The sequence below is a fragment of the Streptantibioticus rubrisoli genome (assembly GCF_024436055.1).
Classification (GTDB): Bacteria; Actinomycetota; Actinomycetes; order Streptomycetales; family Streptomycetaceae; genus Streptantibioticus_A; species Streptantibioticus_A rubrisoli.
This window is the reverse complement of sequence record NZ_JANFNH010000017.1, coordinates 1-57,671: the sequence shown is the minus strand read 5'-3', so window position 1 is coordinate 57,671 and position 57,671 is coordinate 1. Positions and strand designations below refer to the sequence as shown.

The following is a 57,671-nucleotide window of genomic DNA, read 5'->3' as shown; positions in this document are numbered from 1 at the left end:
CGTCTCCACGTCCTCGTCGTCCAGCTTCACCCCGTACAGCTCGCCCAGGTCACCGATGTCCAGCCGGGAGGTGACCCGGAAGCTGCCGTCGCCGAGGTCGGTGACCGGCGGCAGTTCGCGGTCGTACTCGTCGGTGATCTCGCCGACGATCTCCTCTAGGACGTCCTCGATGGTGACGATCCCGGCGGTACCGCCGTACTCGTCGATGACGACCGCGACATGGTTGCGGTCGCGTTGCATCTCCCGCAGCAGATCGCCCGCGTTCTTGGTGTCGGGGACGAACGTGGCGGGCCGCATCACCGAGGTGACCGGATCGCTCTCCGACTCGCGGTTGATGTGCACGCGTCGTGCCAGGTCCTTGAGGTAGACCATGCCGACCACGTCGTCCTCGTTCTCCCCGGTGACCGGGATGCGCGAGAAACCGCTGCGCAGCGCGAGGGTGAGCGCCTGGCGGATCGCCTTCGTCCGCTCGATCATGATCAGGTCGGTGCGGGGCACCATCACCTCGCGCACGATCGTGTCACCGAGTTCGAAGACCGAGTGCACCATGCGGCGTTCCTCGTCCTCGATCAGCGAGTCCTGCTCGGCGAGGTCGACCAGGGCGCGCAGCTCCGCCTCGGAGGCGAACGGCCCCTGGCGGAAGCCCCTGCCGGGGGTGAGCGCGTTACCGATGAGGATGAGCAGCTTGGGCACCGGTCCCATGACCCGGGCCAGCGGCAGCAGTACGTACGCGGCGGCGGTGGCCGTGTTCAACGGGTGCTGGCGGCCGATGGTGCGCGGTGAGACGCCCACCGCGACATAGCTGACCAGCACCATCACGCCGATGGCGACCGCCAGTGCCTGCCAGGTCCGGTCGAAGGAGCGCAGGCAGACCGCGGTGATGAAGACGGCGGCGGCCATCTCGCAGCCGACCCGCACCAGCAGCGCCACGTTCAGGTACCGGGTGGGGTCGGAGGCGACCGCCAGCAGCTTGGCGCTGCCGCGCCGACCGGCCCTGGCCGCCTCCTCGGCACGGAACCGCGAGATACGGGCCAGGCCCGCCTCGGCGCAGGCGGCGAGCCAGGCGATGACGACAAGAACGACGCTTGCGATGATCACGGCGGTCAGTGGGTGGTGGGGGCCGGAGACGGCCCTTCGACGCCGCGCTCCACGCGCCAGTCGTCCAGGATCGCCTTCTGCAAGCCGAACATCTCGGCCCTCTCGCCCGGCTCCTCGTGGTCGTAGCCGAGCAGGTGCAGCACGCCGTGCACGGTGAGCAGTTGCAGTTCCTCGTCCATCGAGTGCTGGGTGGGGGCCTGCTCGCCCTGCTTCTTGGCGACCTCCGGGCACAGCACGATGTCGCCGAGCAGGCCCTGCGGCGGCTCCTCGTCGTCCTTGCCCGGCGGGCGCAGCTCGTCCATCGGGAAGGACATCACATCAGTGGGGCCTGGCAGGTCCATCCACTGGATGTGCAGCTGTTCCATGGCGTCGGCGTCCACGACGATGATCGAGAGCTCTGACATGGGGTGGATGCGCATGCGCTGGAGTGCGTAACGGGCGACTTCGAGCACCGACTGCTCGTCGATCTCCCAGCCGGACTCGTTGTTGACGTCGATCGCCATGGTGCGGTGTCTTTTACTTTCCCTTGCTGGCGTGGCCGCTGCCGGTAGGGCCGCCGTTGCGTTTGTCATAGGCCTCGTAGGCGTCCACGATCCGGCCGACCAGCTTGTGGCGCACCACGTCGGTGCTGGTGAGCCGGGCGAAGTGGACGTCCTGGACGCCGTCGAGGATCTCCACCACCTGCCGCAGTCCGCTCTTGGTGCCGCCGGGCAGGTCGACCTGGGTGATGTCGCCGGTGACGACGACCTTGGAGTCGAAGCCCAGGCGGGTCAGGAACATCTTCATCTGCTCGGCGGAGGTGTTCTGGGCCTCGTCCAGGATGATGAAGGCGTCGTTGAGGGTGCGGCCGCGCATGTAGGCGAGCGGGGCGACCTCGATGGTGCCGTTCGCCATCAGCCGGGGGATCGAGTCGGGGTCGATCATGTCGTGCAGCGCGTCGTACAGCGGGCGCAGGTACGGGTCGATCTTCTCGTAGAGCGTGCCGGGCAGGAAGCCGAGCCGCTCGCCCGCCTCCACGGCGGGCCGGGTGAGGATGATCCGGTTGACCTGCTTGGACTGCAGCGCCTGAACGGCCTTGGCCATCGCCAGATAGGTCTTGCCGGTACCGGCCGGGCCGATGCCGAAGACGATGGTGTGCTTGTCGATCGCGTCGACGTACCGCTTCTGGTTGAGCGTCTTGGGGCGGATGGTGCGGCCGCGGCTGGAGAGGATGTTCTGGGTGAGGACCTGCGCGGGGGTCTCCTCCAGGCCGTCCGGTCCGCTGTCCTGCCGGAGCATGGCGATCGACCGCTCCACTGCGTCCTCCGTCATCGGCGCGCCGGTGCGCAGCACCAGCATCATCTCGTCGAAAAGGCGCTGCACCAGGGCGACTTCCGGCGCGTCTCCGGCAGCGCTGACCTCGTTGCCACGGACATGGATGTCCACGGTGGGGAACGCCCGCTCGATCACGCGCAGCAGCGAATCACCCGATCCCAGAACGGTGACCATGGGGTGCTTGGCCGGTACGACGAAGTGTGCGCGCGCCTGCGGTTGCTGCTGCGTGGGTGTCTGTGTCATGGGCGAGGCTCTGCGGCCTTTTGTCCCGCTTCCGTACTCGACATGCCCGTGAGGGCCTGGGGTTCAAGGGTACTTCGCGCCGAGGCGAGGCCCGAGAGGTTTTCCGCCCCGGTTTCCGGGCGGCTCAGACGGCCCGGCCGGGCAGCGGCGCCGCCGCCCGGGTCGCCGTGTCCCCGCCGCCTACGGCTGCCGGAACCCGATCGTCGGGACCGCGCGGCGCAGCGGCCAGCGGCGGACGCCGCAGGGCAGGAGGTCGTCCAGGAAGGCGTAGCGGCGCAGCGCGGCTCGGTCCTGGTCGTCGTAGTGCTTGGCGTGCTGCCACCAGGCGGCGATCTCGATCCAGCCGGGCGCGGAGAGCGAACCGCCGAACTCCTGGACGGACAGCGCCGCGGTCAGGCTGGCGAAGGCGAGCCGGTCGGTGAGCGGCCAGTCGGCGAGCGTGCCGGTGATGAACCCGGCGACGAACACATCACCGGCGCCGGTCGGGTCCAGCGCGTCCACGGTCAGCGCGGGCACCTCGGCGGCCTCGCCGCTCGCCGAGTCAACCGCGTACGCGCCCTGTTCGCCCAAAGTGACGACGGCCAACGGCACCAGTTCGGCGAGCGCCCTGGCGGCCTGGCGCGGGCACTCGGTGCGGGTGTAGCGCATCGCCTCGGCCGCGTTCGGCAGGAACGCCTCGCAGTGGCGCAGGTCGGCCAGGTCACCGGGGTCCCAGCGCCCGGAGTCGTCCCAGCCGACGTCGGCGAAGATCCGGCTGCCGTGCCGGGCGGCGTGCCCGAGCCACTCCTCCCGGCGCCCGGGGGTGAGGGACGCCACGCAGGCGCGGGCGGGCGGCGGGCACACCGGCGCGGGCTCCTCCGGGGGCGGCGCCTCATGGCCGTGGCTGACCATGGTGCGTTCGCCCTCGTACGCCATGGAGACGGTGACCGGTGAGTGCCAGCCGGGCACCCGGCGGGACAGCGACAGGTCGATGCCCTCGTCCCGCTCCAGGGACTCCCAGCAGTAGTCGCCGTACATGTCGTCGCCGAACGCCGCCGCGAGCGAGGTGCGCAGGCCGAGCCGGGCGAGCGCGGTCGCCATGTTGGCCACGCCGCCAGGGCTGGAGCCCATGCCGCGCGCCCACGACTCGGTGCCGCGCACCGGGGCGCTGTCGAGGCCGGTGAAGATGATGTCCAGGAACACGGTTCCGGTCAGATAGACGTCGGTCGCCGGGTCGGCCGGGGTGCGGACCGCGGCGAGCGGGTCGAGGACGGGTTGGTCTGCCACCAGTGGCTCCTTCCGGCGTGCGCGTGATCGCGTGCTGCACACTGTGCCCCAGGAGAACGGGGTACGCGGTGAAGGCAGCGTCACAGGACGTACGACCAGGTTCCGCCGGAAAGGGAGGAAGCGTGCGGCTGACGATTCTCGGTGGAGGCGGATTCCGCGTGCCGCTGGTGTACCGGTCCCTGTTCGCGGAACCCGGAACGCCGGGCGCGGTCCGGGAGTTGGTGCTGTACGACACCGACCACCGGCGGCTTTCGGTGATCGCCTGTGTGCTCGCCGCCCAGGCGCACAGTGCCCCCGGCGCGCCCGTGGTGCGGATCGCGCAGAGCCTGGACGACGCGCTGCGCGGCGCGGACTTCGTCTTCTCCGCGATCCGCGTGGGCGGTATGGCGGGCCGGGTGCGCGATGAGCGGATCCCGTTGGCCGAGGGGGTGCTCGGTCAGGAGACGGTGGGCGCGGGCGGGGTGCTGTACGGGCTGCGGATACTGCCGGAGGCGGTGCGCATCGCCGAGCGGGTGCGGGCGGTGGCACCGGACGCCTGGCTGATCAACTTCACCAATCCGGCGGGGATGGTGACGGAGGCGATGCACCGGGTGCTGGGCCCGCGGGTGATCGGCATCTGTGACTCCCCGGTGGGCCTGGTACGGCGGGCGGCGCGGGCCGCGGGGGCCGATCCGGACACGGTGGGCTATGACTACGTCGGCCTCAACCACCTCGGCTGGCTGCGCCGGTTGGACTTCGGCGGGCGGGACCTGCTGCCCCAACTACTGGAAGACGAGGCGGCGTTGACCTCGTTCGAGGAGGGCAGGCTGTTCGGCGCCCAGTGGCTGCGCACCCTGGGTTCGATCCCCAACGAGTACCTGCACTACTACTACTTCACCCGGGAGGCGATCGAGGCGGTCCGCTCCGGTGAGACCACTCGCGGTGAGTTCCTGGAGCGCCAGCAGGCCGTGTTCTTCGAGCGGGCCGCGGCGCGGCCCACCGACGCCGCCGAGTTGTGGGAGCACACCCGCCTGGAGCGCGAGGTGACCTACGGCGCCGCGAGCCGCGCGGCGTCCGGTGGTTGGGAGCGGGACGCCGAGGACCTGGAGGGCGGCGGCTACGACCGGGTGGCGCTCGCCCTGATGCGGGCGATCGCCCATGACGAACGCGCCACGTTGATCCTCAACGTCCCGAACGCCGGTACGGTCGACGCGCTGGACGCCGACGCCGTGATCGAGGTGCCGTGCGTGGTCGACGCGAACGGCGTCCGGCCGCTGCCGGTCGCCCCGCCGGACGCCCACCAGGCGGGGCTGATGCTGTCGGTGAAGGCGGTGGAGCGGGCCACCATCGAGGCGGCGCGGACCGGTTCACGTACCGCCGCTCTGCGCGCGATGTCCATGCACCCGTTGGTGGACTCGGTGGCGGTGGCCGCCCGGATCCTGGACCGGGCGGGGATCAGCTGACTCCGCGCGGCCCTGGATGGCGGCGATGATCCGCGCCGCCCACCGCGCGGGGTGCTCGTGCCCGAGCAGCCGGGACAAGCGGGCCAACCGGGCGCGGCGTTCTTCGGGGGCGAGAGTGAGGGCCCGGCGCAAGGTGGCCACCAGGTCGTCGGGCGAGCCGGGGTCGGTGAGCAGCGCCGCACCGCCCAGTCGCGCGGCGGCACCGGCGTACCGGGAGAGCACCAGCACCCCGTCAAGGCCGCAGGCGGCCTGGGCGGCGACGAACTCCTTGGCGGTGAGGTTCATACCGTCCTGGAGCGAGGTCACCCAGAACACGTCGGCGGCGAGGTAGTGGTCTACCACCTCGCCGAACGGCAGGTTGCGCGGCAGGTACTCCACCGGTCGCCAACTGTCCGTTTCCCAGGCGCCGTTGACCTCGGCGACGCGACGCTCCAGGGCCGCGCGGGTCGTGTCGTAGGCGGTGATACCGGGCTCCGGGGGCGGGCAGACCAGCCGGAAGCGCAGTCGGCCGCGCAGTTGCGGGCAGCGCTCCAGCAGCGCGTCGACCGCCTCGACCTTCTCCGCCGGGGCCTTGGCGTAGTCAAGCCGCTCGACGGAGAGCACCAGCGGCCCGTCCGCCGCACGGCGTCGTGGCACACGGGCACGGGCCAGCGTCTCGATGGCGGTACGGTCGATGCCCAGCGGATGCACACCGAGCCGTGGCCGCCCGGGGACGGTCCGCCGGAAGTTCTCCGCGAAGCCGGAGGTGTGGAATCCGGCCCAGTCCAGGCAGCCGAGCGAGGCCCGCAGTTCGTCGGCGGTGGGCAGTTGGGCGAAGACCCGCGGCGGCGGGAACGCGGTGTGGTGGAACAGCCCGAGCCGCAGGTCCGGGCGGGCCGCGCGGAGCAGTCCGGGCACCAGCCACAGGTTGTAGTCGTGCAGCCAGACGGTCCCGCCCTCGGCGGCGTGGTCGCCGATGTGCTCGGCGAACCGCTCGTTGACCTCGCGGTAGGACGCCCAGGTGCCGGAGTCGAAGCGCAGCCGTTCCGGCTGGGACATCAGCACCGGCCACAGCGTCTCCTTGCAGGCGCGGTGGAAGTATCGGGCCCACTCCTCGCGCCCCAGCCGCAAGAAAGCCAGCGGCATCCCGCAGTCGGGGGCGGTCAGCGGCTCGTCCTCACCGCCTTCACCGAGCACCGCGGCCGTCGCCCATACCGCGTCCGGGTTGCCGTCGAGCGCGCTGCGCAGGGTGGGCAGGATGCCGTTGGGGCTGGACGGCTGCCGCCAGCCGTCGGGCGTCCAGCGCATCGGCGGCCGGTGGTAGCCGACGACCAGCGGATACCGGTGCTCCACCCAGCCGAGTTCCTCAAGTCCCGCCAGTACACCGGCCGCTCCCGGCAGTTCGGAACGCAGCACGGTCGCGTTGTCCGGGACGGCGGCGAGCAGCGCGGGCTCGGCGTTGCCGACGAGCACGCCGTGCGCGCCGAGCCCGAACAGCGACAGATCGTTGAGCGAGTCGCCCGCGACCAGCACGGAGTCCATCGGCCAGCCCTGCTCGCGGGCGAGCGCCGCGAGCGCGGCACCCTTGTCCACGCCCGGCGGCAGTACGTCGAAGTAGCGGTCCGCCGAGTACAGCCAGCCGCAGCCCAACTCCCGTACCGCATCGGTGATTCGCCGTGTCAGGCTTTCGGGGCGCAGGTAGTACGAGCAGCGGGCGTCCTGGGCCACCCCGTCCTGGTAGACCAGTTCCGGGAAGCGGTCCAGCGCGGCGCGCATCCGCTCGGCGCCCGGCCAGCCGAGCCGCAGCCGACGTTGCAGCGCGGTGACCGGGGTCAGGCTGGCGCCGTCGATGACGCTCGCCCCGACGTCGGCGATGATCCACCGCGGCCGGGGCAACAGCGGGTCGCGCAGCGCCGCGCGGATCGAGGGCAGTCCGCGGCCGGTGGCGAAGACCACGGTGACATCGGGGTGGCGGCCCAACGCGCCCCGTAGCGCGCGCCGTTGGCCCTCACTGCCGCCGAGTAACGTGCCGTCCAGGTCGGCGACCAGGACCCTCATGGAGCGCCCGCATCGCAAGTGAACACGAACGGAACGCTACCTTAACCGCACGCTCAGTGATGGTCGTTCTAGAAGGTGTGCGCGGCCACTTCCGCCAGGTAGTCGCGCCTGGTCCGGTCATCCAGGAACGCCGCATGGAAGGAGTTGGCGGCCAGCAACCGCAGCGTCTCGTCGTCGAGGCGCAGTGCGTCGCGGATGGCGGTGAAGTTGTCGTCCACGTAACCGCCGAAGTACGACGGGTCGTCGGAGTTGACGGTGACCAGCAGCCCGGCCTCCAGCATCGCCCGCAGCGGATGGTCCGCCAGCCGGTCGACGCAGCGCAGCCGCACGTTGGACAGCGGGCAGACGGTGAGCGGTACCCGCTCCCGGGCCAGCCGCTCGACCAGTGCCGGATCCTCAAGGCAGCGCAGCCCGTGGTCGATCCGCTCCACGCCGAGCACGTCCAGCGCCTCGGTGATGTACTCGGCCGGGCCCTCCTCGCCCGCGTGCGCCACCCGGTGCAGCCCGGCCTCCGCCGCGCGACGGAAGACCTCGCGGAACTTCGACGGCGGGTTGCCGACCTCGGCGGAGTCCAGGCCGACCGCACAGATCCGGTGCAGGTACGGCCTGGCGGCCTCGAAGGTCTCCAGGGCGGAGTCGGCGGACTCATCACGCAGGAAGCACATGATCAGCCGGGTGCCGATGCCGTACCGCCGCTCGCTGTCGTCCAGCGCGCGGGCGAGCCCCTCGATGACGGTGCCGATCGGCACACCGCGCGCGGTGTGCGCCTGCGGGTCGAAGAAGATCTCGGCGTGCCGTACGCCCTGCGCGGCGGCGCGGGTGAGATAGGCGTCGGCCAGTTCCGCGAAGTCATCCTCGGTTCGCAGTACGGCCATCAACGCGTAGTACAGATCCAGGAAGGACTGCAGGTCCGTGAAGGAGTACGCGCTGCGCAGCTCCGCGGTGGTGGCGTACGGCAGGGCGACACCGTTGCGTTCAGCCAGCGCGAACGCCAACTCGGGCTCCAGCGTGCCTTCGATGTGCAGGTGTAGTTCGGCCTTGGGCAGGGGCTTCGCAGGCATTCAGTCATCGTAATCTGCCACGGATATATTCGCGCGGACACGCAAACACCCTGCTGCGAGGAGGTGCGCCCAGATGCACACCCTGTCCACCACGGACTTCGTCGTCCGGCTCGTCACCGGCATGGGCTGCGGCGCGCTGATCGGGGTCGAACGGCAGTGGCGCGCCCGGATGGCCGGACTGCGGACCAACGCGCTGGTGGCGACCGGCGCCACGCTGTTCGTGCTCTACAGCGTGGCGGCCGGGGACAGCGGCAGCCCGACCCGGGTGGCCTCCTACGTGGTCTCGGGCATCGGCTTCCTCGGCGGTGGGGTGATCCTGCGCGAGGGCGCGAGTGTACGGGGGCTGAACACCGCGGCCACACTGTGGTGTTCGGCGGCGGTCGGGGTGCTGGCCGCCTCCGGTCGGCTGCCGCTGGCGGTGCTGGGGACGTTGGCGGTGGTCGGCGTCCATCTGCTGCTGCGGCCCGCCGGGCGGCTGATCGACCGGGTGCCGCAGGCCGACCCGGACACCGGTCCCGCGCACGCCACCGTGCATCTGGTCTGCGACCGGCGCGACGAGACGCACATCCGCGCGCTGCTGCTTCAGGCGCTCGCCGCTGTGGGTTTGGCGCCCACCGCTCTGCGGGCCCGGCGCGATCGCCCGGAGACGACTCGCCTCCAGGCGGTGGTCAGCGTCACGGGCGATCCTGCCCAGGGGTTGGAGCAGCTTGTTTCCCGGCTGTCCTTGGAACCCGGCATCCGGGACCTGCACTGGCACTTGGCGGAGTCCTCGGACGAGGACGGCACGGCGGACGCGTAAGGGGTTGCGGGCGGAGTTGCTACCCCCGCTTGGGCACCGGGATCCGGTCCAGGTCCCGGGCGATCGTCAACTCGCCGGTGAAACCGGCGGCCCGCGCCTGCTGGGCGAAGACCCCCGCGTCCGGGTACCGCTGTGAGAAGTGCGTGAGCACAAGATGCCGCACCCCGCAGAACGCGGCGACCCGCGCCGCCTGACCGGCCGTCAGGTGGCCGTGTTCCGTGGCCAACGCCTCGTCCTCGTCGAGGAACGTGGACTCGATGACCAGCAGGTCGCAGTCCTCGGCCAGGGCGAAAACGGCGTTGCACAGCCGGGTGTCCATCACGAAGGCGAACCGCTGCCCGCGCCGCGGCTCGCTGACGTCCTCCAGCAGGACCCCGCGCAACTCCCCCTCGCGCTGCAGGCGGCCGATGTCCGGGCCCTGGATGCCCAGGGCGGCCAGCCGTTCGGGCAGCATCCGGCGGCTGTCCGGCTCGACCAGCCGGTAGCCGAAGGACTCCACGGGATGGTCCAGCCCGCGGGCGTACAGCGTGAAACCCTGGGTAGCGGCCAACTCACCGCCCCGCTCGACGGGTTGCTCGCGCAGCCGTACCGTCTCCCGGTACGCGGTGGCGTACCGGAGGCGTTCGAAGAAGCGCTGCCCACTGGCCGGGTAGTACGCGGTGATCGGATGCGGAACGCGGTCGAGGTTGATCCGCTGGATGACCCCGGCGAGCCCCAGGCAGTGGTCACCGTGGAAGTGGGTGACGCAGATCCGTGTGAGGTCGTGCGCGGCGACCCCGGCGTGCAGCATCTGCCGCTGGGTGCCTTCGCCGGGGTCGAACAGGATGCCCTCGCCGTCCCAGCGCAGCACGTAGCCGTTGTGGTTGCGGTGCCGGGTGGGCACCTGGCTCGCGGTGCCGAGGACGATCAACTCTCTTTGGGACAAAGGACTGTCCTTCGGCCCGAAGGGCCTCCGTTGAGGGTGGTGGGTGACGCGTGGGCTACCCGGGCGGCCGGACGGGTGGGTTACCCGGGCGGCCCGACGGGTGGGTTACCCGGGCGGCCACTCGAAGCCGCGGCCGCCGAGTACGTGGGCGTGCGCGTGCCAGACCGTCTGGCCCGCGCCGGAACCGGTGTTGAAGACGATGCGGTAGCCGGTGCCGTCCACCTTCTCGTCGGCGGCGACCGCACCCGCCTCGCGCAGTATGTCCGCGCACAGCTCCGGCGCCTCGGCGGCGAGGCTGGCCGCGTCCCGGTGGTGGGCCTTGGGGATGACCAGAACGTGCGTGGGGGCCTGCGGGTTGATGTCGCGGAACGCGACGGTCGTCTCGGTCTCCCGGACAATGGTCGCGGGCACGTCTCCCCGCACGATCTTGCAGAACAGGCAGTCGGCCTGCGGTTCTCCCGGCACGGCTGGGTCTCCCTCGGGTGTGTGGCCTACGGGGCGCATGCTACCGGGCGCGCCCCGTAGGGATGGTGGTGCGCCGGGCCTACGGGACCGCGGGCGGCGTCTTCGCGGGGTTGGCGGCCAGCGCCTCCAACGCCAGCGCGATGGCGGTGTCCAGTTGCGGGTCGCGGCCCGCCACCCAGTCCTGCGGGGTCGGCACCACCTCGACATCAGGGTCGACGCCGTGGTTCTCCACGTCCCAGCCGTATCCCTCAAGCCAGATCGCGTACTTGGGCTGGGTGACGCTCGTACCGTCCACCAGGTCGTAGCGCGAGTCGATGCCGACCACTCCGCCCCAGGTGCGGGTGCCGACCACCGGGCCGATGCCCAGGGCCTTGATGGCGGCGTTGACGATGTCGCCGTCGGAGCCGGAGTGCTCGTTGGCGATGGCCACCACCGGGCCGCGCGGCGCGTCCAGCGGATAACTGGACGGCCGCACCCCGCGCGGTACGTCCCAGCCGACGATCCGGCGGGCCAGCTTCTCCACCACCAGCTGCGAGGTGTGGCCGCCGCGGTTCTCCCGCAGGTCGACCACCAGGCCCTCGCGGGTCACCTCCACCCGCAGGTCGCGGTGCAGCTGCGCCCAGCCGGAGCCGACCATATCGGGAACGTGCAGATAGCCGAGGCGGCCGCCGCTCTGCCGGTGGACATGGGCGCGACGGTCCGCCACCCAGTCGTGGTAGCGCAGCGGCTCCTCGTCGGCGATCGGTACCACGACCACCGAACGGGTCTCCCCGGCAGCCGAGTTGGCCGGGGCGATGGTCAACTCGACCGGTTTGCCCGCGGTGCCGATCAGCAGCGGACCGGGACCGGTCAGCGGGTCCACCGGCTGGCCGTTGACCGCGAGCACACCGTCCCCGGCGCGTACCGCGACACCGGGCGCCGCCAGCGGTGAGCGGGCCGCCGGGTCGGAGGTCTCGGAGGGCAGCACCCGGTCGATGCGCCACACCCCGTGCTGGTCGCGGGAGAGGTCCGCGCCGAGCAGGCCCTGGCGGCTGAGCGCGTCACCGTGTCCGCCCGGCGGTGAGACATACGCGTGCGAGGTGCCCAGTTCGCCCTGCACCTCCCAGAGCAGGTCGACCAGGTCGTCGTGGGTGGCGAGCCGGTCGAGGACCGGACGGTAGCGGTCCAGTACCCCGTTCCAGTCCACCCCCGACATGTCCGGCCGCCAGAAGTGGTCGCGCATCAGACGGCCGGTCTCCGCGTACATCTGCCGCCACTCGGCGGCCGGTTCGACGGTCACCCTCACCCGGGAGAGGTCGACGGTGACGCTGTTGTCGCCGTCCTCGTCGTCGGACGCCTTGCTGTCGGACGGGACCAGCCGCAACTTGCCGCCGCAGATCAGCAGCAGCCGCTCGCCGTCCCCGGTGACCGCGAAGTCGTCGACGTCCTCGGCGAGTTCCTCGGAGCGCAGCCGCTGCAGGTCGTAGCGCTCCAGCGTGGTGGCTGGCGGCTGGGCCTGCGGGGTGGCCAGTGCCGCGCCGAGCACCCCAGAGAGCGGGTGCCGCAGCCACAGCACACCGTCCTTGGCGGTGTGCAGGTCCGAGTAGCGGGCGGCCTCCACCGGGAACGGCACGATGCGGTCGGCGAGGCCCTCCAGGTCAACCCGGGTGACCGGAGCGCGCTGCTCCTCGCCGCTCGCGCCCTCGCCCTCGTGCTTGTCGCCGTCCGGCTTGTCCTCGCAGGACGCGCCGAGCGGACGGCCGTGGCGCTGCGGGCCGAACGGGGACGGGGTGTCGGCGGCGAGCGTGATCAGGTGCGGGCGGCAGGCGTTGGGGAACGACAGGTCGAAGACATGGGCGTCGTAGACCGGGTCGAAGGCCCGCTCGGACAGGAACGCCAGGTGCTTGCCGTCCGAGGTGAACGCCGGTGCGTAGTCGTTGAAGCGCAGCGGTGTCGCGTCGGCGGCGGCGAGCGTGGTGGTGTTGGCGATCCTGAGCTGCCGCAGCGGGTCGGGTCCTGGCTGCGACCAGGCGAGCCAGCCGGAGTCGGGCGAGAACGCCAGGCCGCTGGCGTCGCCGTACTCGCTGGTCGACACCTCCCGCACCTCGCCGGTCTCCCGTTCCACCAGCAGCACCCGCCCATCGTGCGAGGCGACCGCGATCCGTCTGCCGTCCGGGGAGACGACGAGCTCCAGCACCCGGCCGAGTCGGCCCGCGGCCAGTCGGCGCCGTGTGCCGCCGGGCGGCAGACCGGTGGCGGGCGCGAACTCCAGGGCGTCCTCGCCCTCGGCGTCGGTCACCCAGACCACCTGCGGCGCGCCCTCGCCGCCCACCCGGAAGGTGCGGGGCAGCCGGGCGCGCACCCCGGGCTCGGCGGCGAGCGCGCGGGCCGGTCCCTCGCGGTGGGTCAGCCAGTGGATGGTGCCGCGCACCTCCACGGCACTGCCACGGCCGGTGTGGTCGGGGTACGCGTCGGCGAGGTGGTGGGCGGCGCGGATCGGGTGCGGGCGCAGATCGGTGCGCTGGCCGCCGAGCCGGATGGCCAGCGGACGCGGCTCGGTGCCGCTCAACAGGTCGTCCAGCAGGTGGAGTCGGCCCGCGCTGGTGTAGGCGACGCGGCTGCCGTCGGTGGCTGCCTGGCGGGCGTAGAAGCCGCCAAGCGGGGTGTGCCGCCGCAGGTCGGAGCCGTCGGGCAGGCTGGAGTAGAGGGCTCCGGTGCCTTCGTGGTCGGACAGGAACGCGATCCGGTCCCCCACCCACATCGGGCATTCGATATTGCCGTCGAGGTCGGCGTGGATCCGCCGGAACTCCCCGTCGCCTTCGGTGTCCAGCCACAACTTGCCCGCCGTGCCGCCCCGGTAGCGCTTCCAGGCGGCGGCGTCCCGGCCCATGGTGACGGACTGCAGCAGTACCGCGGCCCCCGGCCCGTAGGCGACGGCGCCGACCGGGCCGTACGGCAGGCGGCGCGGGGGGCCGCCGTCCACCGGTACCGCCCAGGCCCAGGTGCGGCGCAGCGACGCCTGCCCGTAGGCGCTGGTCGCGATGATCTCGCCGTCCGGTGTCCAACCGCACACCGCGGTCCGCGAACTCCCCCAGTACGTCAGCCGGTTGACCGGCCCGCCGTCCACCGGTGCCACGCACACCTCCGACGCGCCGTCACGCGTGGAGGTGAACGCGATGTACTCGCCGTTCGGCGAGATACACGGATGACGTACGGGCATGTTGTCCGCGCTGACCCGCCAGGCCCGACCGCCGTCGAGCGGCGCCGCCCAGACGTCGTCCTCGGCTGTGAAGGTGATCAGATCGCCGTGCGGATGCGGATACCTGAGGTACGAAGGCTGCGTCACACCGGCCACACTAATACTGGGCTTTTATCAGCGGGTCAGCCCATGGAAAACAGCCATCGGCCGCTGGAAAGCCGCTTCCGTACCGCGCTCAGGCCCACCGGCCGGTGCGGCCCAGCAGCAGCGCGGTGGCGGCCACCCCCGCCGTGGAGGTGCGCAGCACCGTGGGACCCAGCCGGTACGGCTTGGCGCCCGCCGCCGCGAAGGCGTCCAGTTCGTCGGGGGCGACGCCGCCTTCCGGGCCGACGACCAGCACGATGTCGCCCTCGGTGGGCAGCAGTGCGGTGGCCAGCGGTGCGCTGCCCTCCTCGTGCAGTACGGCGGCGAACGCGGCGCCGGAGAGCAGCTCGGCCACCTGACGGGTCGTCACAAGATCGCGAACCTGCGGCAGTCGCAGCCTTCTGGCCTGCTTGCCCGCCTCGCGCGCGGTGGCCCGCCACTTCGCCAGCGACTTGGCGCCGCGCTCGCCCTTCCACTGCGTGACGCAGCGGGCGGCGGCCCAGGGCACCACCGCGTCGACCCCGGTCTCGGTCATCGTCTCGACGGCCAACTCGCCCCGGTCGCCCTTCGGCAGCGCCTGGACGACGGTGATCCTCGGATTGGGCGCGGGCTCGGTACGGGTCCGGGTGACGGCGACCTCCAGCCGGTCCTTGCCCTCGATGGCGGCCACCGTGCCGTAGGCGCCGGTGCCCTCGCCGTCGGTCAGCACGATCTCCTCGCCGACCCGCAGCCGCCGCACCGAGACCGCGTGGCGGCCCTCGGGGCCGGTGAGCGTGAGCCGGTCACCGGTCAACTCGCCTGGTTCCACCAGGAAGACGGGGGCGGTCATGGGCGGCCCTTCGCCAACTGCTCGCGGGCCGCGTCGAGTTCGGCGCCGAGCACGTCCACCAGCCGGGCGGCGGGCAGTTCGCGGGCCAGCCGGTGGCCCTGTCCGGCCCACAGCGCCATCGCCTGCGGGTCACCGGCCGCGGCGGCCGCCTTGCGCAGGCCCGCGGTCAGGTAGTGCACCTGCGGGTAGGCGGCCGGAGCGTACGGGCCGTGCTCGCGCATGAAGCGGTTGACCAGGCCACGGGCCGGACGGCCAGAGAACGCCCGGGTCAACTCGGTGTGGGTGAACAGCGGGTCGGTCAGCGCGCGCTTGTGCAGCACGTTGGCGCCGGACTCCGGGCAGACCAGGAAGGCGGTGCCGAGCTGGGCCGAGCTGGCGCCCGCCGCCAGCACCGCGGCGATCTGGCCGCCGCGCATGATGCCGCCCGCGGCGATGATCGGCAGCCGGACCGCCTCGCGGATGGCGGGAATCAGCGACAGCAGCCCGGCCCCGGCGCCGTCCAGCTGCGGGTCGTCGCGGTGCGTGCCCTGGTGACCGCCCGCCTCGACGCCCTGCACGCACACCGCGTCCGCGCCCGCCCACTGGGCCGCCTGCGCCTCGGCGACCGAGGTGACGGTGACCACGGTGTACGTACCGACCCGGGCGAGCCGGTCGATCACGGCGCGGCTGGGGCAGCCGAAGGTGAAGCTCACCACCGGAACCGGATCATCCGTGAGCACCGCCACCTTGGCGTCGAAGGCGTCGTCGGTGCCCGCGTCGGTGTCGCCCAGTTCGGTGTCGTACCAGCTTGCCTCACCGGCGAGTTGCTCCCGGTACACCTCAACGGCGGCCGGATCGGCGGTGTTCGGCTGCGGCATGAACAGGTTGACCCCGAACGGCCGTGAGGTCAGCGTCCGAAGCTGCTTGACCTCCTGGTACATCGCCTCGGGCGTCTTGTACCCGGCGGCCAGGAACCCCAGTCCCCCGGCCTCACTCACCGCCGCCGCGAGCTGCGGGCACGAGGCCCCACCCGCCATCGGCGCCTGAACGATGGGCAGAAGCGAAAGCTCGGTCAACGCGGCCATGGGTACATCCTGTCACGGCGCCGTGACACCGCCCCTGCGGGGCGCTCCACTGAGGGTGCGGCAGGGACCGTCGGTCGACTGCGGCATCGTCGTGGCTGGTCGCGCCCACGCGGCGGAGCCGCACATGAACACAGCCCCGCGCCCCTTCGGGGCGCTACCGAACCGCAGCGGGCCTCGCCCGACCCGCTTGGGGCCGTTCCGGGGGCGGGAGAGCCCCGCCACCCCAAAACCCCCCAACGGCCGCGTCAGCGGCCGTTGAACGCGTCCTTGAGCCGCGAGAACAACCCCTGCTGGCCAGGCTGGAAGTGGCCAGCAGGCCGCTCCTCCCCCCGCAGCGCGGCGAGCCGCCGGAGCAGCTCCTCCTGCTCCGGGTCCAGCTTGGTCGGCGTCTGCACCTCGACGTGCACCACGAGATCGCCGCGACCGCCACCCCGCAGATGGGTGATGCCGCGCTGGTGCAGCGGAATCGACTGACCGGACTGCGTCCCGGGCCGGATGTCGACCTCCTCCAGCCCGTCCAGCGTCTCCAGCGGCACCTTGGTGCCGAGCGCCGCCGCCGTCATCGGAATGGTCACCGTGCAGTGCAGATCGTCGCCGCGCCGCTGGAACACCGCGTGCGGCAGCTCGCGGATCTCCACGTAGAGGTCACCGGCCGGGCCGCCGCCCGGGCCGACCTCGCCCTCACCGGCGAGCTGGATGCGCGTGCCGTTGTCGACGCCCGCCGGAATCTTGACCGTGAGCGTCCTGCGGGAGCGGACCCGCCCGTCCCCGGCGCACTCCGGGCACGGCGTCGGCACGACCGTGCCGAACCCCTGGCACTGCGGGCACGGCCGGGACGTCATGACCTGGCCCAGGAAGGACCGGGTGACCTGGGAGACCTCACCGCGACCGCGGCACATGTCACAGGTCTGCGCCGAGGTGCCCGGCGCGGCGCCCTCACCGCTGCACGTGGTGCAGGTGACGGCGGTGTCCACCTGGATGTCCTTGGTGGTGCCGAACGCGGCCTCGTCCAGCTCGACTTCGAGCCGGATCATCGCGTCCTGGCCGCGCCGGGTCCGCGACCGCGGCCCGCGCTGCGACGCCTGGCCGAAGAAGGCGTCCATGATGTCGCTGAAGTTGCCGAAGCCCGCGCCGAAGCCACCCGCCGCGCCCGCACCGGCGCCGGACGCCGACAGCGGGTCCCCGCCCAGGTCGTAGACCTGCTTCTTCTGCGGGTCGGAGAGGACCTCGTAAGCGGCGTTGATCTCCTTGAACCGCTCCTGGGTCTTCGGGTCGGGGTTGACGTCCGGGTGCAGCTCGCGAGCGAGACGGCGGAACGCCTTCTTGATCTCGTCCTGGCTGGCGTCGCGTCGTACGCCCAGGACCGCGTAATAGTCCGTGGCCACTTACGACTCCGCCAGGATCTGTCCGACGTACCTCGCCACTGCGCGTACCGCTCCCATCGTTCCGGGGTAGTCCATGCGGGTCGGGCCGACCACGCCTAGCCTGGCGACCGCCTCGTCGCCGGAACCGTAGCCCATCGCGACGACAGACGTGGAACTCAGGCCCTCATGGGCGTTCTCGTGGCCGATGCGCACCGTCACGCCGGAGTCCTTGACCTCGCCGAGCAGCTTGAGCAGTACCACCTGCTCCTCCAGGGCCTCCAGGACCGGGCGGATCGTCAGGGGGAAGTCATGGTTGAAGCGCGTCAGGTTCGCGGTGCCGCCGAGCATGATCCGCTCCTCGGTCTCCTCGACCAGCGTCTCCAGCAGCGTGGCGAGCACGGTGGAGACCGTGGGACGGTCGTCGTGCTCGAAGGACTCGGCCAGGTCCTGCACCAGCGACGGCACGTCCGAGAAGCGGTGGCCCACCACCCGGCTGTTGAGCCGGGCCCGCAGGTCCGCCAGCACGGTCTCGCCGACCGGCGCCGGGCAGTCCACCAGCCGCTGCTCGACCCGACCGGTGTCCGTGATCAGCACCAGCATCACCCGCGCGGGGGCGAGTGAGAGCAACTCCACATGGCGCACCGTGGAACGGGTCAGCGACGGGTACTGCACGACCGCGACCTGCCGGGTGAGCTGCGCCAGCAGCCGCACCGTGCGCGCCACCACGTCGTCGAGGTCCACCGCGCCGTCCAGGAAGTTCTGGATCGCCCGGCGCTCGGCGGCGGTCAGCGGCTTGACCCCGGCCAGCTTGTCGACGAAGAGGCGGTAGCCCTTGTCGGTGGGGATCCGGCCCGCGCTGGTGTACGGCTGGTGGATGAAGCCCTCTTCCTCCAGCACCGCCATGTCGTTGCGCACCGTGGCGGGCGAGACGCCCAGCCGATGACGCTCGGTGAGCGCCTTCGAACCGACCGGCTCCTCCGTGCCCACGTAGTCCTGGACGATGGCGCGCAGCACTTCGAGTCTGCGTTCGCTGAGCATTGCGCACACCTCCAAGCGGTGGTCCCGTTGCGGGCCGTTCAGTCCTTCAGGTACTTCCCCCTGGCACTCATCAGCCACGAGTGCCAGAAATCCCGCAGCCAGTGTACGGCCGAGTAGTCAGGGGACGGCAAGGGTGTGCCCCGTACGCCGCCGCGACCTGGCGTTACAACCCGCCGGTACAGTTGGTCAGCCACGGTACCGCGAGCGTCGTCGACCGCCCGCCGATAGCGTCGTCCCTGTGGACAACGCGGAAGGCAACGCGTCGCGCGCGGCCGCGGGCGGCGAGGTGTGGGAACGGCTCGCACCGGGGGTCGCCCGGCGCCGACTGCCGTTCCTCGACGTGACGATCGGCGTGGTGGTGGGCACCGACGACGTGCTGGTGATCGACACCGGGTCCACGGTGCGCACCGGCGCGCAGCTGAACCAGCAGCTGAGGGAGTTGACCGGTCGCCCGGTCGGCCATGTCGCGCTCACCCACGGCCACTTCGACCACGTCTTCGGCACCGCGGCCTTCCCCGGCGCCCAGGTGTACGGGGACATGGCGCTGGACGGCTATCTGGAACGGGAGCGCGAGGCGCTGAGGGCCGACGCGGTACGGCACGGGACGGACCCGCGGGAGGCCGCCGAGGCGAGTGCGGCGCTGGTGCGGCCCGGCCATCTGGTCGACAACTGGTACGAGATCGACCTGGGCGACCGTGAGGTGCTACTGGTGCACCCCGGGCGCGGGCACACCGACCACGACCTGGCGGTGGTCGTCCCGGGCACCCCCAGCGTGGTGTTCTGCGGCGACCTGGTGGAGGAGTCCGGCGAACCGCAGGCCGGTCCGGACGCGGTACCGGGCGAGTGGCCGCGAACGCTGGACCGGCTGCTGGAAGTGGGCGGTGAGACCGCGCTGTACGTCCCCGGGCACGGCGCGACGGTGGACGCCCGGTTCGTCCGCCGCCAACGCGACGCGCTCGCCCGGCGTTTCGAGGGGGCGTGACCGGGCGCGGATACCATCTGGCGTATGCGCAGCAGGAGTTACGGCCCGGACCTGACCCCGCCCTGGAAGCGGAGCAAGCCCGCGCCCGAGGTGGCGGCGGAGCCGGACCTGGTGGTGGAGGAGGTCGCCAGCGGCTTCTGCGGTGCGGTGGTGCGCTGTGAGAAGACCGCGCAGGGCCACACGGTGACCCTGGAGGACCGCTTCGGCAAGCACCGGGTCTTCCCCATGGAACCGCGCGGCTTCCTGCTCGACGGCAAGGTGGTGACCCTGGTCCGCCCGGCCGCCGTGGCGGCGCCTCGCGGGCCCAGGCTCACGGCTTCCGGTTCGATAGCGGTTCCGGGCGCCAGGGCGCGGGTGGCCCGGGCGGGGCGCATCTATGTGGAGGGGCGCCACGACGCCGAGTTGGTGGAGCGGGTGTGGGGCGATGACCTGCGCGTCGAGGGCGTGGTGGTGGAGTACCTCGAGGGCATCGACGATCTCCCGTCCATCGTCGCGGAGTTCGCCCCCGGCCCTGACGCCCGGCTGGGTGTTCTGGTGGACCACTTGGTGCCCGGCTCCAAGGAGTCCCGCATCGCGGAACAGGTGAGCGGCGACGACGTCCTGGTGGTCGGTCACCCGTACATCGACGTCTGGGAGGCGGTGAGACCGTCCTCCGTCGGCATCCCCGACTGGCCGAAGGTACCGCACGGGCAGGACTGGAAGACGGGCGTGTGCCGGGCGCTGGGCTGGCCGCAGAACACGGGCGCGGCGTGGCAGCGCATCCTGGGCTCGGTGCGGTCGTACAAGGATCTCCAGCCGGAACTGCTGGGCAGGGTGGAGGAGTTGATCGACTTTGTGACGGTGGGGGTCAGCTGAGGCGCTGGAACCGGCCCGTCTCCAGTTGGACGCCGAGGGCGTCGATGGGCACGGACCTCGCTTGAGGCCGCAGCCTGATCAGTCCACCAGATCCCGCACCACCGCGTCCGCCAGCAGCCGCCCCCGCAGGGTGAGCACCGCTCGCCCTGCCTCGTACGGCCCCGCCTCCAGCAACCCGTCGGCGACGTGCCTGGCCGCCGCCCGCGCCCCCGCCGGGGCCAACAGGTCCAGGGGGCAGCCGTCGGAGAGCCGCAGCTCCAGCAGGATCCGCTCCACCCGGCGGTCCTCCGCCGAAAGGATCTCGCGCCCGGCCCCGGGCGACCGCCCCTCGGCCAGCGCCTGCGCGTACGCGCCGGGGTGCTTGACGTTCCACCACCGCACGCCGCCCACGTGGCTGTGGGCGCCGGGGCCCGCGCCCCACCAGTCGGCGCCGCGCCAGTACAGCTCGTTGTGGCGGCAGCGGCCGGGCTGCGAGGTCGCCCAGTTCGACACCTCGTACCAGCCGAACCCGGCACGGGAGAGCGTCTCCTCGGCCATCAGGTAGCGGTCGGCGTGTACGTCGTCGTCGGTCATCGGGATCTCGCCGCGGCGGATCCTCCGGGCCAGCTGGGTGCCCTCCTCGACGATCAGCGCGTAGGCGGACACATGATCAGGACCGGCCGCGATCGCCGCGTCCAGTGACGCCTGCCAGTCCTCGTCGCTCTCACCGGGCGTGCCGTAGATCAGGTCGAGGTTGACGTGCTCGAAACCGGCGGCCCGCGCCTCGCCGACGCACGCCTCCGGCCGTCCCGGCGTGTGGGTGCGGTCCAGGATCTTCAGCACGTGCTGCCGGGCGCTCTGCATGCCGAACGAGACCCGGTTGAAGCCGCTCGCCCGCAGCTCGCCCAGATACTCCGGATCAACGGATTCCGGATTGGCTTCCGTGGTGATCTCGGCGCCGTCCGCCAGCCCGAACTCCTCGCGGATCGCGGCCAGCATCCGCCCCAGGTCGGCGGCCCGCAGCAGGGTCGGGGTGCCGCCGCCGACGAACACCGTCTCCACCGGGCGCGGATCATCGCCCAGCACCTTGCGGGCCAGCCTGACCTCTTCGACCAGCGTCTGCGCGTAGTTGTCCCGCGAGGCGAGCGCACCGCCGGAACCCCGCAGCTCGTTCGCGGTGTAGGTGTTGAAGTCGCAGTACCCGCAGCGGGTCGCGCAGTAGGGCACGTGCAGGTAGAAGCCCAGCGGCCGGTCGGCCGCGCCCGCCAGGGCATCGGCGGGCAGCGAGCCGTCGTGCGGTACGGGCTCGCCGTCGGGCAGTACGGATGGCATACGGACATTGTCCCGTATGCCAGATCGAACCCCGCTGGGCGGCGTCGGGCGCACCGGGTGCCGTGCCCCTTCGGGGCCGGTAGGGCTTCGCCCGGTGCGCTGTGTTCAGACCGCCGATCACCGCCGTCCTGGTCGCTCACCATCGCGGCGGTGGTCTCTCACGCGGAACGCGGGCTTACCGGAGCGCAGGGGTCCGCCCGCTACGCCTCGCGGGTGCCCGCGTACATCTCGTCGATGAGGTCCTTGAACTCCCGTTCCACCACAGGGCGCTTGAGCTTCAGGCTCGGGGTCAGCTCGCCGTGCTCGACGGTCAGGTCGCGCGGCAGCAGACGGAACTTCTTGATCGTCTGCCAGCGTTGCAGGCCCTCGTTGATCCGCTTCACATAGCCCTCGACCAGTTCCCTGGTCTGCGGGGCGGCGACGACCTCCGGGTAGCTGCGGCCCGCCAGGTCGTGCTCCTTGGCCCAGCCCATGATGGTGGGCTCGTCGAGCGCGATCAGCGCGGTGCAGAAGTTGCGGTTGGCGCCGATCACCAGCACGTTGCTCACGAACGGACAGGCCGCCTTGAACTGGCCCTCGACCTCGGCGGGCGAGATGTACTTGCCGCCGGAGGTCTTGATCAGGTCCTTCTTGCGGTCGGTGATCCGCAGGAAGCCGTCATCGGACAGTTCGCCGATGTCACCGGTGTGGAACCAGCCGTCCGGTTCCAGCACCTCCTCGGTCTTCTCCGGCAGGCCGTGGTAGCCCTGCATGATGCCGGGGCCGCGCAGCAGGATCTCGCCGTCCTCCGCGATCCGCACCTCGGTGCCGGGCAGCGGCTTGCCGACGGTGCCGGTGCGGTAGTTCTCGCCGGGGTTGACGAAGCTGGCGGCACTGGACTCGGTGAGGCCGTAGCCCTCCAGGATGTGGATGCCAGCGCCGGAGAAGAAGTAGCCGATCTCCGGGGCGAGCGCGGCCGAACCGGAGACGCAGGCCCGCAGGCGGCCGCCGAAGGCCTCCCGGATCTTGGCGTAGACCAGCTTGTCGGCGATGGCGTGCTTGGCGGCCAGGCCGAACGGCACCGAGGGGTTGCCGCTCGCCCGGCGGTTCTCCTGGGAGGTCCTGGCGTACTCGCGGGCGACCTCGGCCGCCCACTGGAAGATCTTGTACTTGGCGGCACCGCCCGCCCGGGCCTTGGCCGCCACGCCGTTGTAGACCTTCTCGAAGATGCGCGGCACGGCCGCCATGTAGGTCGGCTGGACCACCGGCAGATTTTCGATGATCTTGTCCACCCGGCCGTCCACCGCGATCACGTGCCCCAGCTCGATGTGGCCCGCGGTGAGCACCTTGCCGAAGACGTGCGCGAGCGGCAGCCACAGGTACTGCACGTCCTCGGGGCCGAGCAGGCCGGTGGAGGCGATGGCCTTGGCCATGTACGACCAGGCGTCCTGCGGGAGGCGTACGCCCTTGGGCCGACCGGTGGTGCCCGAGGTGTAGATGAGGGTGGCGAGCTGGTCAGAGGTGATTCCGTCGACCGCCTTCCTGACCGCCTCCGGGTGCTTGTCGAGGTAGGCGGCGCCGCGCCGTTCCAGCTCCTCCAGGGTGAGCACCCAGTCGCCGTCGCCGTCCGGCACGCCGGTGGGGTCGATCACCACGACATGGCTCAACGCGGGCAGTTCTGCGCGGCGTTCACGTGCCTTGGCCAGTTGGGCGGCGTCCTCGGCGATCAGCACCCGGCTGCCGGAGTCGGCGAGGATGAAGCCGGACTCCTCGGCGTTGGTGCTGGGGTAGATGGTGGTGGTGGCGGCGCCCGCGCACAGCACCCCGAGGTCGGCCAGTATCCACTCGATCCGGGTGTTGGCGGCGATCGCGACCCGCTCCTCCGGGTGCACCCCGAGGTCGATCAGCCCGGCGGCGATCGCGTACACCCGCTGCGCGGCCTGCGCCCAGCTCAGCGAGTGCCACTGCTCGGGCCCGCCGCCTTCACTGGGCAGCGGATGGCGGTACGCCTCTGTGTCCGGGGTTGCCTCGACCCGCTGGAGGAAGAGATGGGCCACGGACGGCGGCCGACTCTCGATCGATGCCTGTGTTTCGGTCACGACAACCTCCGGGGCCCGCGTCAATGCCAGGTCATTGCTTGTGACTCATCGGTAACCTTCGAGCAGGGATCAGGTTAGACGCCATGCACCCGGCACGTAAGGGTCTGCGGGATGCTTCATTCAATCCGTGACCACCGGGATAGCTGCGCGATGCATGGAAAATGGGGCCGGTGCCATTAAGTCGCGCCAACCCGTTAAAACGGGCCAGCGCGGAAAAGGCCTGCCGAATGTGTGCGTGCGAAAGGCCCGGCGCGTCGGCGCCGGGCCCTCGGACACGCCGGGCCTGTGGGCGAAGGGGTCAGTGGCGGCTGACGGTCACCCCGCCGACCGGCAGGCCGCCGAGTAGCTTCTTGGAGGCGTGCTGGGCGACGCCCTGCGGGAGGTGCTGGCGCAGCCCCTGCGTCCGGTGCTGGGCGAGGGCGAACAGTCCCTGCGGCTGATGGTTGGGGCCGGAGGCCTGGCCGGGTGGCGGTGAGTCGACCGCGTGGCACAGCTCGTTGACGGCGTCACTGCCGCGGGTGACCCGGGTGTCGTTGAACGCCTTGGGCAGACGACCGGTGGACAGCAGGGTCCAGCCGATCTCGGTGGCGTCCTTGGTGGCGCAGGACGCGCCGTTGTTGAGGTTCAGATGGCCCTCGTCGAAGCGGTTGGGGTCGTCGGCGAACGCCGTCGGCGACACCACCCCGACTGCCAGCGCTGAGGCCGCCGCTACGAAGATCGCCCGCCTGGCAACCGAGGAGTCACTCACAGTGCAGTCCCTTCTCTCGCGCCGCGCTGTCGCGCCGCTGCCACCGTGCGTAACGGATTGGCGGCCCGGCCGTTACGGTGCGAATACGGCGTACGAGTGGGACGAGGGCCTGCCCGGGCGGCGGGCAGGCCCTGACGAGCACTGACGGGGGTTACTTCTTGCTCTTGCTGTCGCCCTCGTCGGTGGACAGCGCGGCGATGAAGGCCTCCTGCGGCACCTCGACGGCGCCGACCATCTTCATCCGCTTCTTGCCTTCCTTCTGCTTCTCCAGCAGCTTCCGCTTGCGCGAGATGTCACCGCCGTAGCACTTGGCGAGCACGTCCTTGCGGATCGCGCGCACCGTCTCGCGGGCGATGACCCGGCTGCCGATGGCGGCCTGGATCGGCACCTCGAACTGCTGCCGCGGGATCAGCTCGCGCAGCTTGCCCGCCATCCGCACGCCGTACGCGTACGCCTTGTCCTTGTGCAGGATCGCGGAGAAGGCGTCCACCTTGTCGCCATGCAGCAGGATGTCCACCTTGACCAGCTCGGATGTCTGCTCGCCGGTGGGCTCATAGTCGAGCGAGGCGTAACCGCGGGTCTTGGACTTCAGCTGGTCGAAGAAGTCGAAGACGATCTCGGCGAGCGGCAGCGTGTAGCGCAGCTCGACCCGGTCCTCGGACAGGTAGTCCATGCCGAGCAGGCTGCCGCGCCGGGACTGGCACAGCTCCATGATCGCGCCGACGAACTCGCTGGGCGCCAGCACGGTGGCGCGCACCACCGGCTCGTAGACCTCGGCGATCTTGCCGGTCGGGAACTCGCTCGGGTTGGTCACGGTGTGCTCGCTGCCGTCCTCCATGATCACCCTGTAGATCACGTTGGGCGCGGTGGCGATCAGGTCCAGGCCGAACTCGCGCTCCAGGCGCTCCCGGATCACGTCCAGGTGCAGCAGCCCGAGGAAGCCGACGCGGAAACCGAAGCCGAGCGCGGCCGAGGTCTCCGGCTCGTAGACCAGGGCGGCGTCGTTGAGCTGGAGCTTGTCCAGCGCGTCGCGCAGCTCCGGGTAGTCCGAGCCGTCCAGCGGGTACAGGCCCGAGAAGACCATGGGCTTGGGGTCCTTGTAGCCACCCAGGGGCTCGGTGGCGCCCTTGTGCAGCTGGGTGACGGTGTCACCGACCTTGGACTGGCGGACATCCTTGACGCCGGTGATCAGATACCCCACCTCGCCGACGCCCAGCCCGTCGGAGGCCGTCATCTCCGGCGAGGAGACGCCGATCTCCAGCAGCTCGTGGGCCGCGCCGGTGGACATCATCTGGATGCGCTCGCGCCTGGAGAGCTTGCCGTCGACGACCTTCACATAGGTGACGACACCGCGGTACGAGTCGTACACCGAGTCGAAGATCATCGCCCGGGCCGGGGCGTCCGCCTTGCCGACCGGCGCCGGTACCTCGGCGACCACCTTGTCCAGCAGCTCGGCCACGCCCACGCCGGTCTTGGCGCTCACCTTGAGCACCTCGGACGGGTCGCAGCCGATGATGTGCGCCAGCTCGGCGGCGTACTTCTCGGGCTGGGCGGCGGGCAGGTCGATCTTGTTGAGCACCGGGATGATGGTGAGGTCGTTCTCCAGCGCCAGGTAGAGGTTGGCGAGGGTCTGCGCCTCGATGCCCTGGGCGGCGTCCACCAGCAGGATCGTGCCCTCGCACGCGGCGAGCGAGCGGGAGACCTCGTAGGTGAAGTCCACGTGGCCGGGCGTGTCGATCATGTTGAGGACGTGCGTGGTGCCCGCGCCGTCGCCGGTGGTCGGGGCCCACGGCAGCCGAACGGCCTGGGACTTGATCGTGATGCCGCGCTCACGCTCGATGTCCATCCGGTCCAGGTACTGGGCGCGCATCTGCCGCTGCTCGACGACACCGGTGAGCTGGAGCATCCGGTCGGCGAGGGTCGACTTGCCGTGGTCGATGTGCGCGATGATGCAGAAGTTGCGGATCAGCGCCGGGTCGGTACGGCTCGGCTCCGGCACGTGGGTTGGGGTCGCGGGCACGCAGGGTCCTGATTCTCGACTCATGGTCGACGGGTCGACGTGTGTGGGCGGATCGATACGTTGCCCTCCATAGTCCCATGCACGACGGGTGGACAGCGGTTTGGGAGGCGTATGGACCTGCTGGTAGCCTGGACCACTGTGCCTCGTGCCCTCTAATCCGAGGCGCTCCCAGGCACACAGTCGATTCACTCAGTCAAACCTGAAAAGGCTTATTCGTGGCGAACATCAAGTCCCAGATGAAGCGGATCAAGACGAACGAGAAGGCTCGTCAGCGGAACAAGGCCGTCAAGTCCTCGCTGAAGACCGCGATCCGCCGCACCCGTGAGGCCGTGGCCGCCGGTGACCCGGAGAAGGCCACCGTTGCCGCCCGCGAGGCCGCCAAGAAGCTCGACAAGGCCGTCAGCAAGGGTGTGATCCACAAGAACAACGCCGCCAACAAGAAGTCGGCGCTGGCCAAGAAGGTCGCGGAGCTCCAGGGCTGAGCCTCCCCGCCTGATCCGTCGGTACGGAACCAAGCGGACCCTCTCAACCGCTCCACACCGACACCCCCTCCGCTTCATTGCGGCACGCGCCGCACGCGGCCTGCGTTCGCCACGCGGGTGCGGCGCACCACTGCACGACCGAAGGCCCCGTTGCCGTCATTCCCCGACGGCAACGGGGCCTTCGCGCTGCTCGGGGGGCGCGGTAGCGCCTAAAGGGGCGCGGGGCAGTGTTCATGTGCGGCTCCGCCGCGTGGGCGCGACCAGCCGCGATGGCGCCGCGGACGTCGACGGCACATCGCCGCACTCCCAGCGGAGCGCTCAGCGCCGGGAGCGGGCGGCGCGGGCGATGGTGACGACCGCCTTCTCCAACGCGTACGCCGGGTCGGCGGCCGCGCCCTTCACGGCGGCGTCGGCCTCGGCGACCGCTTGGAGGGCGGCCGCCACTCCGTCGCCGGACCAGCCGCGCATCTGCTGCCGCACCCGGTCGATCTTCCACGGCGGCATACCCAGCTCACGGGCCAGATCGCCGGGGCGGGCGCCGCGTGGAGCGGTGGCCAGCTTGCCGATCGCCCGCACCCCGGAGGCGAGCGCGAAGGTGATGCCGGGCAACGGCTGGCCCACCGCGAGCGCCCACCGCAGCCGCTCCAGGGCTTCCGCGGTACGGCCGGTGACGGCGAGGTCGGCGACCTCGAAGCCGGTGGCCTCGGCGCGCCCGGTGTAGTAGCGGGCGACCACCGCCTCGTCGATGGTGCCGTCCACATCGGCGGCCAGTTGCGCGCAGGCGGAGGCCAGTTCACGCAGGTCGCTGCCGATGGCGTCGACCAGCGACTGGCACGCCTCCGGGGTCGCGGACCGGCCCGCGGTGCGGAACTCGCCCCGGACGAAGGCCAACCGGTCAGCGGGCTTGGTCATCTTCGGGCAGGCGACCTCGCGCGCTCCGGCCTTGCGGGCGGCGTCCAGCAGGCCCTTGCCCTTGGCACCGCCCGCGTGCACCAGGACCAGCGTGATCTCCTCGGCGGGCGCGGCGAGATACGCCTTGACGTCCTTGACCGTGTCCGCCGACAGGTCCTGTGCCGCGCGCACCACGACGACCTTGCGCTCCGCGAACAGCGACGGGCTGACCAGCTCGGCGAGCGTGCCGGGCTGCAGCGCGTCCGGGGCCAACTCCCGTACGTCGGTGTCGGGGTCAGCGGCTCGGGCGGCCGCGACGACCTGTGCCACGGCACGGTCGATCAGCAGGTCCTCCTGCCCCACGGCGAGCGTGACAGGGGCGAGTGGGTCATCGGTCGACGTCTTCTTTGCCATCGCGGTCCAGCATCCCACGGGCCACTGACAGTCCACCCCACACCTGCCGGAAACCCCGCTCAGGCCGTACCCGACAATGTCGCCGTGAGCATTGTTCGACATGTGCTGGTACTCCCCGATCGCGACGCGGCGGAGGAGGTGGCCGAAGAGGTGGCGGAGCGCTTCGGCCTGGAGCAGGAGCCGCAACTGGTACGGGAGGCCCTGGCGGGCGAGGACGACGCCGAGGACGCCCAGTGGCTGGTCATCATCGAGGACACCGAGGGCGACCTCGACTCCACCGCCCTCGACGCCCTCGCCGAGGAGTACGACGGCTGGCGCGAGGAGGAGTAAAGGCTCCGCTGGGAGCGCGGCGATGTGCCGGTCGATCGTTTGCGGCACCGTTGTGGCTTGTCGCGCCCACGCGGCGGAGCCGCACATGAACACTGCCCCGCGCCCCTTCAGGGCGGCGCTCACTCCCATATCGACGCCCTCGCAAGGCTCGCGCCCATCTCCTCTCCGTTGCCCCCCGTGATGGCGATCGGGCCGTCGGTGTCAGTGCGCAGGACCGTGGCGCCTTCGGTGTGCAGGGTGGTCAGGGTGTGAGGTGAGGGGTGGCCGTACCTGTTGCCCGTGCCGCACGAGATGAGGGCCAGGCGGGGGTGCAGCTGGGCCAGGAGGGCGGGGTCCTGGTGGGAGGAGCCGTGGTGGGCGACCTTGAGGACGTCGACCGGCGGGAGATCGGGGTGGCGGGCCAGCAGCTCGCGCTGGGCCGGGGGCTCCAGGTCGCCCAGGAGTATCAGGGTGAGGCCCGCGGTTCTGACCAGCAGGGTGACGCTGGAGTCGTTGGGGTCGGCGGCTGGCAGGGCGGTTCGCGGCTCTGGTGGCCAGAGGATCTGCCAGTCCAGGCGGCCGAGTTGGCGCCGCTCCCCCTCTGTCGCGCGCAGCACCGGGATGTGTGCCGCCTCGGCGCGGCGGCGTACCGAGGCGGCTTCGCCGGGCGGCGCGTCCACGGTCGTGGTCTCGATCGCGCCCACGCTGCGACCGGCCAGGACGCCGGGGAGCCCGGCGACGTGGTCGGCGTGGAAGTGGGTGAGGACCAGCAGCGGAATCGTGGTCACGCCAAGGGACTTCAGGCACCGGTCGACCAGCATCGGCTCGGGACCGGTGTCGACCACCACCGCTGAGCCGTCACCGTCACCGGAGTTGAGCACCAACGCGTCCCCCTGCCCGACGTCGCACGCCGCCATCCGCCACCCCGCGGGCGGCCAGCCGGTGGCCAGCCGGGTGAGCGGGGCGGGCGCGAGCACCGCGACCAGCAGCAGTGCCGCCAGCGCGGCGCAGACCCACGGGTGGCGGGCGATACGCCGGGCGAGCAGCAGCCCCACGGCGGTGAGGGCGGCCAGCAGCAGTCCGCCCGTCCAGCCACCGGGCCAGTCCAGCGCCGCCCCCGGCAGTGCGGCGCCCTTACGGGCGACCACGCCGATCCACACCACCGGCCAACCCGCCAGCCACGCAAGGCATTTGGCGGCGAACATCGACACCGGCGCCGCCACCAGGGCGGCGAAGCCCAACACGGTGGCTGGCGGCACCGCCAACTCGGCCAGCAGGTTGCACGGGATGGCGACCAGGCTGATGTGCGCGGCGAGCACGGCGACCAGCGGTGCGCACAGCACCTGCGCGGCCGCGGCGGCCGCCACGGCCTCCGCCGGATGCGCCGGAACACCGCGCCGCCGCAGCGCGGCGCTCCACCCCGGGGCCAAGGTCAGCAGCCCGGCCGTGGCCAGCACCGACAGCGCGAAGCCATAGGAGCGGGCCAGCCACGGGTCGTAGAGGACCAGGGCGATGACGGCGGCGGCCAGCGCGGGCAGCAGGGCGCGCCGCCGTCCCGTACCGATCGCCAGGAGCGTGATCAGACCGCAGACGGCGGCTCGCAGCACGCTCGGATCCGGTCGGCACAGCACCACGAAGCCGACGGTCAGCGCCCCGCCGAGGAGTGCGGTGAGCCGCAGCGACAGGCCCAGTCTGGCGGCGATGCCCCGGCGTTCCGCGCGTACCGCCAGTGAGGGCGGGCCGATCAGCAGGGCGAGGATCACGGTCAGATTGGCACCGCTGACCGCCAGCAAATGGGTCAGGTCGGTGGCGGCGAAGGCCTCCTGCAGGTCGGGCGGCACGCGGGAGGTGTCTCCGACCACCAGGCCGGGGATCAACGCGCGGGCGTCCGGCGACAGTTGGTCGGTCGCGTCCCGCAATCCCGCGCGCAGCGCTCCGGCCAGCCGCTGGACCGCCGACGGCGGCCGGGTGACGGTCGGCGGGCCGTGCACCTGGAGGACGGCGGCGCTGCGGTCGGCCTGTCTGGTGGTGGGGGCGAGTTGGCCGTCCAGGGTGAGGACGGTGGACGGCAGCAGCCCCAGCCATGCCTGGGCGCTGTCCCCGGGCTGGGCGATGAGCAGCACGGGGGTGCGCACGGCGGTGGTGGTGCCCCGCGAGGTGACGCGCGACGCCTCGCCCTCCGCGATGACGGACAGCGGGGCGGGCGTCGAACCACGTGCCCGCGGGGTTACCGCTCGGGGGTCACTGGTGAGCGTCAACTCGACGGTGGCACGGGCCTGTTGGGCGGCGAGCGACGGGATCGGCCCCCGATGCAGGCCCGCCACGCCCAGTGCCGCCACGCCCGCGGCGGCGCAGGCGCACAGCAGCGTCGCGGCCGCCACCGCGGCGGTGCCGACGCCCCGTCTCATCCCGCCCGGCGCCGCGCGGTGTGCGACGCACAGGGCCAGGGCGGCGACGAGACAGACCCCGGCGCCGACGGCCACCCAGCGGCCGGGTGCGTTCAACGCGATGACGGCGGCGAGCCAGGTCGCCACCGCGGGCGGCACCAGGCGCAGGTCGGCCGGTCCGTCCTGCCCCGCCCGGGGCGCGCCCACGCCGTCGGGCGGCGCGACCGGAGGCGCGGCGGGGCGTGCTGTGCTCACGGCGTTCATGGCGTTCATGGCCGCACCAACGGCTGGAGTTCCTGGAAACGACGCTCCCCCACCCCGGTGACCTGGCGGAGTTGGCCGACGGAGGTGAACGCGCCGTGCTCGGTGCGGTATTCGACGATGCGGCGGGCGAGCACCGGGCCGACGCCGGGCAAGGCGTCAAGCTGCTCGGCCGTGGCGGTGTTGAGGCTGAGCGGACCGTTCGTCCCCCCGCCCGTGCCCGACGCCTGCGCCGCACCGCCCCCTCGGCTGCCCGCGCCCTCGGCGGGCGCCACGGGCTGGCCGACCACGACCTGCTCCCCGTCCGTGAGCGGCCGGGCCAGGTTGAGGCCGCTGGTGTCGGCACCCGGCAGCGGGCCGCCCGCCGCCTTCAGCGCGTCGGTGACGCGTGACCCGGCCGGGAGGTGCCGTACTCCCGGGGCCCGTACCTTTCCGGCGACGTCGACCACCACCTCCGCGGTCGACGGTCGGACCGTCGGCGTCGCCGAGCCGCCGGTCACCTGCCCTACCGGGAAGGTGGCGGCCCGTGCGACGGGCGGCGGCTGCACCGTACGCGGCCTGCCCGCCCAGAAGTGGTGCGCCGCGAAGACCGCCGCCAGCACCAGCACACCGGCGAGGGCGGCGACCGTGCGCAGTTCCATCCCGCATCTCAACTGCACCCAGACCGGCAGCCGTTCGAAGACGGCGGTCCGCCACGAGGGGCGGCGCGGCGGCCGCCGCGGCCGCGCGGCAGCGGGCTCCGGGGCAGGATCGGCACCCGTCGGCGGGCGGTCGAACAGCGCGTCCGCGCGCGCTCGGGCGACGGTGTCACTGTCGCTGGGGCGATTGGCAGTTGCGGTGTGCGTTCCCATGCCTACTGACAGTAGGCAGTTGAACCGAACGCTGCCGAGTCCAGCCAAATCCCGTGGATTACTGGGCAGTTGTGGATAACTTGGTCATTCGATCGGGTGAACTCAGGCCAGCGCGCTAACCGCTCCGCTGGGGGTGCGGCGATGGGTGCCGTCAATTCGTCTGCAGCGCCGTTGCGGCTGGTCGCGCAGTTCCCCGCGCCCCTTCAGGGCGCAGTCCCCGCGCCCGGCCACGCGCACCCGCCACCAGCACCCCGTCCTCGGCGGGGACCCTCACCGTGGTGAGACGACCGCCCCCAACAGCCCCGGTCCGGTGTGCGCCCCGATGACCGCCCCGACCTCGCTCACATGCAGCTCCGCCACCCCAGGCACCCGGGCCCGCAGGCGCTCCGCCAGGGTCTCGGCGCGGTCGGCGGCGGCCAGATGGTGGACGGCGATGTCCACCACCGCCTGACCCGCCCGCTCCGCTACGACCTCCTCCAGCCGGGCGATGGCCCGGGAAGCCGTGCGCACCTTCTCCAGCAGCTGGATCCGCCCCTCCGCGAGCTGCAACAGCGGCTTGACGGCCAGCGCCGAGCCCAGCAGGGCCTGTGCCGCGCCGATCCGGCCGCCGCGCCGCAGATAGTCCAGGGTGTCCACGTAGAAGTAGGCGGAGGTCCCCGCGGCGCGCTTCTCCGCCGCCGCGACGGCGTCGTCCACCGTGCCCCCGGACTGTGCCGCCTCGGCCGCCGCGAGCACCGGGAAGCCCAGCGCCATCGCCACCATGCCGGTGTCCACGACCCGGACCGGAACCGGCGCGGTCTCGGCCGCGACGCACGCCGCGTCATAGGTCCCGGAGAACTCGGCGGACAAGTGGAGGGAGACCACGGCGCTGGCGCCCGCGTCCGCCGCGGCGCGGTAGGCGGCGGTGAACCGCTCCGGTCCCGGCCGTGAGGTGGTCACCGGTCGACGGCGGCGCAACGCGGTGGCGACCGTCTGGGCCGAGCCCTCGGTGCCCTCCTCCAGCATCTCGTCACCCAGGATCACGGTGAGCGGAACCACCGTGATGTGATGGCGGGTCAGCGCCTCCTGCGGCAGGTAGGCCGTGGAATCGGTGACGATGGCGACATGCGCAGACATGAGCGGGACCCTACCCGTCAACCCTGTGCCGACAACACCGCTGCCCGCGGCTCAGCGACGGCCGCGCGACTGCCCCTGGTCCAGCTCCGACCGCGTCGGGGCGTCGACCTCGGTCGGCACCCAGTGCCGCAGTGCGCCCGCTTCCAGCTCGATCTCCCGGCCGAGCGCGGCGAGTTCGTCGTCACCGAACTGCCGGGCGCGATCCTGGGCCGCCCAGCGCAGCGAGTCCGCGCTGTGGGTGACGCGTTCCGTGCGCTGCCGCAGTTCCGGCAGGCGGGCGGCGATCCGGCCCCGGTCGGGCTCGCGCTCCAGCAGCCGCAGCTCGTCGTCCAGGCAGTGCGCGTGCTCCCGCAGCCGGTCGAGCAGGCCCAGCGCCTCGCGCAGCGCCGGGTCAGCCGCGACACCGGCCTCCAGCGCCTGACGGGTGCCGATCATGGACTCGCGCAGTTCCAGCCGTAGCGACGCCAACTCGCCGAGCGCGCCGGGCTGACCGTACTTCTTCGCCTTGAGGGTGGTCTCCTCGACCACGCGTCGCGCCTGGGCGCTGGTGCGCTCCACCCCGCGGCGCACGGCCCGCACCGTCTTGACCGCCGCGACCACACCGAGCACCACGGCCGCCAGCAGGACCAGCGCGAGTACCCCGAAAACGGCAACCATGGACGCTCCCTCTCCCACCACGACCGAAAACACCCACCGAAGACACCCGCCGAAAGCGGTTGCCTCCACGGTAGAACGGACGGGGCCGGTCGCAGTTCCAGTGGAACCCGCAACCGGCCCCGAACCGCCCCCCTAGGGGGCGCGATGTCACGCGGGCACGACGTTCACCAGCTTCGGCGCCCGGACGATGACCTTGCGGATGCCCGCACCGCCCAGCGCCGCCTGTACCGCCTCGTCGGCCAGCGCCAGCTTCTCCAGCTCCGCCTCGCCGATGGCCGGGGGAACCTCCAGGCGCGCCTTGACCTTGCCCTTGACCTGGACGACACAGGTGACCGTCTCGTCCTGAACATACGCCGGGTCGGCGACCGGGTAGTCGGTGTGGGCCAGCGACTCGGTGTGGCCCAGCTTGCGCCACAGTTCCTCGGCGATGTGCGGGGCCAGCGGAGCGACGAGCAGCACCATCCGCTCGGCGACCGTGCGCGGCACCCGGGGCAGCTTGGTGAGGTGGTTGTTCAGCTCGGTGGCCTTGGCGATGGCGGTGTTGAAGCGCAGGCCCGCCATGTCGCCGCGGATGCCGTCGATCGCCTTGTGCAGCGCGCGCAGCGTCTCCTCGTCCGGCTCCTCGTCCACCACGGTGACCTCGCCGGTGGCCTCGTCCACGACGTTGCGCCACAGCCGCTGCAGGAACCGGTAGGAGCCGACGACGGCCCGGGTGTCCCACGGCCGCGACACGTCCAGCGGGCCCATCGCCATCTCGTACAGGCGCAGCGTGTCGGCACCGTACTCGGCGCAGATCTCGTCCGGGGTGACCGCGTTCTTCAGGGACTTGCCCATCTTGCCCAGCTCGCGCTTGACCTGCTGGCCGTCGTGGAAGTACTGGCCGTCGCGCTCCTCGACCTCGGCCGCCGGGACGGGGAAGCCGCGGCTGTCGCGGTAGACGTAGGCCTGGATCATGCCCTGGTTGTAGAGCTTGTGGAACGGCTCGTACGACGAGATGTGGCCCAGGTCGTACAGCACCTTGTGCCAGAAACGGGCGTACAGCAGGTGCAGTACGGCGTGCTCGGCGCCACCCACGTACAGGTCGACACCGCCCGCGGGCTGGCCCTCGCGCGGCCCCATCCAGTACGCCTCGGCGGTCGGGTCGACCAGCCGCTCGCGGTTGTACGGGTCCAGGTAGCGCAGCTCGTACCAGCACGAACCGGCCCAGTTCGGCATGGTGTTGGTCTCACGGCGGTACGTCTTGGGTCCGTCGCCCAGGTCCAGCTCGACATTGACCCAGTCCTCGTTGCGGGACAGCGGGGTCTCCGGCGAGGTGTCGGCGTCGTCCGGGTCGAAGGTGCGCGGTGCGTAGTCGTCGATCTCGGGCAGTTCGACGGGCAGCATCGACTCGGGCAGCGGGTGGGCCACACCGTCCTCGTCGTAGACGATCGGGAACGGCTCGCCCCAGTAACGCTGGCGGCTGAACAGCCAGTCGCGCAGCCGGAAGTTGACGGTGCCCTCGCCGATGCCGCGGGCGGCCAGCCACTGGGTGATCTTCGACTTGGCCTCGGGAACCAGCAGGCCGTCCAAGGAGACCTCGGCGTTGGCGGAGTTGATGATCCGCGCGTCATAGGAGTCGAACGCGTCCTCCCATGTCGCCGGGTCCGTGCCGCGGTCGTCGCCAGGCTGCACCACACAGCGCATCGGCAGCTCGAAGGCGCGGGCGAACGCGAAGTCGCGGCTGTCGTGCGCCGGGACGGCCATGATGGCGCCGGTGCCGTAGCCCATCAGCACGTAGTCGGCGATGAAGACCGGAACGCGGTCGCCGCTGACCGGGTTCACCGCGTAGGCGCCGGTGAACACACCGGTCTTCTCCTTGGCCTCGGCCTGCCGCTCCAGGTCGGACTTGGCGGCGGCCTGCTTGCGGTACTCGGTGACGGCCTCGGCCGGGTTGGTGTGCCCGCCGGTCCATGCCGCAGGGGTGTCCTCGGGCCAGGTGGCCGGGACGAGCTTGTCCACCAGCTCATGTTCAGGGGCCAGCACCATGTAGGTGGCGCCGAACAGGGTGTCGGGGCGGGTGGTGAAGACGGTGATCTTGGCGTCCCCGTCGAAGCTGACAGGGAAGTCCACCCGGGCGCCCTCGGAGCGGCCGATCCAGTTGCGCTGCTGCAGCTTGATGGCCTCGGGCCAGTCCAGCGCGTCCAGGTCCTCCAGCAGCCGGTCGCCGTACGCGGTGATGCGCATCATCCACTGGCGCAGCTTCGCCTTGAACACCGGGAAGTTGCCGCGCTCGGAGCGGCCGTCCGCGGTGACCTCCTCGTTGGCCAATACGGTGCCCAGGCCCGGGCACCAGTTCACCGGCGAGTCGGAGGCGTAGGCCAGCCGGTAACCGCTGAGGATGTCGGCGCGCTCGACGGAGGTCAGCTCGGCCCAGGGGCGGCCGTCAGGAGTGGGCCGGGTGCCGGAGGCGAACTGCTCGACCAGCTCGTCGATCGGGCGGGCCCTGCGCGCCTCGGGGTCGTACCAGGAGTTGAAGATCTGCAGGAAGATCCACTGGGTCCACTTGTAGTACCCGGGGTCGATGGTGGCGAAGGAGCGGCGCTTGTCGTGCCCCAGGCCCAGGCGGCGCAGCTGGGCCTTCATGGTGGCCATGTTGGCCTCGGTGGTCACCCGGGGGTGGGTGCCGGTCTGCACCGCGTACTGCTCGGCGGGCAGGCCGAAGGCGTCGAAGCCCAGCGTGTGCAGCACGTTGTGGCCGGTCATCCGGTGGAAGCGGGCGAACACGTCGGTGGCGATGTAGCCCAGCGGGTGGCCCACGTGCAGTCCCGCGCCCGACGGGTAGGGGAACATGTCCATGATGAACTTCTTGGGCCGGTCGGTGACCTCCGCCGGACCGCCGAGCTCGCCACCGTCCGGGTTGGGGGCGTTGAAGGTGCCCTCGCGCTCCCAGAAGTCCTGCCAGCGCGCCTCGATGTCGGCGGCCAGCTGGGCGGTGTAGCGGTGCGGCGCGGCCGCCTCGGCGGCGGGGGTGGTCTCGCTCATGTCCCTCGAAGCTCCATCGATGTCATGACAGGCGTACGCCCGGTCTGCCTTCGGATCGTTTCGCCCCGGGCCGTGGACCGGCCTGGTCCGGAAACGAAAAAACCCCTCGCACAGGAGGGGTCGCCGCACTGACTGGTTCCTCGTCAGCGCGGCTGGATAAGCAGAAGGCGTACGGCACGCATGGGCTCAGGGTACCCCAGCGCGGGAAGGGCCCGCACCGGGATAGCCGGTGCGGGCCCTACGCCGTGTGCCTGTGCGCTGTCGCTCAGTGGCGCGGACGGTACGAGAGCACGTAGTTCGCGCCGGGGCTGCCGACGCCGGTGACGTTGTCGTAGCCGATCGTCGCGTTCAGCGAGCTGTCGTGGCCCAGGGTGCGCAGCGAGACGTTGTAGCCGCCCTTGGCGTCGAAGCCGTTCTTGAAGTCGACGCGCACATCGGCGAGGGACTGGCCCTGGCCGAGCGGGTGGTCGGTCACGTCGTGGTACGCCGAGGTGCCGAACCGGTCGTAGATGGCCGGGTTGGCGAAGCCGATCGGCACACCGCCGCGGGCCTGCTGGGCGAGGGCCTGGATCGCGGAGATCACCGGCGCGGCGAGCGAGGTGCCGCCGATGCGGTACTCGCTGTACCGCACGGACTTGTCGGGGAAGGTCTGCGACTGGCCGACCAGGAAGCCGGTGGTCGGGTCGGCGACCGCCGCGATGTCCGGCACCACGCGCTGCGCGGGGGCACCGTTCTGCTTGCTCAGCGCGTCCGGGACGACGCCGCGCTGGTAGAACGGCTGCGCAACGAGCTTGCTGGTGCCGCCACCGGCGCCGTAGAGGTAGTCACCGGGCAGCGAGGACCAGTTCTTGCCGTCCGCGGAGAGCGTGGCCTTGGTGGTGCCCCAGCCGGTCTCCCACTGGTACTTGTCACCCTTGCCGACGGCCAGCGAGGTGCCGCCGACCGCGGTCACCCAGGCGGAGTTGGCCGGGGTGTCGATCTGCTTGGTGCCGGTGTTGGCGAGCTCGTCACCGTTGTCACCGGAGGAGAAGTAGAAGCCGATGCCCTCGACCGCGCCCTGCTGGAAGATCTGGTCGTAGGCGGCGGCCACGTCCGGGGTCTCGTTCGCCTCGACGTCGCTCCAGGAGTTGGAGACGATGTCGGCGAGGCGGTTGTCGACCACCTTGTTCAGGCTGTCCATCAGGTCGGGGTCGTTGCACGAGGCGGCGCCCACGTAGACGATGTTGGCGCCAGGGGCGACCGCGTGCACCGCCTCCACGTCCAGCGTCTCCTCGCCGTACCAACCGGCGGCCTTGCAGGAGTCGATGTTGTTGTAGGCGCTCGGCAGCACCTGGGTGAACTGGCCCGCCTTGTAGGCCGCGTCACCGTTGCGCTTGGCGTACTCGGACGCGTCCTTGGCGATGTACGGCGAGGCGAACGCGTCGGTGATGGCGACGGTCACGCCCTTGCCGGTGTAGCCCTTGGCGCCGTAGGCGGCACGCAGCTGCTTGCCGGTGTAGCCCTTGACGACGTAGGGCGCCGAACCGCCGTACGCCTTGGGCAGGTTCTTGGCGACGTTGGAGCCGTAGTACGTGGAGAACGGACCGGCCTGCCGGGCGACGGCCTCCGGCGGGGGCAGCTCGTCGTGCTGGGACTGCTTGGGAGCGTTGTCCAGACCGGTGATGGTGAGCACCGCGCCGTGCAGCGAGGCCGGTACGGAGGCGGCCTGGGCAGGGGCGTGGTAGAGGTGGCCGTCCTTGGAGTAGTTGCGCAGCTCCGTGTTGAAGGCCTTCTCCACCGCGGCCTTGTCGCCGCTCACCGCGATGTAGTGCTGGTTGGAACCGGTCACCGTCAGGCCCGAGCTCTTCAGCCAGGCGGTGACCTCGGCTATCTGCTGCTTGGTCGCGCCGAAACGATCCTGCACCTGCTTCGGCGTCAGGTACTTGCCGTAGGAGGGCGACGAGGGGTCGGAGACCGCCTGTGCGTAGGCGGCCAGCCCCTGGGCGTCCTTACCGGCCAGGTAGACACGGGCGTTGACGCTGGTCGAACCAGCGGCGGTGCCGTGGTCAGCGCGCGGCGTCGCCCACAGCGGCTTGGTGTTGGTCAGCACCTGCCGGTTGCTGGAGTCGGCCTGGGCGGTGGGCACACCGAGCGCCAGAGCGCCGGCCACCAGCGGCAGCGTGGCTGCCACCGCAAGACCGGCGCGCGTTCTGGGACGGGCAAGCTTCATGAAACCCCCAAAGAGACACGAATGGTCGCGGCATGCTCGCGTGACCCGGAGCGCGTTCACCGAATAGCGGTGATCCGCATGCCGTAGGGCCAAACTCTGTCGCTGATCTGTTCACGTCAGGGGAATGATTGGGTCAAGAAATGCCCAAGTGGGTGTAACGGCCGGGAAGTTGTCACGCCCTGTTGACATGCGACGGAGGCAAGACCGGAAGGCTGGACTCCGTACGGCAGTTGACAGGGTTCCCCGGTTCGGGGGGCGCGCACAAGACCAGCGCACCCGGCGCTGGGCGCCTCGCCGGGAGAGCCGCGATGCACTGTCGATCGGCTGCGGCGCCATCGCGGCTGGTCGCGCCCACGCGGCGGAGCCGCACATGAACACAGCCCCTCGCCCCTTTGAGGGCGCCGCGAACCGCAGCGGACTTCGCCTGAGTTGCTTCGTAGCGCGGAGTGGCGGCCGACCGCCTTCGGACAACTCCTCGGCAGTCGGGGGGAGTTCGGCCGCAGTCCGGTCGGCTCGCCCAGGCGGTGGACCTCCATGGTGGCCGCCATGCCGCCCGCACTCCCCGCTGAGCGCGGTTCGACTGGTCACCTCGCCAGGGGTGGCCGCGCCACGGGTTGCCGGAGGTGGCCGCGTCACGGGCCCTTGCCGCGGCCGTGGCACGAGGCACCGGCCCGGACCCGGCCGGGCGACGGGCACCGCCGGTCCACTTGACGCGCGTTCGCGCTGCTGGCGGCGGCCACGGTCGGGCCACCCGGGGCGCTCGCGGCGCGAGGGCGCCCGGTGCGCTGGCGGGTGTGGGTATCCGGCGTGGCGCACGGCCTGAAGTCGGGGCGCCCGGCAGCGGGTTGGGCGCTACCCGATGTGCCCGGTGACGGCGGGCGCGCCCCGGCGCGGCGTACCGGCCCGCGGGCGCCGTGCAGCACACGAGGCGCCGACCGACCGGCGACCGGCTGTGACGCCCGTCACCCACTCCCACCGCGGTGCGCCCGAAGCGCGGCCAAACCGTACGGAAACGGAAACGACGAGGGCGACCCGCCCCGCGCTACTCGCGGTTCCAGGTCGCCCTCGTACTCGTGGAGCTAAGGGGAATTGAACCCCTGACCTCTTGCATGCCATGCAAGCGCTCTACCAACTGAGCTATAGCCCCAGGTCCTGCTCTCCGCCGGGACCCCCCGGCGACTGAGTAAACATTACACGGTGCGGGGGGCGTTTCGCCAAATCGGCCGAGTGGGCGCCCGCATGCCTTTCGGGGCACACGGGAGGACCGCGCTCTGCTGCGCAAACCCCGCAGAAGGTACTGTCGGGCTTCCGCGCCGCCCGATCGACGACCCGGCCCGCCGGACCGGGCCGAGCCAAGCCCCCGGACCCCAGGAGCCACCACCGTGACCGCGACGCAGCCGATCAGCGACCCGCGTACCGGCGCGGTCAGGGACCTCATAGCGCGACGCCCGAACACATTGGCCGCACTGGCCTGTCTGGCGTCGTTCACCTGCTTCTGGATCGCGCAGCGCGCCGCGCACGTCTCCATGATCGACCTCATGGTGTACCGGGCCGAGGGCTGGACCATGCGGACCGGTCACGACCTGTACGCGATGGTGGCCACCGAGGCGAAGCTGCCGAACACCTATCCGCCGTTCGCCGCGATCCTCTTCGCGCCGCTGAGCTGGCTCGGTGTCCCGGCGATGCGGACCGCGGCCACACTGGCCAACCTCGGGCTGCTGGTGGCGGTGGTCCATCTGTCGCTGCGGCTGGTCGGCAGGCCGCACCGGGTGCCGCGCGCGGCGGCGACGCTCGCCGTCAGCGCGCTGGCGGTGTGGTGCGAGCCGGTGTGGACGACACTGCGGTACGGGCAGATCAACCTGCTGCTGGCGGTGCTGGTGCTGTGGGACCTGACCCGTCGCTCCGGCCACCGCTGGGCCGGGGTCGGCATCGGGATCGCCGCCGGGATCAAGCTGACCCCGGCGCTGTTCGGTGTCTTCCTGGCGCTGGTGGGCGCCGCCCAGGGCTGGCGGCGGCTGCGCACCGGCCGCCCGGTGTGGAACCCGGCGCTGCGCCGGGCCACGGTGGCCGCGGCCGCCTTCGTGGGGACGGTGACCGTGGCGGCGGTGGCGCTGCCCAGGGACTCACACGACTTCTGGACCCGGATGGTCTTCGCCGCCAACCGGGTCGGCCATGCCGAGGAGACCGCCAACCAGTCGGTGCGCGGTGTGCTGGCCCGCCTGCTGCACACCCCGGACCCGGGCGGGTCGTGGCTGGTCGCGGCGGCGCTGGTCGGTGTGCTCGGGCTGGCGGTCGCGGTGGCGGCGGCGCTGGCCGGTGACCGGCTGCCGTCCGGGGCGGCCTGGGCGGCCTGCGCGTGCGCGGTGACGGCGCTGCTGGTCAGCCCGGTGTCGTGGTCGCACCACTGGGTGTGGTGCGTCCCGATGGTGCTGCTGCTGGGCTCGGAGGCGCTGCGGCGGCGTGACCCTCGGTGGCGGGCGGGTGCGGCGCTGACCGGGGTGCTGTTCTGCTCCTTCCTGCTGTGGGCGGTGCCGCACACTCCCGGGTGGCGTTTCGAACTGCACCAGAACGCCGGGCAGATGCTGCTGTCCGCGCTCTACCCGCTGATCGGCCTGGCGTTCCTGGCGGTCGCCGCTACCCAGGCGGCGCGGGCGCTACGGACGCGCCGCGAGACGCCTCGCACGGTCATTCCGGCGCAGTCCCGCACGTCCCGGCACGACCAGGCGTACGCCGACCACTGAGCGGCCCGGCGAGCACGCCCAGCAACGCGATCACGGCCAGCGCGGCCGCGGTGAGCCACAGCGCCTGAGCGGAGGCGTGCGCGGTGCCGGGGGTGTAACGGGCGTAGTACGTCAGACGGTTGAGGTAGAGCGTGCCGAGGGTGGCGACGCCCACCAGCTGGCCGAGTTGGGTGACGGTTACCAGCAGCCCGCTGGCGTCGGCCGCGTCCGTCGGCGCCACCCGCTCCAGCGCACGGTTGAGGTTCGGCCCGTACGCCAGCCCCGCACCGAGCCCCGCCGCCGCCATGGCCGGGTAGAGGCACATACCGCCGCTGCCGCCGTCCCGTAGCAGCAGCCCGCACAGGACGCAGGCCGCACCGGCGATGACGAAGCCGAGCGGCACCAGCGCGCCGTGCCAACGCGGCGGAAGCCGCCGCCAGTTGAGGCTCACCGTGCCGAACGCCACCGCGGCGGGGGCGAAGACCAGCCCGGCGTCCAGGGCGTCGCGCCCCAGCCCGGACTGCAGGTGCAGCGCGAAGGCGAACATCAGCCCCGCGTTGAGCGCCATCACCAGCCCGATGCGCACCACGGCGGTCCGCATCCCCGGCGCGCGGAGCACCCGCCCCGAGATCAACGGCGCTCCCCCGCGCCGTGCCAGCCGTGACTCGAACGCGGCGAACACCGCCAGCAGCGCGCCGCTGAGCGCCAAAGACGCCCAGCACCACACCGGCCATCCCTGCTGCTGCCCGAGCACCAGCGGAACGGTGAACAGCGTCACGGCCGCCGCCAGCGTCACCAAGCCCGGTAGGTCCAGGGCGCGTTGCCGCTCCTGGGCCCGCTCACCGTCGCGAGGCATCAGCCGTGGCCCGGCCAGCAGGAGTACGGCGCCGATCGGCACGTTCACCAGGAACACCGGACGCCAGCCGGAGCCGAACAGGTCGGCGCCGACCAGCAGTCCGCCGAGCACCTGGCCCAAGGCGTAGCCGCTGGCCAGCACCGCGGAGAACGCGTTGAGCGCCCGTACCCGCGCCGAACCCGTGAACGTCCGCTGGATCAGACTGAGCACCTGCGGCAGCATCAGCGCCGATCCCGCGCCCTGCACCAGCCGGAAGGCGGTCAACTCCCCGATGCCCGCGGCGAGTCCGCAGGCCAGCGAGGCGGCGGTGAACACCGCAAGACCACCGAGGAACATCCTGCGGTGCCCCAGCAGGTCGCCCAACCGGGCACCGGTGATCAGCAGCACGGCGTAGGTGATGGTGTAGCCCGCGACGACCAGTTGGAGTCCGCCGCCCGAGGCGTGCAGGTCGACGCGGATGGTCGGGGCCGCCACATTGACGATGGAGGCGTCAAGTAGCGCCATGAACTGGCCGGTCAGCACGATCGCCAGCAGCCAGCCGGACCGTGGCGAGCCGCGCCGCCGATGCCCGTGCCGTAGTGGTTCGCGGTCAATCGCGTTGATGGTGGAGGTGGTTGCGGTCTGTGCCATGGCCATGACGGTGCTGGACCGGCGGTACGGGTGGTGAGAGCCCGGTGATGCTGGTACCACCAGCACCTGGCAGGGTGCACGGCGGCACGGCACGATGAGCGCATGGGGGCGATCAACGGCCGCGGTACGACGGCGCACGGCAATCGGCGCACCGAACTGGCCGCATACCTGCGCAGCCGCCGCGCCCGGGTCACCCCACAGGACGTGGGGCTCCCGCCAGGCCCCCGCCGCCGCACCCCCGGGCTGCGCCGCGAGGAGGTCGCCCAGCTCGCCGGGGTGGGGGTGACCTGGTACACGTGGCTGGAGCAGGGCCGCCCGATCAACGCCAGCGTTCAGGTGCTGGACGCGGTGGCGCGGGTGCTGCGGCTGGACGCGACGGAGCGCGAGCATCTGTACCGGCTCGCGGGCGTGCCGTTCGTGCGGGAGGCGGTGGCCGACGCGGACGAGGTGGACCCCGAGGTGCAGGCCATCCTCGACGCCCTCGACCCGCTGGCCGCGGTGGTCTACAACGCCCGCTACGACGTACGGGCCGCCAACACCGCGTACTGCGCCATCTGGCCCGCGACACGGCTGCCGGACCTGAGCGAGCGCAATGTGCTGTGGCGGATGTTCACCGTTCCGCCCTGCTGCCAGAACCTGCGCCACAGCCCGGAGGAGGCGGCCCGGATGGTGGCGCAACTGCGCTCCGCGTACGGCAGGCACCTCGGGGAACCGGCCTGGGAGCACTTCATCGACCGGCTGATCAGGGCGAGCGCCGACTTCGCCCAGCTGTGGGCGAGCGGCGATGTGGCACCACCGGGGCGACGCACCAAGATCGTCGACTACCCCGGGGTGGGCGAGCTGCGGCTGGTGTCCACCTCACTGGCGATCGACGGCATGCCGGAGCACCGCATCGTCGTCTACACGCCGGAGAACGAGGCCACCCGCGCCCGACTGGCCCAACTGCGCGCACTCGGTGATCCGGTGATCGGCTGCCCGCTGCACGGGCGACCGCTCTCCGAGCTGCGGGAGGAACGTGAAAGGGCGGCCCAACGGGCCTGATCTGTCGGGGAGTTCGGGGCGCCGTCCGGGCGGCGGATCCAAGGGCGCGTTCCGGCGGGTTCGCAGGCGAGGTGCGTGCTCGAGTGGGCCCGCCGTTTTCGTGCCGCATAACAGAACGGACCACCCGGAGGTGGTCCGTTGCCCGTGGAGCTAAGGAGAATTGAACTCCTGACCTCTTGCATGCCATGCAAGCGCTCTACCAACTGAGCTATAGCCCCGCTGTTCTCGGCTCGTCTCCTTGCCGGGAACGAGTAGAAGCTTAGCGGGTGACCTGCTGATTCGTGAAATCGGCGGTCACACGTCGTCGCCGAGCACCGGCTGCGGCAGCGTCCCCGCGTTGTGCTCCAGCAGCCGCCAGCCACGGGCGCCGTGGCCGAGCACCGACCAGCAGCAGTTGGACAGACCGCCGAGCGACTCCCAGTGCGCCGGTGGCAGGCCCAGCAGGCGGCCGATGGTGACCCGGATCGCGCCACCGTGGCTGACCACCAGCAGCGTGCCGTCCTCGGGCAGCTTCTCCACCTCGCGCAGCACCACCGGCGCCGCCCGGTCGGCGACCTCGGTCTCCAGCTCGCCGCCGCCGCGCCGCACCGGCTCTCCGCGCTTCCAGGCCAGGTACTGCTCGCCGTACCGCTCCATGATCTCGGTGCTGGTCAGCCCCTGCCAGGCACCCGCGTAGGTCTCCCGCAGCTCCTCGTAGTACGTGGGCTGAAGGCCGGTCACGGCGGACAACTCGGCCGCGGTGGCCGCGGCCCGCCGCAGGTCGGAGGAGATCACCGCGTCCGGCTTGAGCGCGGCGAGCAGCCGCGCCGCCCGGCGCGCCTGGGCGACGCCGGTCTCGGTCAGCGGGATGTCCGTGGAGCCCTGGAAGCGGCGCTCCAGGTTCCAGGAGGTCTGGCCGTGCCGCCACAGCACGACGCGGCGGCCGCGCCCGTTCTTACGGCCGGGCTCCCGCTCGGCCGTACCCTGCTGTGTCCCGCCGTTCACCGGCGGCTGCTCCTGCGCGCTCAGCTCAGCTCTCCGTCCGCCTCGGCGCCGTGCTGCCGGGCGTACTCCGCGACCTTGCCACGGGTCGCCACCGCGTCCTTGGGCAGCTCGATCTCCGGGCAGTCCTTCCACAGCCGCTCCAGCGCGTAGAACACCCGCTCCTCGGCGTGCTGGACGTGCACCACGATGTCGACGTAGTCGAGCAGCACCCAGCGGCCCTCGCGCTCGCCCTCGCGACGCACCGGCTTGGCGCCCAGCTCCTTGTGCAGCCGCTCCTCGACCTCGTCGACGATCGCTTTGACCTGCCGGTCGTTGGGTGCGGAGGCGAGCAGGAACGCGTCCGTGATGGCGAGCACGTCGCTGACGTCGTAGGCGATGATGTCGTGCGCGAGCTTGTCGGCTGCCGCCTGTGCGGCGGTGGTGATCAGCTCGAGGGAGCGGTCCGTGGCGGTCACAAGCCATGCTTTCCGGTCGGGAACGGGTACCCCTCCAGGGTCTCATGCCGCGGTGGCCAGCCCGCCTCCGGTTTTTCGCCCGGCCGCGGTCACCCCTTGTAGTCACCGCCCAGTACCACGGTGATGTCCGCGTTGCCGGTGCCCTGTCCCTTGCTGACCGCGCTGTCCGGCAGGCCCAGGGTCTTGGCCAGCTCCTTGGCGGTCTGCGCCCGGTTGTCGGAGCCGTAGATCACCTGTGACTTCGCCTGCGGCGCCGCGGTGCCGCCGTCCACGTAGCTGTAGCCGGAGTTGACCACCGCGACCTGGGCGGAGGACGCCGCCTTCTTGCTGCCGGTGGCGTCGCGCACGGCGACCCGCGGGATGCCGCTGGTGTCGGTGTTCTTCACGGTGCCGCCGAGTACGTCCTTGACCACGCCGCTGGTGGCCTGCTCGCTGAGGGTGCCGTCCGGCCGCACCGGCAGCGTGGTGGTGCTGTAGTGGCCGGCCTTCTCCTGGTCCGCCAGGTGCGCCAGGGTGGCGCCGAGTTGGGCGTCGGTGAGCGAGGGGTCGGCGATGGCGCCCAGGCTGTCGATGATCTTGGTGGCGGTGGCGGCGTCGCTCGGCAGCTTCATCAGCACCGCCTGCATGACCTGACCGAAGCGGTTGAGCTGCTTGTCCTGCGTCTCACCGGCGCCGCGGTAGCTGGCGTAGGCGACCGCCGCCTGCCCGCTCAGGTCCTGCTGCTGGCCCGCGGTCACCACGGTCTTGCCGTTTGAGGTGATGGTGGCGTCGGTGTCGACGGAGATGCCGCCGACCGCGTCGACCAGGATCTCCAGATAGGGGGTGTCCAGCCGCCAGGTGCCCTGGATGTTGGCGCCCAGCAGGGCGCTCAGCGCGTCCCTGGTGGGTCCCGCGCCCTGGTCCACCACGGACTTGCCCAAGGTGGTGGTGCCGTTGCCGTCGGGGTTCACGGAAAGGGAGTTGGGCAGCAGGACGGTGGTGCCCCTGCCGGTGGTCTCGTTGCCCACCAGCAACGCGGTGGAGCTGTCGTTGCTGTCGACCTGCCGCAGGTGCACCACGATCACGTCGCGCTTCTGGGCGCCGCTGGCCTGGGCGGCGGCGGTGCCCTTGCCGAGCCCCGGCAGCTTTCCGGTCTGCCACAGGTAGCCGACGCCGCCGAGCAGCGCCAGCACCAGCAGCACGGCCAGCACGACCACCCGGGTACGGCCGCGGCGCTTGCGCTCGTCGCGGCGCTCGGTGCGGGACTCGGAGAACTTCAGCCAGTCGATGACGTCTTCGGCCTGTTCGTCCTCGTCCTCGACGAAGGCGAACTGCTCGGTGTGGAACTCCCGGGGCGCCTCCTCGTCACGGCGCGGCGGCTGCTGGGGTTCGGGTTCGGGGGCGCGCGGCGGCTCCTCCTGGCGCGGCTGCGGGACCTGGTAGTGCTGCTCGTCGTAGGACTGCTGCGGGTACGCCGCCGGGTCGTGGTAGCCCGGCTGCTGGTAGGTCTGGTAGCCGTCGTAGCCCTGCTGCGGGTACTCCTGGGGGTACGGCTGCTGGGCGTAGCCCTGCTGCGGGTACTGCTGGTCCGGATACGGGGCATAGGGCTGCTGGCCCTGGTAGTACGCCGGGTCGTAGCCCTGCTGGGCGGGGGCGTACGGGTCGTAGCCCTGCTCGCCCTGCTGCTGGCAGCCGCCCGCGTAGGGGTCCTGGCCGTAGTGCTCCTGGTCGCCGGTCACGGGAACCCCTCCAGATCAGAAAACGAGTACCGCGAGCGATCGCTACCCGGCGTCCCGGTACAGATTCCGCTTGTTGATGTAGCGCACCACTCCGTCGGGCACCAGGTACCAGACCGGTTCGCCCTGCGCCACACGGTCCCTGATCTCGGTGGACGAGATGGCCAGCGCGGGTACCTCGACCAGGGACACCCCGCCGTTGGGGATGCCGGGGTCCGACAGGGTGTGGCCGGGTCTGGTCACGCCGATGAAGTGCGCCATGGAGAAGAGTTCCTGGGCGTCCCGCCAGGAGAAGATCTGGGCCAGGGCGTCGGCGCCGGTGATGAAGAAGAGGTCGACGTCGCCGTACTCGGCGCGCAGGTCCCGCAGGGTGTCGAGGGTATAGGTGCGGCCGCCGCGGTCGATGTCGATGCGGCTCACCGAGAACTGCGGGTTGGACGCGGTGGCGATGACCGTCATCAGGTAGCGGTCCTCGGCCGGGGAGACCCGCTGGTGCTCCTTCTGCCAGGGCTGGCCGGTCGGGACGAAGACGACCTCGTCGAGGTGGAACAGGCTGGCGACCTCGCTCGCCGCCACCAGGTGGCCGTGGTGGATGGGATCGAAGGTCCCACCCATCACACCGAGTCGTTTCTTCACTGGCCCGGCCCCTCCGTCAGCGGTCGCGGAGGGGCGCGCGGGCACTGCCTGCTCTCCCATGCGAGCACACCCTACTTGGCCCCTGGGGAAGCGCTGACCCGGATCAGCGGTCCCGGTTGAAGCGCGTGGTGATCCACAGCAGGAGCAGCAGGATGAACAGCGCGCCGCCACCGGTGAGGTACGGGCTCAGGCTCTCGTGGTTGCCGCCTTCGGCGAGCTGCGTCAGAGCTGCTGGGATGTTTGCGGTCATGGTCGGCGGGACCCCTTGCGGTCGAGGATGCGGTCGAGTCGCGGTGAGCCGCCGGGCGGGCGAACCGGCCCGGAAACTCGTGCCACATGGTACGTGCGGGGCGTGAGGAACCCCACGCAGCCCCCGCGCGTCCTCACTGTGTACGCGATCTACGTACCCGCGGCGGCAGCCGACCGCGGGACCGAGTAACCGACCGTCAGTCCTTGTTCCCGTAACCGCGCAACAGGAACCACGCGAGGAAGACCACGCCGACGACCGCGACGACGATGACGATGGGCAGGAGCTCGCTGGAGACCGGTGCCCCATCGGCGAGGTGGTTCAGTGCGGCGTTCTGCATGCCTCTCAGCGTAGTCCTGTCGGTGCCGGGCCCTATCGTGGGGTGTGTCAGGGGGACGAGCACGAAACGGCTAGCAGGGGATTGAGGCCCAATGACCGTGCCGAACGAATCGAACGACCAGGTGCCGAGCCGTAACCGCACCCGTTTCCCGGGGATCTCGTCCCGTGCCTACGAGCATCCGGCCGACCGCTCCGCGCTGGTGGCGCTGCGCAAGCTCAGCGGTTTCGACACCGTGTTCAAGGCGCTCAGCGGGCTGCTGCCGGAGCGTTCGTTGCGGCTGCTCTTCCTGTCGGACTCGGTACGGGTCAGCGAGCAGCAGTTCCCGCACCTGAACACGATGCTGCGGGACGCCTGCTACATCCTGGACCTGGAGAAGGTCCCGCCGATGTACGTCAACCAGGACCCGCAGCCCAACGCCATGTGCATCGGCCTGGACGAGCCGATCATCGTGGTCACCACCGGTCTGGTGGAGCTGCTGGACGAGGAGGAGATGCGCGCGGTCGTCGGCCACGAGGTGGGGCACGCGCTGTCCGGCCACGCGGTGTACCGCACGATCCTGCTGTTCCTGACCAACCTGGCACTGCGGGTGGCGTGGATCCCGCTGGGCAACATGGCGGTCATGGCGATCGTCACCGCGCTGCGCGAGTGGTTCCGCAAGTCCGAGTTGTCCGCCGACCGGGCCGGACTGCTGGTCGGCCAGGACCTGCAGGCGTCGATGCGCGGGCTGATGAAGCTGGCGGGCGGCAACCACCTGCACGAGATGAACGTGGACGAGTTCCTCAAGCAGGCCGAGGAGTACGAGTCCGGCGGCGACCTGCGGGACTCGGTGCTGAAGATCCTCAACGTGCTGCCGCGCAGCCACCCGTTCACCACGGTGCGGGCGGCCGAGCTGAAGAAGTGGGCGGACAGCCGCGACCACCAGCGGATCATGGACGGCCACTACCCGCGCCGCGAGGACGACAGGGACACCTCGGTGTACGAGTCCTTCAAGGAGTCCGCGAACCACTACGCGGACCACGTGAAGTCCAGCAAGGACCCGCTGATGGGCCTGATCAGCGATATCGCGGCGGGGGCCGGGGACATCGGCGGCAAGCTGCGGGACAAGTTCACCGGCTCGGGCCCGGGACGGTCCTGAGCACTGCGCACACCGAGCTGACCGGCCTGCCGTGGTCATAGGGGTCCACCCCGGTCCCGGCGGGCACGCTCTGCCCGGCCAGTAGCGGCCGGAAGTACCCGGCCGGGTCCCTCCCGCAGGCCAGCGGCCCGGCCTCGACCGCCGCCTGCTCCACCTGCACCTGGCGGTTGCGCAGGTCGGCGCGGTCGAAGTACAGCTTCAGCTGCCGCCGTACGGTGAACAGCGACGCGGCACCCGTGGTGCCGACGGCCCGTACCGCGTAGACCATGGTGTGGTCGGTGTTGACCAGCAGTCCGGCGGGGCCGTCCTCGTTCACCGTCATGCTGCCGCGCACCCGCACCCGCGGGTCGGCGAGGGCGATCCGGGCCGGGTCGAAGCGGACCAGCCAACCGGTGGCGGCGTACTGTCCGTCATCGAGCGGATGGGCCAAACTCCGGTCGAACTGGTCGACTTGACCGGGATCGAGCAGTTCGCGCACCGCGCGTACATCGCCGCCGGTGAGCGCGGCGCGGTCCAGCGCGGAGGCGATCAGGTACCTCCTGGCGGTGGTCAGCGCCCGCAGCACCTCACTCTGCGAGAAGTGGTCGGTTCCGTTGAACTGCGGCAGGGTGACGCCCTTGTCGCCCACCTGGTAGCGCGCCCCGTCCTCGGCGGCGAACAGCCGGTCGGCGGCGGCCACCGGCACCGGTCCCTGCGGGGCCAACGGCACCAGAGTGATCCGCGGCGGGTCGATATCCGTCGCCGTGGCGGGCCGGTACGGGTGGCGTATGCCCAGGTACACGGCGGTACCGAAGGCCAGCGCGATCAGCAGCACCAGGGCCAGCGCCTGCCGCCCGGCGCCCAGCCAGCCGGTCGGCCGCCGGGTGCGCACCGCACCGGCCGTTCCGCCCATACGTTCCTGCGCCGAGAACTCCTGTATGCGGGCAGCCCGGACGAACGACTCGTCGAACACGACGGATCGGTATTCGTCGTCACCACTCCCCGGGACGCCCTCGGGTGTCCCCTCCGGAGGGTCTCCACGCCCGGCCATACAACAAGAGTAGGTCGGTCGTGCGGCAGGTGAACGTCTCGGTACCGGACAAGTTTTGAGCGGACGTCACCCTGGCCGCTCGCTGGGCGTGGCGCGGCTTCGGGTCGCTCAGGGCGACCCGGCGGGCGACGCCACCCGGCCCGGTGGCGGTGCGGTGTCCACCCGGCCGGTCGCGGGCATGGGCGTGGGCTGCCGTCCGCCGCCAGCGGCGCCGCGGTAGACGGCGACGAAGGTCAAGGCGATCACCCCGATGCCCATCACCAGGGCCAGCACCCATGCGACGGTGCGCTGCCAGCGGGTGTGGCCGCGGTAGGCGTGCCGGTGCGGGTGGCCGTAGCGGCCCAGGGGGTCGTGGGCGTCGTCCGCGAAACTGCGGTAGTGGTAGGCGTCGTAGCGGTGCGCCTCCTCGTCGAGGCCGTCGTCGTCGGCCCCGCCGATCCTGGCGCGCGCCGCGTCCGCCTCCGCCCAGGCCTGGGCGGCTGCCAACAACCGCTCGCGCGCGGTGGGTTCATGGAGCGTCGCCGCCCGTACGAAAGCCTCGTCGAACACCACGGATGCGAACTCGTCGTCCGCGCCGCCGTGGTCCTCACCGTCCGGGAACGGCTTGCCGCCCACATCCTCAGACACCCGTCCAGAGTAAGCCCGCGAGGGCCGCTATGGGCAGTCGGAAGTCGAATTCGACAGTGGTGACCGCCACTTCGCGCCAGCGGGCGGACGGTCAGCGGATGTGGCCGTCGCCGGTCACCACGTACTTGGTGGAGGTCAGCTCGGGCAGGCCCATCGGTCCACGGGCGTGCAACTTCTGGGTGGAGATGCCGATTTCGGCACCGAAGCCGAACTGACCGCCGTCGGTGAACCGCGTTGAGGCGTTGACCATCACGGCGGTGGAGTCCACCAGCGACACGAAGCGGCGGGCGGCGGACTGGTCGCGGGTGACGATGGCCTCGGTGTGCCCGGAGGACCACCGGCGGATGTGCGCCACGGCGGCGTCCAGGTCGGGGACCACGGCGGCGGCGATGTCGTACGACAGGTACTCGGTCGCCCAGTCCTCCTCGGTGGCCGCCAGCACGGTGTCGGAGACCCGCTGCCAGGTCTCGTCACCGTGTACGGTCACCCCGGCCTCGGCGAGCGCGGACAGCGCGCGCGGCAGGAAGGCGTCGGCGACGGCGGCGTGCACCAGCACCGTCTCCGCGGCGTTGCACACGCTCGGCCGCGACGCCTTGGCGTTGACCAGGATCCGCACCGCCATGTCGAGATCGGCGTGCTCGTCCACGTACACATGGCAGTTGCCGACCCCGGTCTCGATCACCGGCACCGTGGACTCCTCAACGACCGTCCTGATCAGCGAGGCGCCACCGCGCGGAATGAGCACGTCCACCAGACCGCGGGCGCGCATCAGCTCCTTGACCGAGTCACGGCTCTCACCGGGCACCAACTGCACGGCGTCGGCGGGCAGTCCGGCCGCCTCGACGGCGTCCCGCAGCACCGCCACCAGCGCGGTGTTGGAGGCGTACGCGGACGACGAGCCGCGCAGCAGCACCGCGTTGCCCGACTTCAGGCAGAGCACGGCGGCGTCCACGGTGACGTTGGGCCGGGCCTCGTAGATGATGCCGACCACACCGAGCGGAACCCGGATCTGGCGCAGTTCCAGGCCGTTGGGCAGCGTCGAGCCGCGCAGCACCTCGCCGACCGGGTCCGGCAGCGCGACCACCTTGGTCACGTCCGCGGCGATGGCCTCGATCCGCTCCGGGGTGAGGGTGAGCCGGTCGATGATCGCCTCGCTGGTGCCGTTGGCGCGCGCCTTGGCGATGTCGTCGGCGTTGGCGGCGACGATCTCCTCGGTGCGGGCGCGCAGCGCGTCGGCGATCGCGAGCAGCGCACCGTCGCGTACGGTCCGCGGCAGCGGCGCGAGCACGGCGGCGGCCGCCTTCGCGCGGCGGGCGGTCTCAAGTACGGGTGAGGTTGCGCTACTGGTCATGGGGGAAGCCTACTGACCTGCGGCGCCCTCGCGACCACGATTCCGGCATGCGGGACGGCCCGCGCGCGTCCTCGCACGTCCGTGACGACAGGCAGAGGGTGCGACCGCGTCTGCGGCGATGTGCCGTCGATCGTCTACAGCCCCGTTGTGGCTGGTCGCGCCCACGCGGCGGAGCCGCACATGAACACAGCCCCGCACCCCTTCGGGGCGCTACCTGACCGCACCTGCTTTGGCGCCCGGCGGCGAGCGACACGTCAGAACGGATGCACGCCCACCGGAGCGGCGGGTGGCGGGCCGTAGCCCTCCGCGACGCGCTGGTGGTACGTCTCGCGGTCTATGACCTCAAGGCCGACGATCTCCCACGGCGGCAGCTTGGCCGTGGCGCGGTGCTCGCCCCACAGCCGCAGCGCGATGGCCGCGGCGTCGTGCAGGTCGCGCGCCTCCTCCCAGTAGCGGATCTCCGCGTGGGTGGTGGCGTAGCGGCTGGTCAGTAGGAAGGGGTGGTCATGGGCGAGCTGCTCCAGCGCCCGTCTGACCTCCGCGAGTGGCGCCTCGTCTCCCGAGACGCTGAGCGTGACATGCCACAGTCGCGAGGCATCTCGCTCCCGGTTGTGCGATTCCGGCCCCGGATCCTGCCCTGGACGGTCCGTCTGTATGCCCTCGACGCTGGTCAGGGTTCGTTCCTCCCCCACCGCACTTCGTGCGTGGGAGGGGCCCCCACCTCGGGGCAGCGCCCCTGGGCGCCCTCGTCTCACCGGCGGCCTCCTGTATGCGTTCTCCGCCTTGGGGTCAGCGGGTCGTGGTGCGATGGTCGTTGGCTGGGGGTGTGCGGACGTTGAAGTTTGGAGTTTCCTGTGTGGAAACGCTCCCCGCATCAAAGTTGACCAGTCCCGGGCCGACCGCGGGGCGGTTTTCCCCAAGAAGCCCTCGTTGGTTGTCCAGCCGCGAACCGGCCGGGGTCGGTCACCTTCCCCCGCCCAGCGGGCCCCACACCACCCTCAGCGCAGTACGACGAGGTCGTCGCGGTGTACCACCTCGCGCTCGTACGCCGGACCGAACTCCGCGGCCAGCTCCCGGGTGGAGCGGCCGAGCAGCCTCGGCAGCTCCTTGGCGTCGAAGTTGACCAGGCCGCGGGCGACCGCCCGCCCGGTCTCGTCCACCAGGTCCACCGGGTCGCCCGCCGCGAAGTGGCCCTCGACCCCGATCAGCCCAGCCGGCAGCAGCGATGTGCGCCGCTCCACCACGGCCCTGACCGCTCCGGCGTCCAGCCGCAGCGCGCCGCGCGGGCTGGAGGCGTGCGCCAGCCACAGCAGCCGGTCCGCTGAGCGCTTGCCGGTGCGGTGGAACAGGGTGCCGGTCGGCCGCCCGGCCAGCGCGTCCGCGGCGTGCGTCGCCGAGGTGAGCACCACCGGGACACCGGCCGCCGCCGCGATACCGGCCGCCTCCACCTTGGTCACCATGCCGCCGGTGCCCACCCCGGCCTTGCCCGCGCTGCCGATCGACACCCCGTCCAGGTCCCGCGGCCCGGCCACCTCGTCGATCCGCCGGGCACCCGGGGTGCGCGGGTCCCCGTCGTACAGCCCGTCCACGTCGGAGAGCAGCACCAGCAGATCGGCGTGGACCAGATGGGCGACCAGCGCGGCCAGTCGGTCGTTGTCGCCGAACCGGATCTCGTCGGTGGCCACCGTGTCGTTCTCGTTGACGATCGGCAGCGCGCCCATCGCCAGCAGCTTGTCCAGCGTGCGGTAGGCGTTGCGGTAGTGCGCCCGGCGGCTGACGTCGTCGGTGGTCAGCAGCACCTGGCCGACCCGGATTCCGTACCGTGCGAACGAGGCGGTGTAGCGGGCGACCAGCAGTCCCTGGCCGACGCTGGCGGCGGCCTGCTGGCGGGCCAGGTCACGGGGGCGTTTGGCCAACCCGAGCGGGGCGAGCCCGGCGGCGATCGCGCCCGAGGAGACCAGCACGATCTCCTTGGCGTCCCGGGACTTGGCCAGCACGTCCACCAGCGCGTCCACCCGGTCGGCGTCCAGCCCGCCCGCGGCCGTGGTCAACGAGGACGAACCGACCTTGACGACGACCCTGCGGGCGGCCGTCACATCGTGCCTGAGGCGTTCGTCCTGCTGCCCTACCACCGCGCGTACCCCACAACTTCCTGCTGGTGCCCATCCGCCGTCCGCAATGTACGGGATGCGGCGGAGCGTTCGCCTTCGAGTATCGAGCCGTGGAACGACCACCAACCCCTAGAACGGGTTGAACTCGTCGTACTCGCGCTGCGCGTCGTCGCGTTCGGCCTCACGGTCCTTGCGGCGCTGGGCGGCCGGACGCGGGGCGTCGAAGCGGTGGTCCTCGCCCCGGCGGCCGAGCATCTCGGCACCGGCGGCCAGCGACGGCTCCCAGTCGAAGACGACCGCGTTCTCCTCCGGACCGATCACCACCTCGTCGCCCGCGCGGGCACCGGCCTTGACCAACTCCTCTTCCACACCAAGGCGGTTGAGCCGGTCGGCGAGGTAGCCGACGGCCTCGTCGTTGTTGAAGTCGGTCTGCCGGACCCAGCGCTCCGGCTTCTCGCCGCGCACCCGGTAGAAGCCGTCCTCGGCGGTGACGGTGAAGCCCGCGTCGTCCACCGCCTGCGGGCGGATGACGATCCGGGTCGACTCCTGCACCGGCTTGGCGGCCCGTGCCCTGGCGACGATGTCCGCCAGCGCGAAGGACAGCTCCTTCAGCCCGTGCCGGGAGACCGCGGACACCTCGAAGATCTGGTAGCCGCGGGCCTCCAGATCGGGACGGATCAGGTCGGCGAGGTCCTGGCCGTCCGGGATGTCCACCTTGTTGAGTACGACGATCCGCGGCCGGTCCTCGAGTCCGCCGTACTGCGCCAGTTCGGCCTCGATCACATCGAGGTCGGTGACCGGGTCGCGGTGCGACTCCAGCGTCGCGGTGTCCAGTACGTGCACCAGCACCGAGCAGCGCTCGACGTGCCGCAGGAACTCCAGGCCCAGGCCCTTGCCCTGGCTGGCGCCCGGGATCAGCCCGGGCACGTCGGCGATGGTGTAGACGGTCGAACCGGCCGTCACCACACCGAGGTTGGGCACCAGCGTGGTGAACGGATAGTCGGCGATCTTCGGCTTGGCCGCGGAGAGCACCGAGATCAGCGACGACTTGCCCGCGCTCGGGTAGCCGACCAGCGCCACGTCGGCGACGGTCTTCAGCTCCAGCACGATGTCACGCGCCTGGCCGGGCTCGCCAAGCAGTGCGAAACCGGGCGCCTTGCGGCGCGGGGAGGCCAGCGCGGCGTTGCCCAGGCCGCCACGACCGCCCTGGGCGGCGACGAACGAGGTGCCCTGGCCCACCAGGTCGGCCAGTACGTTGCCCTTGGCATCCAGCACGACCGTGCCGTCCGGGACCGGCAGGACCAGGTCCTTGCCGTCCGCGCCGGAGCGATTGCCGCCCTCACCGGGCTTGCCGTTGGTGGCCTTGCGGTGCGGGGAGTGGTGGTAGTCGATCAGCGTGGTGACGTCGGTGTCGACCACCAGGATCACATCGCCGCCGCGGCCGCCGTTGCCGCCGTCCGGGCCGCCCAGCGGCTTGAACTTCTCCCGGTGTACGGAGGCGCAGCCGTGGCCTCCGTTACCCGCGGCGACATGCAGTTCGACGCGGTCCACGAAGGTGGTCATGGTCTGGGCCTCCTGGAAATGGGGTAGTGCGGTGTGTTGTCGGGGCGGCCCCCCGCGAAACGCGCCGAGGGCGGACCTGCCTCCCGGTGCGGGAAGCGAGGTCCGCCCTCGGTGTGTCGCGTTACGGCAGCTGGTTGGTTCAGCTGGCCGGAACGATGTTCACGACCTTGCGACCACGGCTGGTGCCGAACTCGACCGCACCGGCGGCGAGGGCGAACAGCGTGTCGTCGCCACCACGGCCGACGTTCAGGCCGGGGTGGAAGTGGGTGCCGCGCTGGCGGACCAGGATCTCACCGGCGTTGACGAGCTGACCGCCGAAGCGCTTCACGCCGAGCCGCTGAGCGTTGGAGTCGCGACCGTTCCGGGTGGACGATGCGCCCTTCTTGTGTGCCATCTCTCCTCAGTCCCTTACTTCGCAGCCGTGGGGATGCCGGTGATCTTCACTGCCGTGTACTGCTGGCGGTGACCCTGGCGCCGGCGGTAACCGGTCTTGTTCTTGTACCGCAGGATGTCGATCTTGGCACCCTTGTGGTGGTCCACGACCTCGGCCTGGACCTTCACGCCCGCCAGCACCCACGGGTCGCTGGTGACCGAGTCGCCGTCGACAACGAGCAGGGTCGAGAGCTCGACCGTGTCGCCAACCTTGGCGGTGGAAATCTTGTCAACCTCGACGATGTCACCGACAGCAACCTTGTGCTGGCGGCCACCGCTACGCACGACTGCGTACAACGCGGATCTCACTCTCTCGCTCGAAATGGCACTCCTGACGCCAGCCCGCCCGATTCGCGCTGGGCGTGAATCGGATTTTCGGGCCTCTCCCACCTGCTGCGGGAGGGATTTGCTCAGAAGTGGGCGCAGAAACGCCGAAGGTCAAGGTTACGGGGCGCCCTCCCGGCGGGTCAAACCGGGGCGCCTTCGACACCGTGCGGTGGCCTCCCTGCGGTGGCCTCCCTGCGGGGGCGGTGGTGTGGGGCCGGTGGTGTGGGGCCGGTGGTGTGGAGCCGGTGTGTGGGCCGGTGGTTTGTACGGGGTTGCGGCGGTGGGAGTTCGCCCGGCGGGGTGTGGGTGTGGCGGTGCATGTGCGTCTTGGGCACGGTGGGTGGGGTTAGTGGGGCTTTGCCCGCCCGCCCACCCGATTGCCGGGGATCCAACTCCGGGCGCGCAGCTGGGTCGTGGGCCGGTGGCTTACGCGCTCGCCCGGCAGTGGCTGGGGATTCGGCGGCCAACGACTTCGCCCACGGCCGGGGGTGGGCGGGGGCGGAGAGTGTCAAAAATGGCGGGGTGGGTGGGAAGAATCCCACCCACCCCGCCGCGATGTTACGACGCGACGCCGGTCGGGGCGGTAGCCGCCGTCGTGGCCGCGGTGTTCTT

48 protein-coding genes and 2 tRNA genes (1 of these 50 running past the window's edge) are annotated in these 57,671 nt (G+C 71.5%); 9 read left to right on the top strand and 41 right to left on the bottom strand.

Annotated features, from left to right (window positions below):
* The 4 genes from NON19_RS16495 to NON19_RS16480 form a co-directional block, all read right to left on the bottom strand.
* Positions 1-1,098: the 5' portion of a hemolysin family protein gene (locus tag NON19_RS16495; protein ID WP_372514160.1), read on the bottom strand. The gene continues 192 nt to the left of window position 1, outside the view; the window shows 1,098 of its 1,290 coding nt (coding positions 1-1,098); it begins with the start codon at positions 1,096-1,098; its stop codon lies off the left edge, out of view.
* A 5-nt stretch (positions 1,099-1,103) separates the two neighbouring features.
* On the bottom strand, positions 1,104-1,601 hold the full coding sequence (ybeY, locus tag NON19_RS16490) for an rRNA maturation RNase YbeY (RefSeq protein WP_255928786.1): 498 nt from the start codon (positions 1,599-1,601) through the stop codon (positions 1,104-1,106).
* Between the two features lie 13 nt (positions 1,602-1,614).
* Complete coding sequence (locus NON19_RS16485) at positions 1,615-2,655, bottom strand: PhoH family protein (protein WP_255928784.1); 1,041 nt, start codon at positions 2,653-2,655, stop codon at positions 1,615-1,617.
* A 180-nt stretch (positions 2,656-2,835) separates the two neighbouring features.
* Entirely contained in the window at positions 2,836-3,921 is a 1,086-nt protein-coding gene (locus NON19_RS16480; protein WP_255928782.1) for a carbohydrate kinase family protein, read from the bottom strand.
* Positions 3,922-4,043: 122 nt separating this feature from the next.
* Here NON19_RS16480 and NON19_RS16475 point away from each other — a divergent pair, with 122 nt between their 5' ends.
* Complete coding sequence (locus tag NON19_RS16475; protein WP_255928780.1) at positions 4,044-5,363, top strand: 6-phospho-beta-glucosidase; 1,320 nt, start codon at positions 4,044-4,046, stop codon at positions 5,361-5,363.
* On the opposite strand, the gene NON19_RS16470 is transcribed toward NON19_RS16475, so the two are convergent.
* Both NON19_RS16470 and NON19_RS16465 read right to left on the bottom strand, forming a co-directional pair.
* Entirely contained in the window at positions 5,268-7,400 is a 2,133-nt protein-coding gene (locus tag NON19_RS16470) for an HAD-IIB family hydrolase (protein ID WP_255928778.1), read from the bottom strand. The two genes, NON19_RS16475 and NON19_RS16470, sit on opposite strands and share 96 nt — an antisense overlap.
* A 68-nt stretch (positions 7,401-7,468) precedes the next feature.
* Positions 7,469-8,461 (bottom strand): adenosine deaminase, encoded by a 993-nt coding sequence (locus tag NON19_RS16465; protein WP_255928776.1) that lies wholly within the window; start codon positions 8,459-8,461, stop codon positions 7,469-7,471.
* A 73-nt stretch (positions 8,462-8,534) separates the two neighbouring features.
* Between NON19_RS16465 and NON19_RS16460 the strand changes: the two genes are divergently transcribed.
* Complete coding sequence (locus NON19_RS16460) at positions 8,535-9,260, top strand: MgtC/SapB family protein (RefSeq protein WP_255928774.1); 726 nt, start codon at positions 8,535-8,537, stop codon at positions 9,258-9,260.
* 19 nt (positions 9,261-9,279) lie between these two features.
* Here NON19_RS16460 and NON19_RS16455 read toward each other — a convergent pair whose 3' ends face one another.
* The 7 genes from NON19_RS16455 to hrcA all read right to left on the bottom strand — a co-directional run bounded on the left by NON19_RS16455 (position 9,280) and on the right by hrcA (position 18,267).
* Entirely contained in the window at positions 9,280-10,185 is a 906-nt protein-coding gene (locus tag NON19_RS16455) for a ribonuclease Z (RefSeq protein ID WP_255928772.1), read from the bottom strand.
* A gap of 105 nt (positions 10,186-10,290) precedes the next feature.
* Positions 10,291-10,650: a histidine triad nucleotide-binding protein gene (locus tag NON19_RS16450; protein WP_255928770.1), complete on the bottom strand. Its 360-nt coding sequence runs from the start codon at positions 10,648-10,650 to the stop codon at positions 10,291-10,293.
* 79 nt (positions 10,651-10,729) lie between these two features.
* Complete coding sequence (locus tag NON19_RS16445; protein WP_255928768.1) at positions 10,730-13,975, bottom strand: S41 family peptidase; 3,246 nt, start codon at positions 13,973-13,975, stop codon at positions 10,730-10,732.
* Positions 13,976-14,063: 88 nt separating this feature from the next.
* Positions 14,064-14,801 carry a 16S rRNA (uracil(1498)-N(3))-methyltransferase gene (locus tag NON19_RS16440; protein WP_255928766.1) on the bottom strand — a complete coding sequence of 246 codons (738 nt, stop codon included), beginning with the start codon at positions 14,799-14,801 and terminating at the stop codon, positions 14,064-14,066.
* Positions 14,798-15,865: a nitronate monooxygenase gene (locus NON19_RS16435; protein WP_255928764.1), complete on the bottom strand. Its 1,068-nt coding sequence runs from the start codon at positions 15,863-15,865 to the stop codon at positions 14,798-14,800. Before NON19_RS16435 ends, NON19_RS16440 begins: the two co-directional genes overlap by 4 nt.
* A gap of 245 nt (positions 15,866-16,110) precedes the next feature.
* On the bottom strand, positions 16,111-17,250 hold the full coding sequence (gene dnaJ / locus NON19_RS16430) for a molecular chaperone DnaJ (protein WP_255928762.1): 1,140 nt from the start codon (positions 17,248-17,250) through the stop codon (positions 16,111-16,113).
* Complete coding sequence (hrcA, locus tag NON19_RS16425) at positions 17,251-18,267, bottom strand: heat-inducible transcriptional repressor HrcA (protein ID WP_255928760.1); 1,017 nt, start codon at positions 18,265-18,267, stop codon at positions 17,251-17,253.
* A gap of 238 nt (positions 18,268-18,505) precedes the next feature.
* On the opposite strand from hrcA, the gene NON19_RS16420 reads away from it, so the two are divergent.
* Both NON19_RS16420 and NON19_RS16415 read left to right on the top strand, forming a co-directional pair.
* The gene (locus NON19_RS16420; protein ID WP_255928758.1) at positions 18,506-19,249 is read left to right on the top strand and encodes an MBL fold metallo-hydrolase; all 744 of its coding nucleotides are present in this window, start codon (positions 18,506-18,508) and stop codon (positions 19,247-19,249) included.
* 24 nt (positions 19,250-19,273) lie between these two features.
* Positions 19,274-20,104, top strand: a complete 831-nt coding sequence (locus NON19_RS16415) for a DUF3097 domain-containing protein (RefSeq protein ID WP_255928756.1) — start codon at positions 19,274-19,276, stop codon at positions 20,102-20,104.
* Between the two features lie 78 nt (positions 20,105-20,182).
* Here the strand turns inward: NON19_RS16415 and hemW are convergent, their stop codons facing one another.
* From hemW to lepA, 4 genes are all read right to left on the bottom strand, one after another.
* Complete coding sequence (hemW, locus tag NON19_RS16410; RefSeq protein WP_255928754.1) at positions 20,183-21,415, bottom strand: radical SAM family heme chaperone HemW; 1,233 nt, start codon at positions 21,413-21,415, stop codon at positions 20,183-20,185.
* 200 nt (positions 21,416-21,615) lie between these two features.
* The gene (locus tag NON19_RS16405; RefSeq protein WP_255928752.1) at positions 21,616-23,493 is read right to left on the bottom strand and encodes an AMP-dependent synthetase/ligase; all 1,878 of its coding nucleotides are present in this window, start codon (positions 23,491-23,493) and stop codon (positions 21,616-21,618) included.
* Between the two features lie 298 nt (positions 23,494-23,791).
* Positions 23,792-24,241: a hypothetical protein gene (locus tag NON19_RS16400; protein ID WP_255928750.1), complete on the bottom strand. Its 450-nt coding sequence runs from the start codon at positions 24,239-24,241 to the stop codon at positions 23,792-23,794.
* 151 nt (positions 24,242-24,392) lie between these two features.
* On the bottom strand, positions 24,393-26,261 hold the full coding sequence (gene lepA / locus NON19_RS16395) for a translation elongation factor 4 (RefSeq protein ID WP_255928748.1): 1,869 nt from the start codon (positions 26,259-26,261) through the stop codon (positions 24,393-24,395).
* Positions 26,262-26,476: 215 nt separating this feature from the next.
* Between lepA and rpsT the strand changes: the two genes are divergently transcribed.
* Entirely contained in the window at positions 26,477-26,743 is a 267-nt protein-coding gene (rpsT, locus tag NON19_RS16390) for a 30S ribosomal protein S20 (RefSeq protein ID WP_255928746.1), read from the top strand.
* A 318-nt stretch (positions 26,744-27,061) separates the two neighbouring features.
* Here rpsT and holA read toward each other — a convergent pair whose 3' ends face one another.
* Positions 27,062-28,048, bottom strand: coding sequence for a DNA polymerase III subunit delta (holA, locus tag NON19_RS16385; protein ID WP_255928744.1), 987 nt, complete (start codon positions 28,046-28,048; stop codon positions 27,062-27,064).
* Positions 28,049-28,132: 84 nt separating this feature from the next.
* On the opposite strand from holA, the gene NON19_RS16380 reads away from it, so the two are divergent.
* The gene (locus tag NON19_RS16380; protein ID WP_255928742.1) at positions 28,133-28,378 is read left to right on the top strand and encodes a hypothetical protein; all 246 of its coding nucleotides are present in this window, start codon (positions 28,133-28,135) and stop codon (positions 28,376-28,378) included.
* Positions 28,379-28,497: 119 nt separating this feature from the next.
* On the opposite strand, the gene NON19_RS16375 is transcribed toward NON19_RS16380, so the two are convergent.
* The 7 genes from NON19_RS16375 to NON19_RS16345 form a co-directional block, all read right to left on the bottom strand.
* Positions 28,498-31,008, bottom strand: a complete 2,511-nt coding sequence (locus NON19_RS16375; protein ID WP_372514166.1) for a ComEC/Rec2 family competence protein — start codon at positions 31,006-31,008, stop codon at positions 28,498-28,500.
* Between the two features lie 5 nt (positions 31,009-31,013).
* Positions 31,014-31,856, bottom strand: a complete 843-nt coding sequence (locus NON19_RS16370; RefSeq protein ID WP_255928740.1) for a ComEA family DNA-binding protein — start codon at positions 31,854-31,856, stop codon at positions 31,014-31,016.
* Positions 31,857-32,126: 270 nt separating this feature from the next.
* Positions 32,127-32,972, bottom strand: coding sequence for a DegV family protein (locus NON19_RS16365; RefSeq protein ID WP_255928738.1), 846 nt, complete (start codon positions 32,970-32,972; stop codon positions 32,127-32,129).
* Between the two features lie 51 nt (positions 32,973-33,023).
* Positions 33,024-33,629: a hypothetical protein gene (locus NON19_RS16360; RefSeq protein ID WP_308213698.1), complete on the bottom strand. Its 606-nt coding sequence runs from the start codon at positions 33,627-33,629 to the stop codon at positions 33,024-33,026.
* Positions 33,630-33,776: 147 nt separating this feature from the next.
* Positions 33,777-36,650, bottom strand: a complete 2,874-nt coding sequence (gene leuS / locus NON19_RS16355) for a leucine--tRNA ligase (RefSeq protein WP_255928736.1) — start codon at positions 36,648-36,650, stop codon at positions 33,777-33,779.
* Between the two features lie 265 nt (positions 36,651-36,915).
* Positions 36,916-38,859, bottom strand: a complete 1,944-nt coding sequence (locus tag NON19_RS16350; protein WP_255928734.1) for a S53 family peptidase — start codon at positions 38,857-38,859, stop codon at positions 36,916-36,918.
* Positions 38,860-39,933: 1,074 nt separating this feature from the next.
* Positions 39,934-40,006: transfer RNA gene (locus tag NON19_RS16345), tRNA-Ala, on the bottom strand.
* A gap of 235 nt (positions 40,007-40,241) precedes the next feature.
* On the opposite strand from NON19_RS16345, the gene NON19_RS16340 reads away from it, so the two are divergent.
* Entirely contained in the window at positions 40,242-41,600 is a 1,359-nt protein-coding gene (locus NON19_RS16340; RefSeq protein WP_255928732.1) for a glycosyltransferase 87 family protein, read from the top strand.
* Here the strand turns inward: NON19_RS16340 and NON19_RS16335 are convergent.
* On the bottom strand, positions 41,545-43,065 hold the full coding sequence (locus NON19_RS16335; protein ID WP_255928730.1) for an MFS transporter: 1,521 nt from the start codon (positions 43,063-43,065) through the stop codon (positions 41,545-41,547). The two genes, NON19_RS16340 and NON19_RS16335, sit on opposite strands and share 56 nt — an antisense overlap.
* A gap of 102 nt (positions 43,066-43,167) precedes the next feature.
* Here NON19_RS16335 and NON19_RS16330 point away from each other — a divergent pair, with 102 nt between their 5' ends.
* Positions 43,168-44,106: a helix-turn-helix transcriptional regulator gene (locus NON19_RS16330; protein ID WP_255928728.1), complete on the top strand. Its 939-nt coding sequence runs from the start codon at positions 43,168-43,170 to the stop codon at positions 44,104-44,106.
* Positions 44,107-44,251: 145 nt separating this feature from the next.
* On the opposite strand, the gene NON19_RS16325 is transcribed toward NON19_RS16330, so the two are convergent.
* From NON19_RS16325 to NON19_RS16295, 7 genes are all read right to left on the bottom strand, one after another.
* A tRNA-Ala gene (locus NON19_RS16325) sits at positions 44,252-44,324 on the bottom strand.
* Positions 44,325-44,400: 76 nt separating this feature from the next.
* Entirely contained in the window at positions 44,401-45,090 is a 690-nt protein-coding gene (locus tag NON19_RS16320) for a histidine phosphatase family protein (protein ID WP_255928726.1), read from the bottom strand.
* A gap of 20 nt (positions 45,091-45,110) precedes the next feature.
* A complete protein-coding gene (gene rsfS, locus NON19_RS16315; RefSeq protein WP_255928725.1) occupies positions 45,111-45,545 on the bottom strand; it encodes a ribosome silencing factor in 435 nt (144 codons plus the stop codon).
* A gap of 89 nt (positions 45,546-45,634) precedes the next feature.
* Positions 45,635-47,263 (bottom strand): LCP family protein, encoded by a 1,629-nt coding sequence (locus tag NON19_RS33700; protein WP_372514158.1) that lies wholly within the window; start codon positions 47,261-47,263, stop codon positions 45,635-45,637.
* A 42-nt stretch (positions 47,264-47,305) separates the two neighbouring features.
* Positions 47,306-47,956: a nicotinate-nucleotide adenylyltransferase gene (gene nadD / locus NON19_RS16305; RefSeq protein ID WP_255928724.1), complete on the bottom strand. Its 651-nt coding sequence runs from the start codon at positions 47,954-47,956 to the stop codon at positions 47,306-47,308.
* A 43-nt stretch (positions 47,957-47,999) separates the two neighbouring features.
* Positions 48,000-48,146: a hypothetical protein gene (locus NON19_RS16300; protein WP_255928723.1), complete on the bottom strand. Its 147-nt coding sequence runs from the start codon at positions 48,144-48,146 to the stop codon at positions 48,000-48,002.
* A gap of 196 nt (positions 48,147-48,342) precedes the next feature.
* Entirely contained in the window at positions 48,343-48,483 is a 141-nt protein-coding gene (locus NON19_RS16295) for a hypothetical protein (protein WP_255928722.1), read from the bottom strand.
* Between the two features lie 91 nt (positions 48,484-48,574).
* Between NON19_RS16295 and NON19_RS16290 the strand changes: the two genes are divergently transcribed.
* Positions 48,575-49,618 (top strand): M48 family metallopeptidase, encoded by a 1,044-nt coding sequence (locus tag NON19_RS16290; RefSeq protein WP_255928721.1) that lies wholly within the window; start codon positions 48,575-48,577, stop codon positions 49,616-49,618.
* Here the strand turns inward: NON19_RS16290 and NON19_RS16285 are convergent.
* The 8 genes from NON19_RS16285 to rplU all read right to left on the bottom strand — a co-directional run bounded on the left by NON19_RS16285 (position 49,590) and on the right by rplU (position 57,029).
* Complete coding sequence (locus NON19_RS16285; RefSeq protein WP_255928720.1) at positions 49,590-50,648, bottom strand: SCO2583 family membrane protein; 1,059 nt, start codon at positions 50,646-50,648, stop codon at positions 49,590-49,592. The two genes, NON19_RS16290 and NON19_RS16285, sit on opposite strands and share 29 nt — an antisense overlap.
* A 108-nt stretch (positions 50,649-50,756) precedes the next feature.
* On the bottom strand, positions 50,757-51,275 hold the full coding sequence (locus NON19_RS16280; RefSeq protein WP_255928719.1) for an SCO2584 family spore wall biosynthesis protein: 519 nt from the start codon (positions 51,273-51,275) through the stop codon (positions 50,757-50,759).
* A gap of 91 nt (positions 51,276-51,366) precedes the next feature.
* Positions 51,367-52,626: a glutamate-5-semialdehyde dehydrogenase gene (locus NON19_RS16275; protein WP_255928718.1), complete on the bottom strand. Its 1,260-nt coding sequence runs from the start codon at positions 52,624-52,626 to the stop codon at positions 51,367-51,369.
* Between the two features lie 254 nt (positions 52,627-52,880).
* Positions 52,881-53,381, bottom strand: a complete 501-nt coding sequence (locus tag NON19_RS16270) for a DUF8830 family protein (RefSeq protein WP_372514157.1) — start codon at positions 53,379-53,381, stop codon at positions 52,881-52,883.
* A gap of 243 nt (positions 53,382-53,624) precedes the next feature.
* The gene (proB, locus tag NON19_RS16265; protein ID WP_372514156.1) at positions 53,625-54,758 is read right to left on the bottom strand and encodes a glutamate 5-kinase; all 1,134 of its coding nucleotides are present in this window, start codon (positions 54,756-54,758) and stop codon (positions 53,625-53,627) included.
* Between the two features lie 108 nt (positions 54,759-54,866).
* On the bottom strand, positions 54,867-56,300 hold the full coding sequence (gene obgE, locus NON19_RS16260) for a GTPase ObgE (RefSeq protein WP_255928717.1): 1,434 nt from the start codon (positions 56,298-56,300) through the stop codon (positions 54,867-54,869).
* Between the two features lie 139 nt (positions 56,301-56,439).
* The gene (gene rpmA, locus NON19_RS16255; RefSeq protein WP_255928716.1) at positions 56,440-56,694 is read right to left on the bottom strand and encodes a 50S ribosomal protein L27; all 255 of its coding nucleotides are present in this window, start codon (positions 56,692-56,694) and stop codon (positions 56,440-56,442) included.
* A gap of 14 nt (positions 56,695-56,708) precedes the next feature.
* The gene (gene rplU, locus NON19_RS16250) at positions 56,709-57,029 is read right to left on the bottom strand and encodes a 50S ribosomal protein L21 (RefSeq protein WP_255928715.1); all 321 of its coding nucleotides are present in this window, start codon (positions 57,027-57,029) and stop codon (positions 56,709-56,711) included.
* Between the last annotated feature and the right edge of the window lie 642 nt (positions 57,030-57,671).

Bases quoted from the DNA above. Each gene is read 5' to 3' on its own strand.
- ybeY (WP_255928786.1), bottom strand. From the start codon at position 1,601: ATGGCGATCGACGTCAACAACGAGTCCGGCTGGGAGATCGACGAGCAG.
- NON19_RS16485 (WP_255928784.1), bottom strand. From the start codon at position 2,655: ATGACACAGACACCCACGCAGCAGCAACCGCAGGCGCGCGCACACTTC.
- NON19_RS16470 (WP_255928778.1), bottom strand. From the start codon at position 7,400: ATGAGGGTCCTGGTCGCCGACCTGGACGGCACGTTACTCGGCGGCAGT.
- NON19_RS16465 (WP_255928776.1), bottom strand. From the start codon at position 8,461: ATGCCTGCGAAGCCCCTGCCCAAGGCCGAACTACACCTGCACATCGAA.
- NON19_RS16460 (WP_255928774.1), top strand. From the start codon at position 8,535: ATGCACACCCTGTCCACCACGGACTTCGTCGTCCGGCTCGTCACCGGC.
- NON19_RS16440 (WP_255928766.1), bottom strand. From the start codon at position 14,801: ATGACCGCCCCCGTCTTCCTGGTGGAACCAGGCGAGTTGACCGGTGAC.
- NON19_RS16435 (WP_255928764.1), bottom strand. From the start codon at position 15,865: ATGGCCGCGTTGACCGAGCTTTCGCTTCTGCCCATCGTTCAGGCGCCG.
- hrcA (WP_255928760.1), bottom strand. From the start codon at position 18,267: ATGCTCAGCGAACGCAGACTCGAAGTGCTGCGCGCCATCGTCCAGGAC.
- NON19_RS16415 (WP_255928756.1), top strand. From the start codon at position 19,274: ATGCGCAGCAGGAGTTACGGCCCGGACCTGACCCCGCCCTGGAAGCGG.
- hemW (WP_255928754.1), bottom strand. From the start codon at position 21,415: ATGCCATCCGTACTGCCCGACGGCGAGCCCGTACCGCACGACGGCTCG.
- holA (WP_255928744.1), bottom strand. From the start codon at position 28,048: ATGGCAAAGAAGACGTCGACCGATGACCCACTCGCCCCTGTCACGCTC.
- NON19_RS16375 (WP_372514166.1), bottom strand. From the start codon at position 31,008: ATGAACGCCGTGAGCACAGCACGCCCCGCCGCGCCTCCGGTCGCGCCG.
- NON19_RS16370 (WP_255928740.1), bottom strand. From the start codon at position 31,856: ATGGGAACGCACACCGCAACTGCCAATCGCCCCAGCGACAGTGACACC.
- NON19_RS16365 (WP_255928738.1), bottom strand. From the start codon at position 32,972: ATGTCTGCGCATGTCGCCATCGTCACCGATTCCACGGCCTACCTGCCG.
- NON19_RS16360 (WP_308213698.1), bottom strand. From the start codon at position 33,629: ATGGTTGCCGTTTTCGGGGTACTCGCGCTGGTCCTGCTGGCGGCCGTG.
- leuS (WP_255928736.1), bottom strand. From the start codon at position 36,650: ATGAGCGAGACCACCCCCGCCGCCGAGGCGGCCGCGCCGCACCGCTAC.
- NON19_RS16350 (WP_255928734.1), bottom strand. From the start codon at position 38,859: ATGAAGCTTGCCCGTCCCAGAACGCGCGCCGGTCTTGCGGTGGCAGCC.
- NON19_RS16335 (WP_255928730.1), bottom strand. From the start codon at position 43,065: ATGGCACAGACCGCAACCACCTCCACCATCAACGCGATTGACCGCGAA.
- NON19_RS16330 (WP_255928728.1), top strand. From the start codon at position 43,168: ATGGGGGCGATCAACGGCCGCGGTACGACGGCGCACGGCAATCGGCGC.
- nadD (WP_255928724.1), bottom strand. From the start codon at position 47,956: ATGGGAGAGCAGGCAGTGCCCGCGCGCCCCTCCGCGACCGCTGACGGA.
- NON19_RS16300 (WP_255928723.1), bottom strand. From the start codon at position 48,146: ATGACCGCAAACATCCCAGCAGCTCTGACGCAGCTCGCCGAAGGCGGC.
- NON19_RS16295 (WP_255928722.1), bottom strand. From the start codon at position 48,483: ATGCAGAACGCCGCACTGAACCACCTCGCCGATGGGGCACCGGTCTCC.
- NON19_RS16290 (WP_255928721.1), top strand. From the start codon at position 48,575: ATGACCGTGCCGAACGAATCGAACGACCAGGTGCCGAGCCGTAACCGC.
- NON19_RS16285 (WP_255928720.1), bottom strand. From the start codon at position 50,648: ATGGCCGGGCGTGGAGACCCTCCGGAGGGGACACCCGAGGGCGTCCCG.
- NON19_RS16275 (WP_255928718.1), bottom strand. From the start codon at position 52,626: ATGACCAGTAGCGCAACCTCACCCGTACTTGAGACCGCCCGCCGCGCG.
- obgE (WP_255928717.1), bottom strand. From the start codon at position 56,300: ATGACCACCTTCGTGGACCGCGTCGAACTGCATGTCGCCGCGGGTAAC.
- rpmA (WP_255928716.1), bottom strand. From the start codon at position 56,694: ATGGCACACAAGAAGGGCGCATCGTCCACCCGGAACGGTCGCGACTCC.